Annotated in this window: 38 protein-coding genes; 17 read left to right on the top strand and 21 right to left on the bottom strand. The window is 74.2% G+C overall.

Going from position 1 to position 47,070, the window contains the following annotated elements:
• Positions 1 to 1,089, top strand: a 1,089-nt coding sequence (locus ACWEO5_RS18890) for a [protein-PII] uridylyltransferase family protein (protein ID WP_452163433.1), incomplete at its 5' end; no start/stop codon positions are given.
• 117 nt (positions 1,090 to 1,206) lie between these two features.
• On the opposite strand, the gene ACWEO5_RS18885 is transcribed toward ACWEO5_RS18890, so the two are convergent.
• Positions 1,207 to 2,157, bottom strand: a complete 951-nt coding sequence (locus ACWEO5_RS18885; protein ID WP_452163432.1) for a phosphatase PAP2 family protein — start codon at positions 2,155 to 2,157, stop codon at positions 1,207 to 1,209.
• A 320-nt stretch (positions 2,158 to 2,477) separates the two neighbouring features.
• Between ACWEO5_RS18885 and pulA the strand changes: the two genes are divergently transcribed.
• From pulA to ACWEO5_RS18855, 6 genes are all read left to right on the top strand, one after another.
• Positions 2,478 to 8,054, top strand: coding sequence for a pullulanase-type alpha-1,6-glucosidase (gene pulA / locus ACWEO5_RS18880; RefSeq protein ID WP_452163431.1), 5,577 nt, complete (start codon positions 2,478 to 2,480; stop codon positions 8,052 to 8,054).
• A 449-nt stretch (positions 8,055 to 8,503) separates the two neighbouring features.
• A complete protein-coding gene (locus tag ACWEO5_RS18875; protein ID WP_452163430.1) occupies positions 8,504 to 10,855 on the top strand; it encodes a M4 family metallopeptidase in 2,352 nt (783 codons plus the stop codon).
• A 196-nt stretch (positions 10,856 to 11,051) separates the two neighbouring features.
• Positions 11,052 to 12,383 (top strand): ammonium transporter, encoded by a 1,332-nt coding sequence (locus tag ACWEO5_RS18870; RefSeq protein ID WP_452163429.1) that lies wholly within the window; start codon positions 11,052 to 11,054, stop codon positions 12,381 to 12,383.
• Positions 12,380 to 12,718, top strand: coding sequence for a P-II family nitrogen regulator (locus ACWEO5_RS18865; protein WP_014135467.1), 339 nt, complete (start codon positions 12,380 to 12,382; stop codon positions 12,716 to 12,718). The genes ACWEO5_RS18870 and ACWEO5_RS18865 overlap by 4 nt, the downstream gene beginning before the upstream one ends.
• A gap of 288 nt (positions 12,719 to 13,006) precedes the next feature.
• Positions 13,007 to 14,188, top strand: a complete 1,182-nt coding sequence (locus ACWEO5_RS18860; RefSeq protein WP_452163428.1) for a macrolide family glycosyltransferase — start codon at positions 13,007 to 13,009, stop codon at positions 14,186 to 14,188.
• 313 nt (positions 14,189 to 14,501) lie between these two features.
• Positions 14,502 to 16,661 (top strand): carbohydrate binding domain-containing protein, encoded by a 2,160-nt coding sequence (locus ACWEO5_RS18855; protein WP_452163427.1) that lies wholly within the window; start codon positions 14,502 to 14,504, stop codon positions 16,659 to 16,661.
• A gap of 246 nt (positions 16,662 to 16,907) precedes the next feature.
• Here the strand turns inward: ACWEO5_RS18855 and ACWEO5_RS18850 are convergent, their stop codons facing one another.
• Positions 16,908 to 17,654 carry an SDR family oxidoreductase gene (locus tag ACWEO5_RS18850; protein ID WP_452163425.1) on the bottom strand — a complete coding sequence of 249 codons (747 nt, stop codon included), beginning with the start codon at positions 17,652 to 17,654 and terminating at the stop codon, positions 16,908 to 16,910.
• Between the two features lie 394 nt (positions 17,655 to 18,048).
• On the opposite strand from ACWEO5_RS18850, the gene ACWEO5_RS18845 reads away from it, so the two are divergent.
• The 6 genes from ACWEO5_RS18845 to ACWEO5_RS18820 all read left to right on the top strand — a co-directional run bounded on the left by ACWEO5_RS18845 (position 18,049) and on the right by ACWEO5_RS18820 (position 23,418).
• A complete protein-coding gene (locus ACWEO5_RS18845; RefSeq protein ID WP_452163424.1) occupies positions 18,049 to 19,080 on the top strand; it encodes an alpha/beta hydrolase in 1,032 nt (343 codons plus the stop codon).
• A gap of 210 nt (positions 19,081 to 19,290) precedes the next feature.
• The gene (locus ACWEO5_RS18840) at positions 19,291 to 20,043 is read left to right on the top strand and encodes a hemerythrin domain-containing protein (RefSeq protein WP_452163423.1); all 753 of its coding nucleotides are present in this window, start codon (positions 19,291 to 19,293) and stop codon (positions 20,041 to 20,043) included.
• Between the two features lie 149 nt (positions 20,044 to 20,192).
• Positions 20,193 to 20,888, top strand: coding sequence for an acyl-CoA-like ligand-binding transcription factor (locus tag ACWEO5_RS18835; RefSeq protein WP_452163422.1), 696 nt, complete (start codon positions 20,193 to 20,195; stop codon positions 20,886 to 20,888).
• A gap of 69 nt (positions 20,889 to 20,957) precedes the next feature.
• On the top strand, positions 20,958 to 21,713 hold the full coding sequence (locus ACWEO5_RS18830) for an SDR family NAD(P)-dependent oxidoreductase (RefSeq protein WP_452163421.1): 756 nt from the start codon (positions 20,958 to 20,960) through the stop codon (positions 21,711 to 21,713).
• A gap of 57 nt (positions 21,714 to 21,770) precedes the next feature.
• Complete coding sequence (locus ACWEO5_RS18825; RefSeq protein WP_452163420.1) at positions 21,771 to 22,811, top strand: NAD(P)-dependent alcohol dehydrogenase; 1,041 nt, start codon at positions 21,771 to 21,773, stop codon at positions 22,809 to 22,811.
• Between the two features lie 55 nt (positions 22,812 to 22,866).
• The gene (locus tag ACWEO5_RS18820) at positions 22,867 to 23,418 is read left to right on the top strand and encodes a DUF1697 domain-containing protein (RefSeq protein WP_452163419.1); all 552 of its coding nucleotides are present in this window, start codon (positions 22,867 to 22,869) and stop codon (positions 23,416 to 23,418) included.
• A 28-nt stretch (positions 23,419 to 23,446) separates the two neighbouring features.
• Here the strand turns inward: ACWEO5_RS18820 and ACWEO5_RS18815 are convergent, their stop codons facing one another.
• On the bottom strand, positions 23,447 to 24,529 hold the full coding sequence (locus ACWEO5_RS18815; RefSeq protein WP_452163418.1) for a helix-turn-helix transcriptional regulator: 1,083 nt from the start codon (positions 24,527 to 24,529) through the stop codon (positions 23,447 to 23,449).
• A 180-nt stretch (positions 24,530 to 24,709) separates the two neighbouring features.
• On the opposite strand from ACWEO5_RS18815, the gene ACWEO5_RS18810 reads away from it, so the two are divergent.
• The gene (locus tag ACWEO5_RS18810; protein ID WP_452163417.1) at positions 24,710 to 25,108 is read left to right on the top strand and encodes a VOC family protein; all 399 of its coding nucleotides are present in this window, start codon (positions 24,710 to 24,712) and stop codon (positions 25,106 to 25,108) included.
• A gap of 7 nt (positions 25,109 to 25,115) precedes the next feature.
• Here ACWEO5_RS18810 and ACWEO5_RS18805 read toward each other — a convergent pair whose 3' ends face one another.
• The 6 genes from ACWEO5_RS18805 to ACWEO5_RS18780 form a co-directional block, all read right to left on the bottom strand.
• Positions 25,116 to 25,850, bottom strand: a complete 735-nt coding sequence (locus ACWEO5_RS18805; RefSeq protein ID WP_452163416.1) for a TetR/AcrR family transcriptional regulator — start codon at positions 25,848 to 25,850, stop codon at positions 25,116 to 25,118.
• A 102-nt stretch (positions 25,851 to 25,952) separates the two neighbouring features.
• The gene (locus ACWEO5_RS18800) at positions 25,953 to 26,177 is read right to left on the bottom strand and encodes a tautomerase family protein (protein ID WP_452163415.1); all 225 of its coding nucleotides are present in this window, start codon (positions 26,175 to 26,177) and stop codon (positions 25,953 to 25,955) included.
• A gap of 68 nt (positions 26,178 to 26,245) precedes the next feature.
• Positions 26,246 to 26,992: an SDR family oxidoreductase gene (locus tag ACWEO5_RS18795; protein ID WP_452163414.1), complete on the bottom strand. Its 747-nt coding sequence runs from the start codon at positions 26,990 to 26,992 to the stop codon at positions 26,246 to 26,248.
• A gap of 126 nt (positions 26,993 to 27,118) precedes the next feature.
• Positions 27,119 to 28,099 carry a DUF1152 domain-containing protein gene (locus ACWEO5_RS18790; protein WP_452163413.1) on the bottom strand — a complete coding sequence of 327 codons (981 nt, stop codon included), beginning with the start codon at positions 28,097 to 28,099 and terminating at the stop codon, positions 27,119 to 27,121.
• A 79-nt stretch (positions 28,100 to 28,178) separates the two neighbouring features.
• Positions 28,179 to 29,153 carry a DUF1152 domain-containing protein gene (locus tag ACWEO5_RS18785; RefSeq protein ID WP_452163412.1) on the bottom strand — a complete coding sequence of 325 codons (975 nt, stop codon included), beginning with the start codon at positions 29,151 to 29,153 and terminating at the stop codon, positions 28,179 to 28,181.
• A gap of 175 nt (positions 29,154 to 29,328) precedes the next feature.
• Positions 29,329 to 29,688: an arsenate reductase family protein gene (locus ACWEO5_RS18780; RefSeq protein ID WP_452163411.1), complete on the bottom strand. Its 360-nt coding sequence runs from the start codon at positions 29,686 to 29,688 to the stop codon at positions 29,329 to 29,331.
• Between the two features lie 293 nt (positions 29,689 to 29,981).
• Between ACWEO5_RS18780 and ACWEO5_RS18775 the strand changes: the two genes are divergently transcribed.
• Complete coding sequence (locus ACWEO5_RS18775) at positions 29,982 to 31,253, top strand: PP2C family protein-serine/threonine phosphatase (protein WP_452163410.1); 1,272 nt, start codon at positions 29,982 to 29,984, stop codon at positions 31,251 to 31,253.
• Between the two features lie 89 nt (positions 31,254 to 31,342).
• Here ACWEO5_RS18775 and ACWEO5_RS18770 read toward each other — a convergent pair whose 3' ends face one another.
• From ACWEO5_RS18770 to ACWEO5_RS18745, 6 genes are all read right to left on the bottom strand, one after another.
• Positions 31,343 to 32,257 carry an ABC transporter substrate-binding protein gene (locus ACWEO5_RS18770; RefSeq protein ID WP_452163409.1) on the bottom strand — a complete coding sequence of 305 codons (915 nt, stop codon included), beginning with the start codon at positions 32,255 to 32,257 and terminating at the stop codon, positions 31,343 to 31,345.
• Positions 32,258 to 32,615: 358 nt separating this feature from the next.
• Positions 32,616 to 33,197, bottom strand: coding sequence for a hypothetical protein (locus ACWEO5_RS18765; RefSeq protein WP_452163408.1), 582 nt, complete (start codon positions 33,195 to 33,197; stop codon positions 32,616 to 32,618).
• Positions 33,198 to 33,309: 112 nt separating this feature from the next.
• On the bottom strand, positions 33,310 to 33,807 hold the full coding sequence (locus ACWEO5_RS18760) for a hypothetical protein (protein ID WP_344554458.1): 498 nt from the start codon (positions 33,805 to 33,807) through the stop codon (positions 33,310 to 33,312).
• Positions 33,804 to 35,567 carry an alpha/beta hydrolase gene (locus ACWEO5_RS18755; RefSeq protein WP_452163407.1) on the bottom strand — a complete coding sequence of 588 codons (1,764 nt, stop codon included), beginning with the start codon at positions 35,565 to 35,567 and terminating at the stop codon, positions 33,804 to 33,806. The genes ACWEO5_RS18760 and ACWEO5_RS18755 overlap by 4 nt, the downstream gene beginning before the upstream one ends.
• A gap of 2 nt (positions 35,568 to 35,569) precedes the next feature.
• Positions 35,570 to 35,908, bottom strand: a complete 339-nt coding sequence (locus ACWEO5_RS18750) for a WXG100 family type VII secretion target (protein ID WP_452163406.1) — start codon at positions 35,906 to 35,908, stop codon at positions 35,570 to 35,572.
• Positions 35,909 to 36,150: 242 nt separating this feature from the next.
• Positions 36,151 to 37,758 (bottom strand): MFS transporter, encoded by a 1,608-nt coding sequence (locus ACWEO5_RS18745; protein WP_452163404.1) that lies wholly within the window; start codon positions 37,756 to 37,758, stop codon positions 36,151 to 36,153.
• Between the two features lie 126 nt (positions 37,759 to 37,884).
• On the opposite strand from ACWEO5_RS18745, the gene ACWEO5_RS18740 reads away from it, so the two are divergent.
• A complete protein-coding gene (locus tag ACWEO5_RS18740; protein ID WP_452163402.1) occupies positions 37,885 to 38,544 on the top strand; it encodes a TetR/AcrR family transcriptional regulator C-terminal domain-containing protein in 660 nt (219 codons plus the stop codon).
• Between the two features lie 171 nt (positions 38,545 to 38,715).
• On the opposite strand, the gene ACWEO5_RS18735 is transcribed toward ACWEO5_RS18740, so the two are convergent.
• From ACWEO5_RS18735 to dacB, 4 genes are all read right to left on the bottom strand, one after another.
• On the bottom strand, positions 38,716 to 40,182 hold the full coding sequence (locus ACWEO5_RS18735) for a pyridoxal phosphate-dependent decarboxylase family protein (RefSeq protein ID WP_452163401.1): 1,467 nt from the start codon (positions 40,180 to 40,182) through the stop codon (positions 38,716 to 38,718).
• Positions 40,179 to 41,543, bottom strand: coding sequence for an MFS transporter (locus tag ACWEO5_RS18730; protein ID WP_452163400.1), 1,365 nt, complete (start codon positions 41,541 to 41,543; stop codon positions 40,179 to 40,181). The genes ACWEO5_RS18735 and ACWEO5_RS18730 overlap by 4 nt, the downstream gene beginning before the upstream one ends.
• 110 nt (positions 41,544 to 41,653) lie before the next feature.
• Complete coding sequence (locus ACWEO5_RS18725) at positions 41,654 to 42,271, bottom strand: TetR/AcrR family transcriptional regulator (protein ID WP_452163399.1); 618 nt, start codon at positions 42,269 to 42,271, stop codon at positions 41,654 to 41,656.
• Between the two features lie 147 nt (positions 42,272 to 42,418).
• Positions 42,419 to 44,032, bottom strand: coding sequence for a D-alanyl-D-alanine carboxypeptidase/D-alanyl-D-alanine endopeptidase (dacB, locus tag ACWEO5_RS18720; protein ID WP_452163398.1), 1,614 nt, complete (start codon positions 44,030 to 44,032; stop codon positions 42,419 to 42,421).
• A gap of 215 nt (positions 44,033 to 44,247) precedes the next feature.
• Here dacB and ACWEO5_RS18715 point away from each other — a divergent pair, with 215 nt between their 5' ends.
• Positions 44,248 to 44,817, top strand: a complete 570-nt coding sequence (locus ACWEO5_RS18715) for a TetR/AcrR family transcriptional regulator (RefSeq protein ID WP_452163397.1) — start codon at positions 44,248 to 44,250, stop codon at positions 44,815 to 44,817.
• Between the two features lie 108 nt (positions 44,818 to 44,925).
• On the opposite strand, the gene ACWEO5_RS18710 is transcribed toward ACWEO5_RS18715, so the two are convergent.
• Together ACWEO5_RS18710 and ACWEO5_RS18705 are read right to left on the bottom strand one after the other, a co-directional pair.
• Positions 44,926 to 46,350 carry a DHA2 family efflux MFS transporter permease subunit gene (locus tag ACWEO5_RS18710; protein WP_452163396.1) on the bottom strand — a complete coding sequence of 475 codons (1,425 nt, stop codon included), beginning with the start codon at positions 46,348 to 46,350 and terminating at the stop codon, positions 44,926 to 44,928.
• Positions 46,347 to 46,853, bottom strand: a complete 507-nt coding sequence (locus ACWEO5_RS18705; protein WP_452163395.1) for an FBP domain-containing protein — start codon at positions 46,851 to 46,853, stop codon at positions 46,347 to 46,349. Before ACWEO5_RS18705 ends, ACWEO5_RS18710 begins: the two co-directional genes overlap by 4 nt.
• Positions 46,854 to 47,070: the final 217 nt, after the last annotated feature.

Below are 47,070 nucleotides of genomic sequence, written 5' to 3'. Positions count from 1 at the left end.
GGGCCGCCGGAGCGGCCGACCGCGGGCATCGCCGCCGCGCGGGCGGTCCGGCGCCGCGAACTGTTCCGCACCGCCGCCGCCGACGTGCTCGGCCGGCTCGACGAGGACCCGGCCCGCGCCCTCGACCTCGCGGGCGAGGCACTCACCTCGATCACCGCCGCCACCCTGCAGGGCGCGCTGCGCGCCGCCACCGACGGCTGGGAGGCCCGGGGCGGCGAACTGCCCACCCGGATCGCGATCGTCGCGATGGGCCGGTTCGGCGGCCACGAACTCGGCTACGGCTCGGACGCGGACGTGCTGTTCGTGCACGAGCCGAAGCCCGGCGTCCCCGACGAGGAGGCCGCGCGGGCCGCCCGCGAGGTGATCGGCGAACTGCGCACCCTGCTGGCCTCCCCGTCCGTCGAACCCCCGCTGCTGGTCGACGCCGACCTGCGCCCCGAGGGCCGCAACGGCCCGCTGGTGCGCACCCTCGGCTCGTACGCGGCGTACTACGCGCGCTGGTCGCACGCCTGGGAGAGCCAGGCGCTGCTGCGGGCCGAGGCGACGGCCGGGGACGCGGAGCTGGGGGAGCGCTTCCGCGAGCTGATCGACCCGCTGCGCTACCCCGGCGCGGGCGTCCCCGACCGGGACCTGGTGGAGATCCGCCGGATCAAGGCCCGGATCGAGTCCGAGCGGCTGCCGCGCGGCGCCGACCCCACCACCCACACCAAGATCGGCCGCGGCGGGCTGGCCGACGTCGAGTGGACGGTGCAGCTGCTCCAGCTCCGGCACGGCCACGAGCTGCCCGCCCTGCGCACCACCCGCACCCGGGCGGCGCTGGCCGCCGCGGCGGCGGCGGGCCTGGTCGACCGGGAGGACGCGGAGGTGCTGGACGCGGCCTGGGTGCTGGCCTCCCGGGTGCGCGCCGCGGTGATGCTGGTGCGCGGGCGGGCCGGGGACAGCTTCCCCGGCGACGCCCGGGAGCTGGCGGGGGTGGCGCGCTACCTGGGCTACGGGGTGGGGCACTCGGGGGAGCTGGTGGACGAGTACCGGCGGACGACGCGGCGCGCGCGCCGGGTGGTGGAGCGGCTGTTCTACGGCGGGGAGTAGCACGGGCCCCGGACGTGCCGGAGGACCGCGGCGCAGGTGGCGGGTCCGTCCTGTGCCGCGGTCCTCCGGGGGGTGCGTGGCCGGTCGCGCGGTTCCGCGCGTTCCGGGCCGCGGGCCCTACGCGTTGACCTTGGTGTCCCACTGGGCGGGGACGGTGAGCTCCCGGCGGACCGGGTCGCCGGGCCTGCGGGGCAGGCGGTAGACCCAGGTGTGGTAGAGCAGGCGGGCGGCGAGGAAGCCGACGGCGAGGCAGACCAGGCCGCCGACCGCGTCCAGCCAGAAGTGGTTGGCGGTGGAGACGATCACGCTCAGGGTGACCACGGGGTAGGCGAGGCCGAGCAGGCGGACCCAGGTGCGGCGGGCCAGGAAGAAGACGGTCAGGCCGCACCAGGTGGACCAGCCGATGTGCATCGAGGGCATCGCGGCGTACTGGTTGGAGACCGTCGCCCCGGCGCCGGAGGCCAGCGAGCCCCAGGTCTGGTGGAGCGTGACGGTGTCGAGGAAGCCGCCGCCGGTCATCAGGCGGGGCGGGGCCAGCGGGAAGCAGTAGAAGCCGACCAGGGCGATGCCGGTGGTGATGAACAGCACCGTCCGGGAGGCGGCGTAGCGGCCGGGGTGGGAGCGGTAGAGCCAGACCAGCACGCCGATGGTGATGATGAAGTGCAGGGTGGCGTAGTAGTAGTTCATCCCGACGATGAGCCAGGTCACCGAGTTCACGCCGTGGTTGACGGAGCGCTCCACGGCGATGCCGAGGGTGTGCTCCAGGTTCCAGACCCAGGTCGCGTGCTTCTGGGCGATCTCGGCCTGCTCCGGGACGGCGTTGCGGACCAGCGAGTACAGCCAGTAGCTGAGGCCGATCAGGGCGAGTTCGAAGAGCAGGTGCGGACGGCGCGGGCTGCGGCGCTGCTCGCGCAGGCGGTTGCGGACGGCGGCGGCGGGCGACTGGGCGACGCGGGTGGCTCCGCCGGGCTGACGGGGGGTGTGCTCCGTTCCCGGTTCGGAACCGTCGTGCGTGGTCCGGTCGGCACGTTCGGCGCCGGCTGTCTGGATCTCGGTCGGTTCCCCCATGGAGGAGAAGTCTGCCAGACCGGCTGTGGCCGCTTGCTCATCCTCTGGTCGGGGATTCTTCACCGACTGTCCCCCCACGGGGGTAGGGGTCGATCGGTTTTCGAGGCGCATGCGCTCCATTGTGGCGCGCGGGTTACCAGGGGTCGAACCGGGGTCTGGTTCGGACACGCACCCACCCGGGCCGCGGGGAGGGGCTCAGGTCACGACTCGGTATGACTCGGGCCGGAAACCCCTTTCGCATCTTGCTGAAACATCTTGCAGGGCGCTAGGTTCCACGCCACCCACCCCTTGCCCGAGCGCCCCCGAGGGAGAGCCCTGCCGTGGCCGACGCCCCGTTCCGCCCCCAGCGCCGCACCACCCCGTACCGCCGCCCCGGACGGGCCGCCGTCCTGGTCGCGGCCTCGCTGATCGCCGCCACCCTGGGCGCCGTGCCGTTCGCCGCGGCCGCGTCCACCCCGCCCGCCCCGCCGTCCGACAAGGACCTGGCGGCCACCGCGGCCCGGCACGACCTGACCCGCGAGCAGTTCTACTTCGTGCTGCCGGACCGCTTCGCCAACGGCAGCACCGCCAACGACACCGGCGGCATCACCGGCGGCCGGATGGACAACGGCCTCGACCCGGCCGACAAGGGCTTCTACCACGGCGGTGACCTGCAGGGCCTGATCGACAAGCTCGACTACATCCAGGACCTCGGCACCACCGCGATCTGGATGGCGCCGATCTTCAAGAACCAGCCCGTGCAGGGCGCCGGCGCGGACGCCTCGGCCGGCTACCACGGCTACTGGATCACCGACTTCACCCAGGTCGACCCGCACTTCGGCACCAACGCCCAGCTCAAGGAGCTGATCGACAAGGCGCACAAGCGCGGCATCAAGGTCTTCTTCGACGTCATCACCAACCACACCGCCGACGTCATCGACTACGCGGAGAAGACGTACGACTACCGTTCCGAGGGCGCCTACCCGACCCTCGACGCGGACGGCAACCCGGTCGACGAGACCGCGGTCGCCGACGCCCGGGCGCAGTGGCCGAGCATCACCAAGGACTCCTTCCCCTACACCCCGGTGCTGCGCGACCAGGCGGGCGCGACCGCCAAGACCCCGTCCTGGCTGAACGACCCGTCGCTCTACCACAACCGCGGCAACTCGACCTTCGTCGGCGAGTCCGCGACCGAGGGCGACTTCTCCGGCCTGGACGACCTGGACACCCAGAACCCCAAGGTCGTCGCGGGGATGGAGAAGATCTACCAGCAGTGGGTCGCCGAGACCGGCGTCGACGGCTTCCGGATCGACACCGTCAAGCACGTCAACCTGGCGTTCTGGGAGCAGTGGGCGCCCGCGCTGAAGCAGTTCGCCGCCCAGCAGGGCAACAAGAAGTTCTTCATGTTCGGCGAGGTGTACTCGGGCGACCCGGCGATCACCTCCCCGTACGTCACCCAGGGCAAGCTGCAGGCCACCCTGGACTTCGCGTTCCAGGAGGCGGCCCGCAAGTACGTCTCGCAGAACGGCTCGGCCAAGGCGCTCAGCGAGCTGTACGCGCAGGACTACCGGTACACCACCGCCGACACCGACGCCTACGAGCTGCCGACCTTCCTCGGCAACCACGACATGGGCCGGTTCGGCTCCTTCCTGCAGACCGACAACCCGGGCGCCTCGAACGACGCGCTGCTGGCCAAGGACCGGCTGGCCAACGAGCTGCAGTTCCTCACCCGCGGCCAGCCGGTGGTCTACTACGGCGACGAGCAGGGCTTCACCGGTGCGGGCGGCGACAAGGACGCCCGGCAGGACATGTTCGCCTCGAAGACCCCCTCGTACAACACCGACACCGTGATCGGCGGCGCCTCCGGCTCGAAGGACCGCTACGGCGAGGACGGCGCGCTCTACCGGGGCATCACCGGCCTGGCGAAGCTGCGCAAGGACAACCCGGCGCTGGCCGACGGCGCCCAGGTCGAGCGGTACGCGGCCGACGGGCCGGGCGTGTACGCGTTCTCCCGGATCGACGCCAAGGAGCAGGTCGAGTACCTGGCGGCGGTCAACAACGCCACCGAGGCGAAGACCGTCACGCTGGACACCTTCTCCGCGGGCATGGACTTCGACGGCCTGTACGGCATCGGCGGCAAGGTCACCAGCGGGGCGGACGGCAAGGTGACGGTCACCGTCCCGGCGATGTCCTCGGTGGTGCTGAAGGCCAAGCACAAGCTGGCCAAGCCGGCGGCCGGTCCGTCGATCACGGCGAGCGCGCCCGCCGACGGCTCGTACGGCACCGTCACGCTGGGCGCGGACGTGCCCGGCGGCGGCTTCAACCGGGTCACCTTCGCCGCGCAGGTCGGGGACGGGGCCTGGCAGACGCTCGGCACCGCCGACAACGGGACGTACCGCGTCACGCAGAACCTGGACGGGGTCGCGCCGGGCACCGTCGTCCGGTTCAAGGCCGTCGTCGAGGACTCGGCGGGCCGGCTGGCCTCCACCACCGGGCAGTTCACCACCGGGCAGCAGGCGCCGACCCCCGCGCCGAGCGCGGTGACCCGCGAGTACGCGGTGGTGCACTACCAGCGGCAGGACGGGAACTACGACGGCTGGAACCTCTACGCCTGGGGCGACCTCGCCGACGGCGAGGCGACCACCTGGCCGGAGGGGCACGGCTTCGTCGGGCGGGACGCCTACGGCGCGTTCGCGTACGTGAAGCTCAAGGGCGGGGCGTCCGACGTCGGGTTCGTGGTGGAGAACAACGGCACCAAGGACGTCGACCAGGACCGGCACATCGACATCTCCGCCACCGGCGAGGTGTGGATCAAGGAGGGTGACGCCACCGTCCGCACCGCGAACCCGGACGGCGCGCAGCCGGTGCCGGAGGGCAAGGCGGTCATCCACTACCGGCGGGCCGACGGTGACTACACCGGCTGGGGCCTGCACGACTGGACCGGCGCGGCCACCCCCACCGACTGGGGCAACCCGCTGATGCCCGCCCGGCAGGACGCGTTCGGCGCGGTCTTCGAGGTGCCGCTGGCCGAGGGCGCGACCAGCCTCAGCTACATCATCCACAACGGCGGCGACAAGGACCTGCCGCAGGACCAGTCGCTCGACTTCGCCACCTCCGGCCGGGAGATCTGGATCGTCGGCGGGCAGGAGGGCCACCTGCTGCCGCAGAGCGCCGGCACCTCCTCCCAGCTCGACCTGGGCTCGGCCAAGGCCCAGTGGATCGACGCCAGGACCGTCGTGGTGCCCGCCAACTACGGTGCGGCGGACGCCCAGCTGAAGGGCGGCACCAGCGCCCAGCTGATCTACGACCCCGAGGGCGGACTGAGCGTCGACAAGGGCGTGCTGTCCAAGCCGGGCCACTGGATCCGGCTCGACCCGGCGGCCGGCCTCACCGACGCGCAGAAGGCGAAGTTCCCGCACCTGGCCGGGTACCGGGCGTTCACCGTCGACCCGCGCGACGCGGGCCGGATCACCGCCGCGCTGCGCGCCCAGGTGGTGTTCACCGAGCACCTGCCCAACGGCGCCGCGCTGGCCGCCACCGGCGTGCAGACCCCCGGCGTGCTGGACGACCTGTACGCGGCCAAGGCGGCCTCCGCGCAGCTCGGCCCGGTGTACTCGGGCGACCAGGGCAAGGGCAACAACGGCAACGGCAACGGCAACGGCAACGGGAACGGCAAGGACAAGGGCGACAAGCGCCGGGTGACGCTGTCGCTGTGGGCGCCGACCGCCACCGACGTCGCGGTGCAGCTGTTCGACAAGGCGAGCGGCGGCACCCCGAAGACCCTGCCGCTGAAGCGGGACGACGCGACCGGCGTCTGGTCGCTGACCGGGGACGCCAAGGACCTGGACGGCAAGTACTACCTGTACCAGGTGAAGGTGTGGGCGCCGAGCGTCCAGCAGGTGGTCACCAACCTGGTCACCGACCCGTACTCGACCGCGCTGGCCGCCGACTCCAAGCGCAGCCTGGTCGCCGACCTGTCCTCGGCCGCGACCAAGCCGAAGGGCTGGGACCAGCACCGCAGCCCGGAGGCGATCCCGGCGGTCAAGCAGCAGATCCAGGAGCTGCACGTGCGGGACTTCTCGTCCGCCGACAGCACCGTGCCGGCCGACGAGCGGGGCACCTACCTGGCGTTCACGCAGTCCAGGTCGGCGGGCATGCAGCACCTGAAGGAGCTGGCCAAGGCCGGGGTGACCACCGTCCACCTGCTGCCGACCTTCGACATCGCCACCATCCGGGAGAACCGGGCCGACCAGAAGCTCCCGGCCTGCGACCTGGCCGCGCTGGCCGCCGACTCGGACGGGCAGCAGGAGTGCGTGGCGGCCGTGCAGGCCGACGACGCCTACAACTGGGGCTACGACCCGCTGCACTACACGGTGCCGGAGGGCTCGTACGCCACCGACCCGAACGGCACGGCGCGCACCGAGCAGTTCCGCGAGATGGTGCAGGCGATGCACGAGGCGGGCCTGCGAGTGGTGCTGGACGTGGTGTACAACCACACCGCCGCGGCCGGGCAGGACGACAAGTCGGTGCTCGACAAGGTCGTCCCCGGCTACTACCAGCGGCTCAGCGACAGCGGCAAGGTCACCACCGACTCCTGCTGCGCCGACACCGCACCCGAGCACGCCATGATGAACAAGCTGGTCGTGGACTCGGTGGTGACCTGGGCCAAGCAGTACCGGGTGGACGGCTTCCGGTTCGACCTGATGGGCCTGGACCCGAAGTCGACCATGCTGGACGTGCAGTCCGCGTTGCGGGCGCTGACCCCGCAGAAGGACGGCGTCGACGGCAAGAACGTCTTCCTGTACGGCGAGGGCTGGAACTTCGGCACCGTGGCCAACGACGCCCGGTTCGTCCAGGCCACCCAGGTCAACATGGCCGGCACCGGCATCGCGACCTTCAACGACCGGATCCGGGACGCCGGGCGCGGCGGCAACTACGAGCTGTCCTCGGCCCCGCAGCAGGGCTTCGCCTCCGGCCTGTTCACCGACCCGAACGGCTCGGCCGACAACGGCACCCCCGAGCAGCAGAAGGCCCGGCTGCTGCACCAGATGGACCAGGTCAAGGTCGGCCTGACCGGCAACCTGTCGGCCTACGAGTTCACCGACAGCAGCGGCAAGGCGGTCACCGGCGGCGGCGTCGACTACAACGGCTCGCCGACCGGCTACGCGGCCAACCCCGGCGAGGCGGTGGAGTACCTGGACGCGCACGACAACGCGGACCTGTACGACGCGCTGGCGTTCAAGCTGCCGCAGGGCACCTCGCCCGCCGACCGGGCCCGGATGCAGGCGCTCGGCCTGTCGCTGACCGCGCTGAGCCAGGGCCCGGGCTTCGCCCAGGCCGGCAGCGACCTGCTGCGCTCGAAGTCGCTGGACGCCAACTCCTTCGACTCCGGCGACTGGTTCAACTCGATCTCCTGGGACTGCAAGCAGGGCAACGGCTGGGGCCGGGGCCTGCCGATGGCGGCCGACAACCAGTCGATGTGGGCCCGGGACAAGCAGCTGCTGGCCGACCCGAAGCTGCGGGCGGGCTGCAACGAGATGGGCGCCAGCACGGCCATCTACCAGCAGTTCCTGAAGATCCGGCAGTCCTCGCCGCTGTTCGCGCTGGCCAGCACGGCGGAGGTGCAGCGCCGGCTGTCCTTCCCGCTGTCCGGCACCGCGGGGGAGAACCCGGGCGTGATCACCATGCACCTGGACGGCACCGGGCTGAAGGGCGCCGAGAAGGGCATCACGGTGGTCTTCAACGCCACCCCGACCGCGCAGACCCAGACCGTGGCGGGCCTGCGCGGCAGCAAGCAGCAGCTGCACGCGGTGCAGGCGAAGGGCAGCGACCCGGTGGTCAAGCGGGCAGCCTTCGACCCGGCCTCGGGGACCTTCACGGTGCCGGGCCGGACGGTCGCGGTGTTCGTCCAGAACTGATGGTTTCCCAGCGGTAACAGGGGCCTCACCTCCGGGTGGGGCCCCTGGCCGTGTTGGCCGAAAACCGATGACGGGCGGGGAGGTTTGGCACGGACCTTCCCGGATCCGTCCCACATGCCGGACCATGAGGGGCCGTCGGGCAGGTGGCGGGGCGGTCATTAATCGGTCAAACCCTGGCATGCATCTGTCATTCGCATGGTGTTTGCTGCCAGGATTCCCCCGGCTGCGAACCGACAGGTAGCCCCAACTCCCCTCTCCCGCTGGAACGTTCCTCCCCGAGGACGCCGGCGGCAGCAGCCCCGGCGCGCGTACCCCAGTGCGTCCGGCACCGCGAACCCGCACCGCACCCCGCGCCGCGAACCGGCGGCAGGGGCCCCCGCTGCGCCGCAACCGCGGCCAGATTCTCTCCACCGCTCGTGACCCCGCGACGGTCGGTAAAGGAGTCCCGCATGTCTCGCCGCACGCATGCCCGCGTGAGCATGGCCGCCCTCGCGGCCACCACCGCCCTACTGGTGACCGCGATCCCCGCGGCGGTGGCCCAGGCCGCCCCCGCCGCCCCCTCGTCGGCCGGCCAGGCCGCCTCCCAGCAGGCCGCCGCCGGGCACGCCCAGCTGATCTCCGACGCGGGCAGCCGCTCGGCAGGGTTCGCCCAGGCACTCGGCCTGGGCGCCCAGGAGAAGCTGGTGGTCAAGGACGCGTCCAAGGACGCCGACGGCACCCAGCACTTCCGCTACGAGCGCACCTACGGCGGACTGCCCGTCCTCGGCGGCGACCTGATCGTCCACCAGGCCGCCAACGGCACCACCAAGGGCGTCGACCGGGCCTCCTCCGCCTCGCTGGACGGCCTCTCCACCACCCCGAAGCTGGCCGCCGCCAAGGGCCAGGCCGCCGCGCTGGCCGCCCAGGCCGGCTCCGCCCTGGACACCGCGCCCCGGCTGGTGGTCTGGGCCGCCGACAACAACCCGCGCCTGGCCTGGGAGACCGTGGTCTCCGGCGTCCAGGAGGACGGCACCCCGAGCAAGCTGCACGTGGTCACCGACGCCACCAGCGGCGCCGTGATCCAGAAGTGGGAGGGCGTGCAGACCGGCACCGGCAACGGCGTCTTCGTCGGCAACGTCACCCTCGGCACCTCGCAGTCCGGCTCCAACTACCAGCTCAAGGACCCGACCCGCGGCGGGATGTACACCACCAACCTGGCCAACGGGACCAGCGGCAACGGCACGCTGTACTCCAAGTCCACCGACAGCTGGGGCAACGGCACCGTCTCCAACGGCGAGTCCGCGGCCGTCGACGCCCACTACGGCGTCGCGTCGACCTGGGACTACTACAAGAACACCTTCGGCCGCAACGGCATCCGCAACGACGGGGTCGGCGCGTACAGCCGGGTGCACTACGGCAGCAACTACGTCAACGCGTTCTGGGACGACAGCTGCTTCTGCATGACCTACGGCGACGGCTCGGGCAACACCCACCCGCTGACCGAACTCGACGTCGCGGGCCACGAGATGACGCACGGCGTCACCTCCAACACCGCGGGCCTGAACTACTCGGGCGAGTCCGGCGGCCTGAACGAGTCCACCTCGGACGTGTTCGGCACCATGGTCGAGTTCTACGCGAACCTGCCCACCGACAACCCGGACTACCTGATCGGCGAGCTGATCAACATCAACGGCGACGGCACGCCGCTGCGCTACATGGACAAGCCCTCCAAGGACGGCGCGTCCGCCGACAGCTGGTCCTCCACGGTCGGCAACAAGGACGTCCACTACTCCTCGGGCGTCGGCAACCACGCCTTCTACCTGCTGGCCGAGGGCAGCGGCGCCAAGACGATCAACGGCGTCAGCTACAACTCGCCCACCGTCAACAGCATCACCGTCACCGGCATCGGCCGGGACAAGGCCGCCGCCATCTGGTACCGGGCGCTGACCACCTACTGGACCTCCACCACCAACTACGCGAGCGCCCGGGCCGGCATGCTCTCCGCCGCCACCGACCTGTACGGCGCGGGCTCGGCCGAGTACAACGCCACCGCCACCGCCTGGGCCGCCGTCAACGTCGGCTCGCTGCCCAGCACCGGCGGCCCGACCGTCACCAGCCCCGGCAACCAGTCGACCGCGCTGAACGGCGCCGTCAGCCTGCAGATCACGGCCTCCGGCGGCACCGCGCCGCTCAGCTACTCGGCCACCGGGCTGCCCACCGGCCTGTCGATCAGCGCCTCCACCGGCAAGATCACCGGCACCGCCACCGCGGCCGGCACGTACAGCGTCACCGTCACCGCCAAGGACGCCGCCAACAAGACCGGCACCGCCTCCTTCACCTGGACGGTCACCTCCGGCGGCGGCACCGGCTGCACCCCGGCCCAGCTGCTCGGCAACCCCGGCTTCGAGACCGGCACCGCCAGCCCCTGGACCGGCACCTCGGGCGTGGTCGACAACTCCTCCTCCGAGGCCGCGCACGGCGGCTCCTGGAAAGCGTGGCTGGACGGCTACGGCTCCGCCCACACCGACAGCATCGCCCAGACCGTCACCATCCCGGCCGGCTGCTCGGCCACGCTGAGCTACTGGCTGCACATCGACACCGCCGAGAGCGGCACCACCGCCTACGACAAGCTGACCGTCACCGTCAACGGCACCTCGGTCGCCTCGTACTCGAACGTCAACGCCGCCACCGGCTACACCCAGAAGAGCATCAACCTGTCGGCCTACGCGGGCCAGAGCGTCACGGTGAAGTTCAACGCGGTCGAGGACTCCTCGCTGCAGACCTCCTTCGTGATCGACGACACCGCGATCCAGACCAGCTGAACCCGGTAGTCCGTCGGGGCCCGGCAGCCGCACCCCTCCGGCTGCCGGGCCCCGGCGCGCCGCCCGCCGGACGTCGGCGACGGCGTCGGCCGCCGGACGTCCGGACGGTGAGATCCAGGAAACCCCCGGGCAACACGAAACACCGCCGAAACACCGGTGACGGCGACCCGAAATCCGGCCCGGCGACACTCCCCGCATGCTCCTCGCTGACTCCCCACCCACCTTGGACAGCGGCGACACCGCCTGGCTGCTGGCCTGCACCGCGCTCGTGCTGCTGATGACGCCGGGCCTGGCGCTGTTCTACGGCGGCATGGTGCGCACCAAGAGCGTGCTCAACATGATCATGATGAGCTTCGTCTCGATCGCCGTGGTCACCGTGGTCTGGCTGCTCGCGGGCTACTCGCTGGCCTTCGGCACGGACGCCGGCTGGGGCCTGATCGGCTCGCTCGACCACCTCGGCATGTCCGGCATCACCCCGCACAGCCTCACCGGGGACGTTCCCACCCTGCTGTTCGCGACCTTCCAGCTGACCTTCGCGATCATCACCGCCGCGCTGATCTCCGGCGCCATCGCCGACCGCGCCAAGTTCGGCTCCTGGGTCGCCTTCACCGCGGTGTGGACGCTGCTGGTCTACGTGCCGGTCGCGCACTGGGTGTTCGCCCCCGACGGCTGGATCCTCAAGCACCTCGGCGCCCTCGACTTCGCCGGCGGCACCGTCGTCGAGATCGACTGCGGCGCCAGCGGCCTCGCCCTGGCCCTGCTGCTCGGCCCGCGGCTCGGCTTCAAGAAGGAGGCGATGCGCCCGCACAACCTCCCGCTGGTGCTGCTCGGCGCGGGCCTGCTCTGGTTCGGCTGGTTCGGCTTCAACGGCGGCTCCGCGATGGGCGCCAACGGCCTGGCCGCCGCCGCGGTCCTCAACACCCAGGCGGCCGGCTGCGCGGGCCTGCTCGGCTGGCTGCTGGTGGAGAAGAAGCGCGACGGCCACGCCACCACCCTCGGCGCCGCCTCCGGCGCGGTCGCCGGACTGGTCGCCATCACCCCCTCCTGCGGCAGCGTCGACCTGTTCGGCGCCCTGGTCGTCGGCCTGGCCGCCGGCGTGGTCTGCTGCTACGCCGTCAGCTGGAAGTTCCGGCTGAACTACGACGACTCGCTGGACGTGGTCGGCGTGCACTTCGTGGCCGGCGTCCTGGGCACTCTGCTGATCGGCGTGTTCGCCACCGCCGTGATGACCGGCGGCCCCGCCGGACTGCTGCACGGCGGCGGCCTCGGCCAGCTCGGCAAGCAGCTGGTCGCGGTGCTGGTGGTCGCCGGGTACGCGTTCGGCGCGACGTACGGCATCGGCCTGGCGATCGACCGGGTGATGGGCTTCCGGGCCGCGCCCGAGCACGAACTCACCGGTCTGGACCTCGCCGTGCACGCCGAGAACGCGTACGATCACGGCGTCCTGGGCCACGGCTCCGCCAGCGCCCACGCCACCAGCGTGCACCCGCACGGTGCGCCCGCCTCCGACAGGACCCGCACGGTATGAAGCTGATCACCGCCGTCGTCAAGCCGTTCAAGCTGGACGAGGTCAAGACCGCGCTGCAGGAGCTCGGCGTGCACGGCCTGACCGTCACCGAGGCCAGCGGCTACGGGCGGCAGCACGGCCACACCGAGGTCTACCGCGGCGCGGAGTACCGGATCGACCTGGTGCCCAAGGTCCGGATCGAGGTGGTGGTGGAGGACGAGGACGCCGAGCGGGTCACCGACGCGATCGTGGCCGCCGCCCGGACCGGGAAGATCGGCGACGGCAAGGTGTGGGTGGTGCCGGTGGACGGCATCGTCCGGGTCCGCACCGGCGAGCGCGGGCCGGACGCGGTCTGACGGTCCGACAACTCGCTTGCGGCCCCCGGGAGTCCGTCTCCCCGGGGGCCTCCGCCGTTCCCCGGCGCGCCCGTTGGCGCGCCCGTCGGCGCGTCCGTTAATCGGATGCGGGGCGGGCGGTTCCGGGTTAGGGTCCCGGTATGTCCTCCTTCCAGCAGATCTACGGCTGACGCGGCCGGGGCAGTGCCCCGAGCCCGTGCGTCCCGCCCGCCCGCGCCCCTCGCGGCAGCGCCCGGCGGTGCGGTGTGTTGTCCACGCCCCCGTAGAACGGAAGCAGGTGCTCTCCGCATGACCCGTGCGTCCCGCCGTGCCCACATCGCCATGGTCGGCATCCCGGCCGTCAGCCACGTCCGCCCGAGCCTGGAGGTGATCCGCGAACTCGTCGCCCGCGGCCACCGGGTGACGTACGTCAACGACCCCGCGGTCGCCGAACTGATCGCCCCCACCGGCGCCGAACTCGTCCCGCACCCCTCCACCCTGCCGGTCGCCGACCACGACTGGCCCGCGGACGCCATCGGCGCCATGCGGCTCTTCCTGGAGGACGCGATCGCCATGCTGCCCCGGCTGCGCGCGCACTACGACGCCGACCCGGCCGACCTCTACCTGTACGACATCGGCGCCTACGCGGCCCGGGCGCTGGCCGAGGCGCAGCGGCGGCCGATCGTGCAGCTCTCGCCGACGATCGTCGGCTGGGACGGCTATCAGGACGAGATCGGCGCTCAGCTGCGCCAACTGCCGGGCGCGGAAGCCTACTTCGCCCGGTTCGCCGAGTGGCTGGCCGGCAGCGGCGCCACCACGCTCGACGTGGACGAGTTCTCCGGGCGCCCGGCCCGGGCCGTCGCGATGATCACCGAGGCGATGCAGCCGCACGCCGACCGGGTCGACCGGAAGGCGGTGGACTTCGTCGGCCCGTGCTTCGACCTGCGGGCCGAGCAGGGGAGTTGGCGGCGCCCGGCCGGGGCGGAGAAGGTGCTGCTGGTCTCGCTCGGCTCCGCCTTCACCCGGCAGCCGGAGTTCTACCGCAACTGCCTGGCGGCCTTCGGCGGCCTGCCCGGCTGGCACCTGGTGCTGCAGATCGGGAAGCACACCGACCCGGCGGAGCTCGGCGAGGTGCCGCCCGGCGTCGAGGTGCACCCCTGGGTGCCGCAGCGGGCGGTGCTGGCGCAGGCCGACGCCTTCGTCACGCACGCCGGGATGGGCGGCTGCGGGGAGGGCCTGCTCGCCGGGGTGCCGATGATCGCGGTGCCGCAGGCCGCCGAGCAGTTCATGAACGCCGACCGGCTGGTCGAGCTCGGCGTGGCCCGCCGGATCGACACGGCGGACGCGACGCCGCAGGCGTTGCGGGCGGCGCTGGCCGAGCTGACCGGGAGCCCGGCGGTGGCGGCCCGCTCGCGCGAACTGAGCGCCCGGGCGCGCTCCGAGGGCGGCACCGCCCGGGCCTGCGACCTGATCGAGCAGCAGCTGGGCTGACCTCCCCGGAGTCCGGAACGCGCCGGCCCGCCGTTGACGCACCGTCAGCGGCGGGCCGGCGCGCGCGTTCCCGGGGGTGATCAGTAGCAGGTCACGGCCGTGCAACCTCTCTTGACGGGCGTCCGGGGGGACCCTATGGTCATGCCACTGCAAGTTTCCAGCAAGTTTCAACGCTCTTGCAGCGTCCTTGCAGTCGCGACCCTCCCCCTGTCGCACTGACGGCACCACCCCCGCCGTCGCGGCCCCCCCACCCTGCCGCCTCCCGTTCCGCGACCTGCGTCCGCGGCCCGGGCCACCCCCCAGGAGTGCCCCCTTGCCCACCTCCGCCCCCGCCCGCAGAAGGCGCCTCGCCGCCGCCACCACCGCGCTCGCGGCGCTCGGCCTCTCGGTCGGCGCCGGGCTCACGCTCGCGCCCACCGCCACCGCCACCCCGCCGGGCGGCAAGGACGTCACCGCCACCCTCTTCGAGTGGAAGTTCGACTCGGTCGCCAAGGCGTGCACCGACACCCTCGGCCCCAAGGGCTACGGCTTCGTCGAGGTCTCCCCGGCCGAGGAGCACATCCAGGGCGGCCAGTGGTGGACCTCCTACCAGCCCGTCAGCTACAAGATCGCCGGCCGGCTCGGCGACCGCACCTCGTTCCAGAACATGGTCAACACCTGCCACGCCGCGGGCGTCAAGGTGATCGCCGACGCGGTGGTCAACCACATGAGCGCGGGCAGCGGCACCGGCACCGGCGGCACCAACTACACCAAGTACAACTACCCGGGCTACTACCAAGACCAGGACTTCCACTCCTGCCGGACGTCGATCAGCAACTACGGCGACCGCTCCAACGTGCAGAACTGCGAGCTGGTCGGCCTCTCCGACCTGAACACCGGCTCCAGCTACGTCCAGCAGACCATCGCCAACTACCTGAACGACCTGCTCACCCTGGGCGTCGACGGCTTCCGGATCGACGCCGCCAAGCACATCGCCGCCGGTGACCTGGCCGCCATCAAGGCCAGGACGAGCAACCCGAACGCCTACTGGGTGCAGGAGGTCATCTACGGCGCGGGCGAGGCCGTCCAGCCCTCCGAGTACACCGGCAACGGCGACGTCGACGAGTTCCGCTCCGCGACCTGGCTGAAGAGCGCCTTCAACGGCGGCCGGATCTCCGACCTGCAGAGCTGGGGCAGCGGCCTGCTCGGCTCCTCCCAGGCCCGCACCTTCGTCGACAACTGGGACACCGAGCGCAACGGCTCGACCCTCACCTACAAGTACGGCTCCGCCTACACGCTGGCCAACGTCTTCATGCTGGCGAACCCGTACGGCTCGCCGAACGTCTACTCCGGCTACGCGTTCAGCAGCAACGACGACGGCCCGCCCAACGGCGGCACGGTCAACGCCTGCTACCAGGACGGCTGGAACTGCACCCACGCCTGGCGCCAGGTCGCCAACATGGTCGGCTTCCGCAACGCGGTCTCCGGCACCGGCATGACCAACTGGTGGTCCAACGGCAACAACGCGATCGGCTTCGGCCGCGGCAACAAGGGCTACGTGGCGATCAACCGGGAGTCCGGCCCGATCACCCAGACCTTCCAGACCTCGCTGCCGGCCGGCACCTACTGCGACGTCCAGCACGGCGACCCGGTGAACGGCGGCTGCACCGGCCAGACCTACGCCGTCGGCTCGGACGGCAAGTTCACCGCCACCGTCGGCGCGGGCGACGCGGTCGCCCTGTACGTCGGCGCGGGCGGCGGCTCCACCGCCACCCCGACCCCGACCCCGTCTGCCTCCGCCTCCGCGTCCGCCTCGGCGTCCAGCAGCCCGACCGGCAGCGGGAACAGCGCCACCGTCTTCTACTCGACGAACAAGAACTGGTCGGCCTACGACCTGCACTACGCGCCCACCGGCGGCAGCTGGACCACCGCCCCCGGCGTGGCGATGGACGCGGCCTGCACCGGCTGGGTGAAGAAGACCGTCAGCCTCGGCACCGCCACCGGCCTCGCCGCCACCTTCAACAACGGCAACGGCACCTGGGACAACAACGGCGGCAACAACTACGCCCTGGGCGCCGGGAACGTCACCGTCAAGGACGGCGCGATCGGCTCCGGCGACCCGTGCGCCACCGCCTCGCCGTCGGCCTCGGCCTCGCCCTCCGCGTCGGCCTCGGCGTCCGCGTCCTCCTCCCCGTCGGTCGGCTCCGGCGCGTCCTTCGCGGTCAACGCCACCACCACGGTCGGCCAGAACATCTACGTGGTCGGCGACGCGGCCGAACTGGGCGGCTGGGACACCTCGAAGGCGCTGCTGCTCTCCTCCGCCGCCTACCCGGTGTGGAAGCTGGACGTGGCGCTGAACGCGGGCACCGCCGTCCAGTACAAGTACGTCCGCAAGGACGCCGCCGGGAACGTCACCTGGGAGAGCGGCGCCAACCGCACCGCGACCGTCCCGGCGAGCGGCAAGGTCACGCTGAACGACACCTGGCGCAGCTGAGCCCGGTAGCCGGTAGCCGGTAGCCGGTGGTCGGTGGCCGGCGGGTCACGGCCCGGGCGGCCGAACCGCCCGAACGGATGGAATCCCGGCTCCGGGGGAGCCGGGATTCCGCCCGTCCCGGAGGCATCCGGCGGGCGGGCACCGGCCCACCACCGGCGTGTACCGCGTCGACCCACCCGGGCCGCGGCCGCGCCACCGGTGCTCGCCCGACGAGTGGGCCGGGCGGCCGGGGCCGGGCCCCGCCGCTCAGCCCCGGCCGACGTACGGCATCGCGGTGGCCATCACAGTGGCGAACTGCACGTTCGCCTCCAGCGGCAGCTCGGCCATGTGACGGACCGTCCGGGCCACGTCCGCGACGTCCATGGTCGGTTCGGGCGCGATCCGGCCGTCCGCCTGCCGCACCCCGGTGCTCATCGCCGCCGTCATGTCGGTGGCCGCGTTGCCGATGTCGATCTGCCCGCAGGCGATCCGGTACGGGCGGCCCTCCAGCGACAGGGCGCGGGTCAGGCCGGTGACGGCGTGCTTGGTCGCGGTGTAGGCGACGGCGTACGGGCGCGGCACGTGGGCGGAGACCGAGCCGTTGTTGACGATCCGTCCGCCCTGCGGGTCCTGCTCCTTCATCCGGCGGAACGCGGCGCGCGCGCAGAGGAACGCGCCGGTCAGGTTGAGGTCCACCACGGCCCGCCAATCGGCCGCCGTCACCTCCTCCACCGGCGCGGGGCGGCCGAACGTCCCGGCGTTGTTGAACAGCAGGTCGATCCGGCCGAAGTGCCCGGTCGCGGCGTCGAACAGCGCCTCCACCCGCTCCTCGTCGGTGACGTCGGCGGGCACCGTCAGCACCCGGTCCGGGCCGAGCCCGGCGGCGGTCTCCGCCAGCGGCGCGGCCCGGCGTCCGACCAGCACCAGCCGCCAGCCGGCCGAGGCGAGTTCGCGGGCCACGGCGCGGCCGACGCCGCTGCCCGCACCGGTGATGACGGCAACCTGCTGGGACACGCGCACACTCCTCGGGGTGGTTTCCGGCCGCGCGGGCTCCGGGCGCGGAACCCCATGATCGCCGGAGCGCGGCGCCGCGTCAGCCGGAGGAACGTCCAATCCCGCCGCCGGGCCGCCCGCACCCCCGCCGGGCCGCCCGCACCCCCGCCGCCGGGCCCCCGCACCCCCGCCGACCGGCCGGAACCACCCCCGCCGGACGGCGGGTCCCGGGCCCCGTCGCAACCGGCTCCGGGGGACGGCACGTCATAGGATCACGGGAGGCCCGGACCGCCGCAGCGCGTGCGGCCGGGGCCGCACCCGGGGTGTGCCGGTGGAAGCGTCGCGGCCCTCCCGACACACACTGACCAGGGCCCCGCCCGGCTGCCGGGCCGGCCCTCCGCCCGGAGAGACCACCGTGCTGCCGCAGCCCCGCACCGCCGTCCGCCGCCCGTGGGCGGCCGCCGCCCTGCTCGTCCTCGCCGCCCCGCTCGCCGCCTGCGGCGGTTCCGGCGGCGGCGCCGCCGACGCCCGGGCGGCGATCTCCACCGACCACGGTTCCGCCGCGCCCGCCGCGCCCGCCAGCAGCAGCCCCCCGCCGAAGCCGTCCAAGGTGCTGATGCCGACCGGCCCGGCCGCCCGGCTCTCCGAGGTCCGCGACACCGGGGCCGGCCCGATCATGATGACCACCCTGGCCGGCGCCAAGTCCGGGGTCAGCGGCAAGGTCTGGGTCTGGCTGCCCCCGCAGTACGACGACCCGAAGTACGCGAAGACCGGCTTCCCGGTGCTGACCCTGTACGCGGGCGGGCAGAGCGCCGGGTACAACACCTGGACCGACGACCAGCTGCCGATCCAGGAGATCGACCAGCAGCTGGTCGCCGAGGGCCGGGCCCACCCGTTCATCATGATCATGCCGGTGCAGAACCTCGACTCCAACGAGTCCAAGGCGCTGGAGTGCGCCGACATCCCCGGCCAGCCGAAGATCGGCACCTGGATGGCCGAGGACATCCCGGACTTCGTCCGGGCCAACTTCCGCACCCTCAGGGGCCGCGACGGCTGGGCCGTGATGGGCGCCTCCACCGGCGCGTTCTGCAGCGCCAAGCTGGCGCTCCAGCACCCCGAGGTGTTCAAGGCGGCCGTCCCGATCGACGGCTACTGGAACCCCGACTCGCCGCTGTGGAAGGGCCACGAGCAGGAGCGCCAGGCCAACAGCCCCGACCAGCTGGTCGGGGCCGGCACCGCGGACGTGCGGATGCTGGCCACCGCGGGCGGCGCCAACCCGTACGAGACCAAGCTGGTCAAGAACTGGGTGGCCAAGGCCAAGGCCCCCACCACCGTGGAGTACTACGAGCAGCCCGGCGGCAAGCACCTCACCTCGGACTTCAAGAAGATGATCCCCACCGCGCTGGAGTGGCTGACCGCCAACACCGCCGGGCCGGAGTCCGACTGAGCCCGGACCACCGCCCGCGGACGAGGGCGAAGCTTCGTCAAAAACCGTCACGGGACGCCTGGAAAACGCGCTGACCTGCGCATCAATCGGTCGTTCATTCGCCCCTGATGGAGTGTGGACACCCTGGAGCCGTGGACCGGAGAACTGGACCGGGGCGCCGCACCGCGGCTCCCGCTCCGGCCAGCCCCAGACCGTCGTGAAGAGAGCGCCATGTCCCGTCACCTGCTGTCCGTCGGCCCCGAGACCACCCCGGCACCGTCGGGCGACGGCACCGCCGTCCGGCAGGCCCCGGCGCCCGCCGCCCCGGCGGTCGAGATCCTCCCGTTCGCCGGACTGCGCCTGGTGCACGCCGCCGTCCGGCGCGACCTGGCCCGCATCCCGCAGGCGCTCCGGCTGCTCCAGCCCGAGGACCACGAGTCCGCCCAGGCGCTCAAGCGGCACTGGGACTTCGTCACCGCCATGATCACCTGCCACCACGAGCAGCAGGACACCCGGCTGTGGCCGCTGCTGCGCCGCTTCGCGCCCGAACTGCGGCTGCTGCTGAACTGGTTGGAGTCCGACCACCACAACCTCGACCAGTGCTTCACCCGCACCACCACCCTGGTCGGCATCGCCACCCGCGACCCGGCCAGCGCCTGGCCGGTCTCCTACGCGGTCGAGGAGCTGGCCGCCCGGGTGGAGACCCACCTGCGGATCGAGGAGCGCCAGCTGCTGCCCCGGATGGCGGGCGTCTTCCCGCCCGGCTCCCGGATCGGCACCCTGCCCGAACTGCTCGACCTGCTGCGCCTGGCCGACGGCCCGTCCGCGTCCGACGCCCTGGTGTGGCTGCTGGAGGGCGTCGACCCGGCGCAGGTCGACCGGCTGCTCGCCGACTGCGACGACGAGACGGTGCGGCACTGGCCGCACTGGCGCGACACGTACGCCCGCTGCACCGACCGGTTGTGGGGGCCGACCGGGCAGTGACCGGGCGGCGGTCGGGCGGCGGCCGGGCGGGTGACCGGCAGCGCGGGGGAGCGCCGGGGAGCGCCAGGTGGTGCTCGGTAGTGCTCGGGAGGAATGTCCCGGCGGGACTGATGTCCCGCCGGGACATTTTCGGTAGTACGGTGGTGGGCATGAGAACCGACCGGCCCGCCGCCGACACCGCCGACACCGCAGGTGTCCCCGGCGCCCCCGGCGTCCCCGGGCAGGGCGGTTCCGGCCCGGGCGAGACCGGGCGGCGCGACCGCAAGGCCCGCCGCACCCGGGAGGCGCTGGCCGCCGCCGCCCTGCGCCTCACCCTGGAGCACGGCCTCGCCGCCCTCGCCGTCGAGGACGTCACCGACGCCGCCGACGTCTCCCGGCGCACCTTCAGCCGCCACTTCGGCTCCCGCGAGGACGCCGTCCTGGACTGCCTGCGCGCCGACTTCGCCCGGATCAACGAGGCGCTGGCCGCCCGGCCCGCCGCCGAGACCCCGGTCGCCGCCTACCGGGCCGCCGTCGCCGCCTGGCTGCACGACCCCGACCCCGAGCACCCCGCCTGGCACCGCCGCCCCGGCATGCGCGACCTGTTCGTGCTGATCGACGAGGAGCCCGCGCTGACCGCCGCGTTCCGGCGGATCTCGGTCGCGGAGGAGGAGCGCTCGATCCGGCTGGTCGCCGCCCGGCTCGGCCTGCACCCGGAGACCGACCTGCGCCCCGCCGTCGCCGTCGGCCTCGGCGTCGCCGCCCTGCACGCCGCCACCCGCACCTGGGTGCGCGACCCCGCGGGCGACCTGCCCACCCTGCTCGACCGCGCCTTCGACCTGGTCGCGGCCGAACCCCCGCACTGACCACCCGTCGGTCCGGAACCAGCACCACCCGCGCCCACCCCTTCGCGCGGCGTACGAGAGGAACCAGTCATGACCACCCAGGAGTTCGCCGGCCGCACCGCCCTCGTCACCGGAGGCGCCTCCGGCATCGGCCTGGCCACCGCCACCCTGCTCGCCGAGCGCGGCGCGAACGTCGCGATCGCCGACTACAACCTGGACGGCGCCCGCGAAGCCGCCGCCGCCATCGAGGCCACCGGCGCCAAGGCGCTGGCCGTGCAGCTCGACGTCACCGACCCGACCTCGGTCGAGGCCGCCGTCCGGGCCACCGTCGAGGGCCTCGGCCCGCTCAGCCTCGCCGTCAACAACGCCGGCATCGGCGGCCCGTCCGCCCCCACCGGCGAGTACGACCCCGAGGCGTGGCGCCGGGTGCTGGCCACCAACCTGGACGGCGTCTTCTACTCGCTGCGCTACGAACTGCCGGAGATCCTGGCGGCCGGCGGCGGCGCCGTCGTCAACATGGCCTCCATCCTCGGCACCAACGGCTTCGCCGGCTCGCCCGCGTACGTCGCCGCCAAGCACGGCGTGGTCGGCCTGACCAAGACCACCGCGATCGAGTACGCCCCGCAGGGCGTGCGGGTCAACGCGGTGGGCCCCGGCTTCATCGACACCCCGCTGCTCAAGGACACCGACCCGGCCGGGCGCGAACTGCTGATCTCGCTGCACCCCGCCGGACGCCTCGGCCGCGCCGAGGAGGTCGCCGAGCTGACCGCCTTCCTGCTGTCGGACCGGGCGTCCTTCGTCACCGGCAGCTACCACCTGGTCGACGGCGGCTACGCCGCCCGCTGACCCACCGCCAGGGGGGCCGTTTCCCGGGGGACCCGCGCGCGAAGGAGCGTCGAAACCATGAAGGCAGTCCAGTACCGCACCGTCGGCGGCCACCCCGAGGTGGTCACCGTCCCCGACCCCGAGCCCGGTCCCGGGCAGGTCCTGCTGAAGGTCACCGCCGCGGGCGTCTGCCACTCCGACATCGCGGTGATGAGCTGGACGGCCGAGCAGCTGCCGTTCCCGCTGCCGCTGACCCTCGGCCACGAGGGCGTCGGCACCGTCGCCGCGCTCGGCGCGGGCGTCACCGGCCTCAGCGAGGGCGAGTCGGTCGCCGTCTACGGCCCGTGGGGCTGCGGCAGCTGCGCCAAGTGCGCCGAGGGCAAGGAGAACTACTGCCTGCGTGCGAACGACCTCGGCATCATGCCGCCCGGGCTGGGCGCGCCCGGCGCGATGGCCGAGTACATGGTCGTCGACGACCCGCGGCACCTCGTCCCGCTCGGCGACCTCGACCCGGTGCGCACCGTCCCGCTCACCGACGCCGGACTGACGCCGTACCACGCCATCAAGCGCTCGCTGCCCAAGCTCGTCCCCGGCTCCACGGCGGTCGTCATCGGCACCGGCGGCCTCGGGCACGTCGCGATCCAGCTGCTGCGGGCGATGACCGCGGCCCGGGTGATCGCGCTGGACGTCACCGAGGAGAAGCTCGCGCTGGCCCGCACGGTCGGCGCCCACGAGGCGGTGCTCTCGGACGGCGCGGCGGCGGGCAAGGTCCGCGAACTGACCGCCGGGCTGGGCGCGCAGGCCGTCTTCGACTTCGTCGGTGCCCCGCCCACCACGGCCCTGGCCGGGCAGCTGGCCGCCGTCGAGGGCGACGTCACCATCGTGGGCATCGGCGGCGGCAGCCTGGAGGTCGGCTTCGGCGCGCTGCCCTACGAGGTCTCCGTCACCTCCCCGTACTGGGGCAGCCGCTCCGAGCTGATCGAGGTGCTCGACCTGGCCCGGGTCGGCGCGGTCGACGTGCACGTCGAGACGTACGGCATCGACGAGGCGCCGCTCGCCTACGAGCGGCTGCACGCGGGCAAGGTCAACGGGCGCGCGGTGATCCTGCCGAACGGCTGACCCGCGGTCGGCGCGGCCACGGACGCCGTCGGTGGCCGCGCCTACACTCGGCCGGATGGAGACCTACATCGCCTTCCTACGGGCGATCAACGTCGGCGGCCGCACCGTGAAGATGGACCGGCTGCGGGAGCTGTTCGCGGAGTTGGGGCTGGAGGGGGTGCGCACCTACATCCAGAGCGGGAACGTGTTCTTCCGCAGCGCCGAGACCGACCGGGCGGCGCTGGCGGACCGGATCGAAGCCGGCCTGGAGGCCGGGCTCGGCTACCCGGTGCCGGTCATGCTGCGGACGGTCGGGGAGGTCGAGGCGCTGCTCGCGCTGGAGCCGTTCGCCGCCGTGGAGCCCAGCGAGGACCAGCGGCTGTGCGTGCTGTTCCTGTCCGAGCCGCTGCCGGAGGAGGTCGTGGCCGCGCTGCCGGTCGCCTCGCCGAAGGGCGACTGGGAGATGATCGGCGCCACCGCGGACGCGGCGTTCGTGGTGATGCACCTGCGCAACGGCCGGTTGAACGGCAACCCGGCCACCGCGTTCCCCAAGTCGTACCGCGGACAGGCGACTTCGCGGTTCTTCCACACCACCGGGAAGATCGCCGCGGCGGCCCGCAAGGGCTGAGGACGGGCCGCGGGGCCGGTCGGTCGGGTCAGTCCGGGCGGGCCGCGGCGGCCAGCCGTTCGGCCAACTCCGCGACCAGGACGCGGAGCCCGGCCGGCTCGACGATCGTGAACGGACGGTCCAGGGCCGCCAACACGCCCGGCAGCCAGTCGAGTTCGGCCACCCGCAGTTCGACGTCCGACCAGCCCTCGGCGTCCGGCCCGCCGACCAGGGCCAGCCCGGCGGGCAGCCGGCTGCGGATCAGCCCGGCGTCCGCCCGGACCCGCAGCCGGACCCGGTGCCGGTGCGGGGCGGTGGCCAGGGCGTGCAGGACGCGTTCGGCTGGGTCCGGCCCGGCGGGCGGGTCGAAGGTGCCCGGCAGCGGGCGCGGCGCGGCCAGCCGGTCGAGCCGGAACAGCCGCTCCGCGTCGGCCCCGGTGTCCCAGCCGGTCAGGTACCAGCGGCCCGCGTGCAGCACCAGCCCGTACGGCCGGACGGTCCGCTCGCGGATGCGGTCGGCGGCGCGGGCATCGGTACCGGTGCGGGCGTCGGTGCCGGTGCGGTCGGCGGTGCCGGTGCGGTCGGCGGCGCGGTCGGTGGTGCGGGTGGCGGTGGGCTCGCGGGCGGGGCCGGTCGCGGGGGTGTAGCGGAAGGCCAGCGGGCGGCGGTGGCGCACCGCGTCGGCGACGGTCAGCAGCGCCTCCGGATCGGGGGCCGCGGCGGGCGCGGCGGGCGCGGCGGTGAAGGACAGCGCCGACAGCAGGGCGTCCAGGCGGTGGGCGAGCCGGGGCGGCAGCACCCGGCGGATCTTCGCGGCGGCCGTCTCGCCCGCGGCGGCGGAGGCCGCGGACAGCCCGGCCCGCTGCGCGGCGGCCAGGCCGTACAGGGCCGCCAGCGCCTCCTCGTCGGTGAGCATCAGCGGCGGCATCCGGTGCCCGGGTGCGAGCCGGTAGCCGCCGTAGCGGCCGCGCACCGACTCCACCGGCAGGTCGAGGTCGACCAGGTGCGCGACGTACCGGCGGACGGTGCGCTCGTCCACCTCCAGCCGTTCGGCCAGCTCCGCGACGGTCCGGACGCCGCCGGACTGCAGCAGTTCCAGCAGGGCGAGGACGCGGGCCAGGGGTCGGGTCATGCCGCCGATTCTCCTCCCGATACCGGGCGGATTCCGTCCGGTATCACCGCTAGCGTCGGAAGCCGGAAGCCGGAAGCCGGAAGCCGGAAGCCGGAAGCCGGAAGCCGGAAGCCGGAAGCCGGAACCGCCGTACTGGAACCGCCGTACTGGAACCGCTGGAACACTGCACGGGAGCCCCGCATGAACCTCGTCTCGGTCCGCCTGATCACCGCCGACGTCGACCGCCTGGTCGCGTTCTACGAGCAGGTCACCGGCCTGACCGCCGTCCGGCCCACCCCCGAATTCGCCGAACTCCGCACGCCCGCCGGGACGTTGGCGATCGGCAGCACCCGCACCGTGCCGCTGTTCGCTCCGGGCTCGGCCGAGCCGGCCGCGAACCGCAGCGCCATCGTGGAGTTCCTGGTCGAGGACGTCGACCTGCTGCACCGCCGACTGGCCGAGGCCGGCGCGGAGTTCGTCAGCGGACCGGCCACCCTGCCGTGGGGCAACCGCTCGCTGCTGCTCCGCGACCCGGACGGCACCCTGGTCAACCTCTTCACGCCGGTGACGCCGGAAGCCCGGGCCCGGCAAGGGGTCTGACGGTCCGTCAGGAGTCGGAGGGGCGCTGGAGGGTGTCCAGCCAGACCAGCAGCAGGGCGGTCTCGGCCTCGCCCAGCGGGCCGGTCCGCTGCTTCAGCTGGGCCTCCAACTGGCGGGCGGCGGCGGCGAGCCGGTCCTCCTCGGGGGCGGCCGCGGCGGCCGACTCGTCCAGGCAGGCGGCGAACACCGCGTCCCGGACCCGGGTCGGCAGGGCCGGGTCGGCGAACCGTTCCGGCTGGGAGAGCAGGCTCAGGGTGACGCCGACGTTGGCGGCCAGGATCGTCTGCGCGGCCTCGTCGGTGGGGATCCGCAGCGCGCCGACCGCCGCGCACCGCTCCAGGGTCCGCTTGAGCAGTTCGAAGATCCGGGCGGCGGTGTCCGGCACCTCGGGCAGCACCGGCGAGAACATCAGCCGGTACAGCGCCCGGTTGGAGAGCGCGAAGTCCAGGTGGTCGTCCCAGCCCGCGCGCAGGTCGGCGACCGGGTCGGCGGTGACGGCCAGGCTCTGCTTGCGGCCGATGTAGCGCTCGAAGCCGTGCGCGACCAGCGCGGTCAGCAGGCCGTTCTTGTCGCCGAACAGCCGGTACAGCACGGGCTGCTTCACGCCGACCGCCTCGCAGACGGCGCGGGTCGAGACGTCGTTGTCGGGGGACTCCTCCAGCAGGTCCTCGGCGGCCTCCAGCATCCGGGAGCGCAGGTCGCCCGTCCCCCGGGGGGTGCTGCCGGTGGTGGCGTCGCTCATGGCCTGCTCCTCGGTTCCTCGCTGCCCGCGCCAGCGTAGTGGAGAGCGGGTCCGCCCCGGCCCGGCGCCGTTGCCGCCTCGGCCGGGCCCGGGGCGACGCCGCTACGCGGTCGGGGCGGTGCCGACTCCGTTGATCATGTCGGCGGTCATGACGTGGCCGCCGATGCCCCAGCCGCCGTCGGCGACCTCCTCGACCAGCACCATGGTGTTCTGCCGGGCGCGTTCGCCGTAGACCTCGGCGTACAGGTCGGTGACGCGGTCGACGATCAGCTGCTTCTGCGCCGGGGCCAGGGTGCCGGCGGGAACCTTGAAGTTGGCGAAAGGCATGGAGTTCTCCTCGTGCGGACGGGATGGGACGGGGTGGAGCGGGTGGAGCGGGACGGGGTGGGGCTAGGTCAGACGATGCCGCCGTTGCTGCGGATGTTCTGGCCGTTGACCCAGCGGCCGGCCGGGCCGGCCAGGAAGGCGGCCAGCTCGGCGATGTCCTCGGGGGTGCCCAGGCGCTCCAGCGGGGGCTGGGCGGCGAGCCGGTCGACGGTCTCCTGGTCCTTGCCGTCCAGGAACATCGAGGTGGCGGTGGGGCCGGGGGCGATCGTGTTGACCGTGACGTCCCGGCCGCGCAGCTCGCGGGCCAGCACCAGGGTCAGGGCCTCGACGGCGCCCTTGCTGGCCGCGTACGCCCCGTAGCTCGGGAACTGGAGCCCGACCACCGAGGTGGAGAAGTTGATCAGCGCCCCGCCCCGGCGCAGTCGGCGGGCGGCCTGCTGGGCGACCACGAAGGTGCCGCGGACGTTGACCCGCTGCACCTCGTCGAAGTCGGCGAGGTCGAGTTCGGCGACCGGGGCCAGCCGCATCACGCCCGCGGTGTGGACGACCACGTCCAGCCCGCCGAACTCGGCCTCGACCAGGTCGAACGCGGCGGCCATCTCCTGCTCGTCCGCGACGTCGCCGCCGACCGCCAGGGCCCGGCCGCCGGCCCCGGTGACCTCCGCGACCAGGGCTTCGGCCTTGGCCCGGTTGCCGGAGTAGTGGACGGCGACGGGGTGCCCGGCGCGGGCGAGCTGCCGGACCACGGCCCGGCCGATGCCGCCGGAGCCGCCGGTGACCAGGGCGACCCGGGGTGCTGCTTCGGTGCTGGACATGGCGGAACCTCTTTCGTCTCGGCGAAGCCGCTTATCGTTGATCTCGCTCTGCTGTTGTCAACGATAACACCAAATCGTTTCGACGCTACGGAGTTTCTGTTATCAATGAAACGCGGTGGGCAGCGGTCAGTGCGGGAAGGCCCGGGCCGGGCGGAGCCGGGGCAGCTCCTCGCGGAAGTCGGCGATCACCGAGGCGATCTCCCGGGTCGTGGTGGTCCCCTCCAGGCGGTCCAGGTAGAGGTTCCGGGCGGCCAGTGCCTCGACCGTGGTGCCGAAGTACAGCGTCATCAGCGGGTTGACGAACAGGGTGCTGTCGCCGGTGTGCTCGGTGAAGCGGACGTCGCCGAACTCACCGCGCAGCGCCGCCGCGACCGAACCCTGGACGATGCTGGCGCGCTCGGGGCACTCGTCCCGGGCGTGCGCGACGGCGTCCAGGTGGAGGGCGGCCTCGGGGGAGCCGGCGGGGATCGAGAAGGCGCCGAGGTAGCCGCCGTCGCGCTGCAGCGCGGCCAGGTTCTCCAGCACCAGGCTGTGGCTGACGCCGTGGTGCGCGTCGACGCCGAAGCCCAGGCAGGCCACCAGCCGGTGCGGTACGTTCCGCATCCCGGCGACGGCGGCGAGCGAGGCCATGTCCTCCTCGGGGGTGCCGAGTCCGGCCTCGTCGCCGCGCAGCAGGATGTCGGTGCCGCCGTCGACCAGCAGGATCGCGTCGATCCCGAGCCGCCGCACCAGCGCCCGGTACGCGGCCCGCAGCGGCTTCACCCCCGAGGAGGCGAACGCCCATACGGTGTCCGGCAGTCGGGCCTCGTCCCGGTGCGCTCGCAGCCAGCGGGCCAGCGCGCGTTCGGGGAACTTGGGCTCGGCGGACCGGGTGTCGGGCGTGATCCGGGCCAGCTGCGGCCCGACCCAAGCACCGCCGTCCAGGCCGTAGTGGTGGGTGAACGCCAGGTTCGCCAGGTGCACTTCGCGCCCGGCGGCCCGCAGCGCGAGCGCGATCGGCAGCCCCGCGTACACGTCGTGGCCGCCGCCCGCGCCGGCGACCAGGATCCGTTCGGCGGCCAACAGGCGGGCGAGCAGCGGTGGTTGGAGAAATCCGTCAGTGGTCATCGGGGGCGGAGGCTAGCAGCGGGGCCCGGCCGGACGGCAGTGGTTTTCGGCACCCCGGCCGGACGGCGGCCGGGGGCGGTCAGTGCGGGAAGGCCCGGGGCGGGCGCTGGTGGGGGAGGGAGTCCTGGAAGCGTCCGACGGCGGAGGCGATCTGCCCGATCAGCACGGTGTGCTCCAGGCGGTCCAGGTAGAGGTTCCGGGCGGCCAGCGCCTCGACCGTGGTACCGAAGTACAGCGTCATCAGCGGGTTGACGAACAGGGTGCTGTCGCCGGTGCGTTCGGTGAAGCGGACGTCGCCGAACTCACCGCGCAGCGCGGCGGCGATCGAGCCGTGCACGATGCTGGGGTGTTCGGGGCACTCGTCCCGGGCGTGCGCGACGGCGTCCAGGTAGTGCGCGGCCTCGGGGGAGTCGGCGGGGATCGAGAAGGCGCCGAGGTAGCCGCCGTCGCGCTGCAGCGCGGCCAGGTTCTCCAGCACCAGGCTGTGGTTGACACCGTGGTAGGCGTCGATGCCGAAGCCGATCGCGGCCACCAGCCGGTGCGGCACCTCCGGCATCCCGGCGACGGCGGCGAGCGAGGCCATGTCCTCCTCGGGGGTGCCGAGTCCGGCCTCGTCGCCGCGCAGCAGGATGTCGGTGCCGCCGTCGACCAGCAGGATCGCGTCGATGTCCAGCAGGTCGACCAGCGCCCGGTAGGCGGCCCGCAGCGGCTGCACCCCGGTCGGCGGGAACGCCCAGACGGTGTCCGGCAGTCGGACCTCGTCCCGGTGCGCCCGCAGCCAGCGGGCCAGCGACCGTTCGGGGAAGTACCGGTCGGCGGACCGCACGTCCGGGGTGATCCGGGCCAGCTCGGGCGCCGCCCAGACGTCCAGTCCGAGGCCGTGCAGACTGCTGAACGAGGAGTTCGCGAAGTGCACTTCGCGCCCGGCCGCCCGCAGCGCGAGCGCGATCGGCAGCCCCGCGTACACGTCGAACCCGCCACCGGCGCCGGCGATCAGGATCCGCTCCGCGGCCAGCAGCCGGGTGAGCAGCGGGGGTTGCAGCAGACTCGTCATCAGCGGAAGGTACCAGGAGGCCGGCCCGGCCCCGCGGCTGTCCGTGGCGGTGGGCGGAGTTCCCGGCAGGTTCGAGGGACTCGACGCGATCGGCTGGCCGCCCCGGTAGGCCGCCCCGGTAGGCCGGAGGGGGCGGGCGGGCGGGCCGGGCCGGGGCGGGGTCCGGGGCGGCGGGTCAGTGCGAGAGGACGTCGTCCAGCGCGTCCGGGGTGCGGCCGATGACGGTGTAGCCGTCGTCCGCGGTGATGATCGGGCGCTGGATCAGCTTCGGGTGCGCGGACATCGCCTCCACCCAGCGGGCCCGGTCGGCCTCGTCGCGGCCCCAGGAGCGCAGGCCCAGCTCCTTGGCCGCGTCCTCGTCCAGCCGGGCCACGTCCCACGGTTCGAGGCCCAGCCGCTCCAGGACCGCCGTGAGCTCGGCGGCGCTGGGCGGGTCCTCCAGGTAGCGGCGGACGGTGTACTGCACGCCGGCCCCGTCGAGCGCGCCCAGGGCGGTGCGGCACTTGCCGCACCGGGGGTTGATCCAGATCTCCATGGCCGCCCAGCGTACCCAGCGCCCGCCGCCCGCCCCGGCCGCGACGCGGGAACCCGGCCGGTCCGCCGCGACCGGCCGGTCCGCCGCGACCGGCCGGTCCTGCGTGGCCACCGCACCCCCCGGTGCTCCCCGGCCCGTCCGGACGGTGACGCGGCTCACGGCACGTCCCCCCGTCCGGCCGGAACGGGCCGAAGGTCCCGAACCGTCAGGACCTTCGCGAGCGGTGACCGGCCCGGACCGCACGCGACCATGGGGGGAGAGCCGCATCCGCACCGGCCGTCGAGGAGGCCAGCATGACCGCGCCGCCCGCCCCCGCCGCCCGGCACCGGAACGCCCGGCACCGGAGCGAGTCCGACCGTCGGAGTGAGCCCGGGTACCGCAACGGGCCCGAGCACCGGGACGAGCCCGAGCGCCGCAACGAGCCCGAGCGCCGGGGACAGCCCGGGCGCCGGGGCGAACCCGTGCCCGGGACGGCCCGGGAGGCCGGGGCCCGCTGGGAGGCCGCGATGGCGGCGGCGCTGCGCACCCCGACCTGGGTGCGGCTGCTGCCCGTCCTGCTGCTGCTCGCCGACCTGGTCATGGAGCGGTCCGTCCCCAGTTCGATCGCGGCGGGCTTCCTGCTCACCGTGATCCCGGTGGTGGTCGCGTTCAGCAGCGGACCCGCCCTGGTCGTCGGCTCCACCGCCGTCACCGTCGCCCTGCAGGCGCTGCTCGCGCTGCGGGCCGGCCACCTGACCGAGCAGCACCACATGTGGACGTACCTGGCCACCGTGCTGGCCGGCGCGATGGGCGCCGGACTCGCCGCGCAGCGCCGCCGCCAGGCCCGCGACCTGGTCCGGATGCGGACCGTCGCCGACACCCTCCAGCACACCGTGCTGCGCCCCGTCCCCGCCCGCGCCGGGGGCCTGCGCACCGCCGGGCTCTACCACCCCGCGGAGGCGGACGTCGGCATCGGCGGCGACCTGTACGAGGTGTGCGAGACGGAGTACGGCACCCGGATCCTGCTCGGCGACGTCCGCGGCAAGGGGCTGGACGCCGTGCGCACCGTCGCCGACGTGATCGGCGCGTTCCGGGTCGCCGCCCACGAGACCGCCGGGCTCGGCGAACTCGCCGACAAGCTCGACCGGCACGTCCGCCGCACCGCCGAGCAGGACGGCGACCGCGAACTCTTCGTCACCGCCGTGCTGCTCCAGCACCGCCCCGGCGAGGACCGGATCGACCTGGTCAACCGGGGCCACCTGGCCCCGCTGCTGCTCGCCCCCGGCAGCGTCGGCACCGTGACCTGCCCCGAGGACCTCCCGCTGGGCCTGGGCCACCTGGCGGCCGGCCCCGCCGAACCGCCCGCCACCGTCCCGCTGCCGCCCGGCCGCACCCTGCTGCTGCACACCGACGGCCTCACCGAGGCCCGCGACCGCACCGGCGCGTTCTACCCGCTCGCGGCCCGCCTCGGCACGCTGCCCGCCACCGGCCCGGACGCGGTCGTCGCCTTCCTCGACCACGACGTCCGCCGCCACGCCGGCGCGCTGACCGACGACGTGGCGGTGCTGGCCTTCAGCACCGCCTGAGGCGCGCCGCCCGGGCTTCCCCGGGGCGCCGCCCCGCCCGGCGGGCCCCCGCGCGGGCCCCCGCACGGGCCCGCGGCGCTCCGGGCGCCCTACGCGCCGTTGGTGACCGAGTTCTGGATCGCGCCGACCGTCAACTGGTGGTCGCTCAGCACCTGGTCGTAGGTGCCGTTGGTGATCAGCCGGTTCATCGCCCGCATCAGCGCGTCGCGCAGCTGCTGGTCCTCCTTGCGCAGCGCGATGCCGAACGGCCGGGGCTGCAACTGCGGGCCGCCGATGTCGAAGAGGGAGCCGTTGCCGACCGTCTGCGCGGCGTAGACGGCCTTCGGGTAGTCGGTGACGAACGCGTCCGCCTGGCCCTTGAGGTTCTCGACGGCGGCGGTGTCGCTGTCGGTCTCCAGGATCGTCAGCGGGTGCCCCTCGCGGTCGCAGGACCCCTTCTGCAGGGTCACCAGGTCGTCGTGGGTGGTGCCCTTCTTGACCGTGACGGTGTGCCCGCACAGCTTCTCGACGTCGGTGATGCCCTTCGGGTTGCCCTTGTCGACGGCGATGCCGATGCCCGCCATGAAGTAGTCGACGAAGTCCACGCCCGGGTTGGCCTGCAGGCCGCTCTTGTCGAGCCCCTGCTCGCGCTCCCGGGTGTCGGTGATCCCGGACATCGCGATGTCGTACTTCCGGTCCAGCAGGCCCGGCAGCACGTTCGCGAACTGCCCGACGTCCTGGAACTCCAGTCTGACGCCCAGCAGCGCGCCCAGTTTCTCCGCCAGGTGCGGGTCGAGCCCGTCCGGCTCGTTGCGGTCGTTGCGGTACACCACCGGCGCGGCCGTGAACGAGGCGCCGACCGTCAGCACCCCCGTCCTGCGCACCCGTTCCGGCAGCATCGAGTGCAGGTCCACCTGCCGGTCCGGGGCGTTCCCGGTCCCGACGATGCCGCACCCGCTCACCAGGAGCGCCCCGCCTACGACGGCGGCGAGCGCGTTGCGCCCCCGCCCGGTCAACTGAACCATGGCCCGTCATCTCCCCGTGGTCGACGCGGAACGCGACAAGCCCAGGGACGACGGACGGCACGGCGGCATGACGGCGGAACGCGGCATGGCGATACCGAGGAAGACCCCTCGGCCGGCCGCCGTTCCGGCTAGATCGTTCCGACTATAGCCAGCATGGTCACGACACCCCAATGCCACCCGCCAACTACTGTCCGTCAGAATCGCCCTGACGTCCGATCAGCCCGGATCGGCCCCGTTCTGTCCTGACGGCGCGTTATGTCCCCTGCGGCGAGGCCGAATTGCCAGGTCGCACCGGGTGCGAGGGTGCGAGGGTGCGCCGGGGGTGGTGGGTGCGGCAGGTGCGGCGGGTGCGGCGGGATCAGGACCAGGCGGGGTCCTCGAAGGTCGGCATGGTGTCCGGCCCGCCGTCCCGGGCGGTCGGCAGCGGGCTGGGGGCGGGGCCGAACGGGGCGCTGCTGCCCGGGTCCTTCACCCAGGCGTCGGCGACCACCGTGACGTTGCCGGGGACGCCGACGCTGACGCTCACCCCGGTGCCGTCGGGGGCGGAGGCGGAGGCCAGGTCGGGGGCGTCGGTGTCGTGCAGGGTGTAGCCGAGGCCCCGCCAGTACGCCCGGACCTGCTCCAGCAGCCGGGGCCGGTTGGCGTCGGCCACCTTGGTGAGCACGTAGCGGCGCAGGGTCAGCTGCGCGGTGCCGTCGGCGTCGCGGGCGGCGTTCTCGTGCGGGACGGACCGGAACGCGTCGTCGGCGTACCGGACGGCGGGGGTGAGCGCCCCCGTGGTGCCGTCCACCAGTTCCTGCAGCCGGCTCCGGGCGGTGTCCAGCGCGACCAGCCGGCGGCCGCTCCGGGCGTCGCCGTCCCCGCCCCCGGACGAGCCGCAGCCCGCCGTGCCCAGCACCAGCACCAGCCCCGCGACGGCACCCGCTGTCCGCAGCCTCATCCGACTCCCTCTCCCCTCCCCGCCTGACCCGTTCCGTTCCCGGAACGGTCCTTCCGTCCCGTTCGTGGAACGGCCTGCCGCGTTCCGTCCCCGGAACGTTCCCCGACCGACCCTAGACCGACCAGAACGGGTCCTGCCGCCTGGGCATGGTGTCCATCGACCCGTCCGGGCCGATCGGCACCGTGCTGGCGCCGCCGAACGGGTACGAGACGCCGGGGGCGGCCAGCCCGTCCACCCGGGCCAGCAGCGTCCCGTTGCCCGCGAAGCCGATCCGGAACTCGGCCGTCCCGAGCGGGGACTTGGCCCGCAGCACGGGGAGCACCGGGTCGTCCTCGCCCTCCACCGTCCAGCCGCGCTCCCGCCAGGCCCGCCCGAGCTGGGCGAGCAGCTCGGGGTAGCGGCGTTCGGCCACCCGGGTCAGCAGGTAGCGCCGCTTCTCCAGGTGCGCGGTGCCGTCCGGCTCCCGGGTGAAGGCGTGCTCGTGCGCGACCGCGACGTAGGGGCCGTCCGCCCAGTGCACGGCGGGGGTGAGCGCGGCGGGGGCGGAGTCCAGCAGTTCGTCCACCGCGGACCGGGCCGCCAGCAGCTCGGGCGCCAGGTCGTCGTTCATCGGTACTCCTGTCCGGACACCCGGTCGCCGTGGCCGGAGACGATCAAGCCCATGTTGCGCAGCGAGTGCCCGTCCCGGCCGTCGCCCTGGTTCCAGTAGTCGGAGTGCGAGTCGAAGCCCAGCGGCCCGTCCGCGACGTCGAAGCGGTGCGCCCCGAACCCGCTGCTGGCCGGGTCCTGGCCGAACCACAGCTCGTGCGGGTCGTCGTGCCCGGCGATCTTGTCGCCGATGAACCCGCCGGCCGCCGCGCCCAGCGGCCCGGCCAGCAGCCCGCCGATGCCCGCGCCGATGCCGATGCCCTTGGCCTCGTCGTGGCTGGGCAGGTGCGAGACCGGGTCGTGCTCGGCCGCGCCGACCCACACGTGGTCCGCGCCGACGCCCAGTTGCGAAGCCCGCTGCGCGCCGGTGCCGGGAGAGCCGACCAGGACGATGTCGTCCGCGGGGATGCCGCCGGGGCGCTGCGCGGCCTGGCCGACGGTGAACGAGCCGTACGAGTGCCCGAGCGCGGTCAGGTGCGCGGGCTCGCCCTCGTGCGAGGCGCGCAGGCCCTGCAGGAAGCCCTGGTACGCCTCGCCGCCCTGCTTGGCGCGCTCGTCGCCGGCCACCGCGAACATGTCGGAGCTGAGGCCCTTGACCTGCGGGGTGTCGTAGCCCAGCCAGGCGATCGAGGCGGTGGAGCGGCTCGGGTCGAGGTCGTGCGCGGTCTGCCACAGGTCGCGGGCCCGGTTGGCGTCGCCGCCGCCCATGTTCTTGACCTCGGTGTTCAGCCCGGGCACGTACGCCACCACGTCGTCGGCGGTGTCCGGGTCGCCGTACGAGAGGGCGGCCCGGCCCTGGCCCTGGTCGCCGATCACCATCAGGTAGACCGGGGGCTGCTTGCCCTGCTCCTCGCGCAGCCGGCCCTGGATCGCCCGGAAGCCCTCCAGCTTCTTCGCGTCCCACTCGGAGAGGTCCTGGCGGGAGGAGAGGTCGGCGACCATCCGGTCCAGGTTGATCCGGTTGGCCTGGTCGCGGGCGGGCGTCGGGATGCCGTCGCGGTTGCCGAGCTCGGCCGGGTACGCCCGGAGCAGGCGCTGCTGCTCCTCCGGCGGGAGCGCCTTCCACCAGGCGTTCACCTCGGTGGGCGGGGCGTCCTGGCCGGGCATCCCGGCGTGCACCAGGTCCTCGGGGCCGCCGAACGGGACGACCGCGCCGAGCACGGCGCTGTTCAGCCGCATCGCGGCGGTGGCCGGGTCCAGCCCGGCGCCGGTGCGGGCGTCCTCGGTGTACTGGCGCAGGCGCCGCGCGGTGACCTGGTCGGCGTGCGCGGCCTCGGTGAGGGCGTCGGCGATCCGGTCGCGCAGTTCGGTGCCCTGCCGGGAGCGGTCCGGCGCGTCGGGGTCGTGGCGTTCGGCGGCGGTGGGCGGCGGCCAGGAGACCCCGCCGTCGTCGGCCACCGTGAAGCCGTGCGCGGCGGCGTCGGCGAGCGCGGCCCGCAGCTTGGAGCGGGCCAGCAGGAACGCCTCGGCGCCCTCCCGCAGCACGGGGGCGATCCGGGCCAGTTCCAGGTGGGCGGCGGTGAGCTTGCCGGTGGTCCGGGCCAGCGACTGCCGGGCCCCGTCGGCCGCGGTGCCGGTCCAGCCGGAGGCGCTCACCCGGCCGTCGACGCCGCCGCGCCAGGTGTCCGCGTGGCCGGAGAACTCGGCGGCCAGCGAGGCGTACGCGTCGGCGGCGGTGAACAGCCGGTCCGGGTCCGCGTCGCGGAGGGTGGGGACGTCCATGCTCACCGCCCCGTCAGCCCGGCGGCCGCGTCCTGCTCGGCGCGCCGGTAGTTCGCCGCGGTGCGCCGCAGGTTGTCGCCCTGCCGGTCCATCTCGGCGGAGAGTTCGTCCAGCAGCCGCTTCCACTGGTCGGTGCAGGCGTCCAGTTCGCCGCCGGTGCTCCAGCCGCGCAGCCCGGCCTCGGCCTCGTCGGAGGCGCCCAGCACCCGCGAAGTCCCGCCCGGCACCTGCTCGGCGACGCTGCCCGCGGTCTGCGCCGCCCCGTCCAGTTCGTCCGGCTCCACCCGGAACCCGCCGCCACCTCCGCCGCCCCCGCCGCCGTCCGGCCCCACGCTCAGCACGCCATCCCCCAACACCGGTGTCGGTCCGACCACTTGAGCGGGCCATGCTAGCGAATGCGCAGCCCGCGCCCGCTCCGGTTCACCACATCCGCACCCCCGGGACCGCCCCGTCGCCCGCCCTTCGCCGGCCGTTCCGCCACCGGATCGGGCGAACGCCGCTCCCGCCGCCCGCGTCACCCGATCCGGCACCAGGATGTGCGTTCAGGGGCTCGGGGAACGGCGGGGTCGTGGCTGCGGGAGGTTCACTGCCGTTGCGCGCCGCCGCTTCCGGTTCCTGTCCCTGCGCGCAGCAGCACGGACCTCCGAGGGGATCCGGCCGTCAGCAGCTCGGACCCGCCGTTCCCCGAGCCCTTGGCGGGGCCACTGCGCAGGAGCAGGGCGACCAGGACGGCGGTGGCGGCGAGGGTCGCGGAGCCGCAGCGCAGGGCGAGGTGCAGGGCGTCGACGAACGCGGTGTCGACGGCGGCCAGGACGGGCGCCGGGGCGGGGGCGGCGGCCGGGGCGGCGTGGCCGGTGAGGGCGGAGACCGCGTGCGGCACGCCGTCGGCCGACAGGCCCTGCCGGTGCAGGGAGTCGGCCAGTGCGCTCGTCAGCCGTCCGGTCAGTACGGCGCCGAGGACCGCGATGCCCAGGACGCCGCCGAGTTCGCGCAGCGTGTTGATGGTGGCGGAGGCCGTCCCGGTGCGCTCCGGGGCGACCCGGTGCAGCACCGCGATCGACACCGGGGTGAAGGTCAGGCCCATGCCGAAGCCGAGCAGCACCAGCGTCCACGCGTACGACCAGTAGTGCGCCTGCCCCGAGTACAGCGACAGCCCGCCGAGGCCCGCCGCGCACAGCGCGATGCCCAGCACCAGCGGCGTGCGCGGGCCGTGCCGGCCGGTCAGCCGGCCCGACAGCGGGGCCGCGAGGACGATCACGCCGCTCATCGGCAGCCCCGCGTACCCGGCGTCGGTCGGCGCCCAGTGCATCACGCCCTGCAGCATCAGCGGCAGGAAGAACAGGGCGCCGAACATGCCGAAGCTCACCATCAGCCCGCTCAGCATCGCCCCCGCGAGCACCCGGTCGCCGAACATCCGCAGCTCCAGCATCGGTTCCGCGACCCGCAGTTCGACCAGCGCGAAGAGCGCCAGCAGGACGGCCGCGACCGCCCCGCAGGCCAGCACCCGGGCGTCCGTCCAGCCCCGGCCCGGGCCCTCGACCAGCCCGTACACCAGCGCGCCCAGGCCGCCCGCGGACAGCAGCAGGCCCGGCAGGTCCACCCGCCGCTCGCGCGGCGCGACCACCGGCAGGACGCGGTAGGTCAGCACCAGGGCGAGCATCCCGATCGGGACGTTGATCCAGAACACGCTGGCCCAGCCGAACGCGTCCACCAGCGGGCCGCCGAGCACCGGCCCCACCGACAGGCCCAGCGCCGAGACGCCCGACCACAGGCCGATCGCCCGGGCCCGCTCCTTCTCGTCCGTGAACACGTGCCGCAGGATCGCCAGGCTGCCCGGCGTCAGCAGCGCCGCGCCCACCCCCTGCAGCATCCGGGCCGCGACCAGCGCCCCCGTCCCGCCGGCCAGCGCGGCCGCGGCCGAGCCCAGGGTGAACAGCGCCAGCCCGATCCGGTACACCCGGGTGCGGCCGTACCGGTCGCCGAGCGTGCCGCCGGTCAGCAGCAGCGCCGCGTACAGCAGGCTGTAGCCCTCGGCGACCCACTGCAGGCCGCTGATGCCCGCGTCCAGGTCCCGGCCGATCCGGGGGAGGGCGAGGTTGACGATGACGTTGTCCAGCATCGCCATGAACATCGTGACGCAGAGCGTGGCGAGCGCCCGCCACTTGTACCGGGCGCTCCTGGTGCCGTCCATTGCTTCCCTCCGGGCGTGCCGAGCAGTCCCCTAACGGTGTTAGGGGGCGCGATTGCGCACCCAGCATCGCCCTAACGGTGTTAGATTGCAAGCGCGAAACCGAGTCCGCCGCCCCGAGGAGCACCCGTGGCCCAGCCCCCCTCGCGCACCCTCACCCGCGAGCACATCGCCGCCGCCGCCCTGGCCGTCCTCGAACGCGAAGGACTCGCCGGGCTCTCCATGCGCAAGGTCGCCACCGAGGTCGGCGTGCAGGCCCCCTCGCTCTACTGGCACGTCCGCAACAAGGAGGAACTCCTCGACCTGCTCGGCGACGCGATCATCGCCGACGCCGAGATCCCGCTCCGCACCGGCGACTGGCGCGAGCAGTACCTGGAGTACGGGCGCCGCTACCGCGCCCTGCTGCTGGCCAAGCGCGACGCCGCCAAGGTCGTCGCCGGACGCCTCACCACCGGCCCCCGCGTCCTCGCCGTCCTGGAGGACCAACTCGACCGCCTGCGCGGGGCCGGCTTCGCCGACGCCGACGCCGCGATGGCCTCCTACCTGCTCTCCGCCTACGTCCAGGGCTTCGTCCTGCAGGAGCAGTCCCCGCTCTCCGCCGCCGAAGCGGCCGGCGCGAGCCGCGGCCAGGTCTCCCGCGCCGCCGGCGAGACCTTCCGCGCCCTCCCCGCCGAGACCCACCCCAACCTGGTCGCCCTCGCCGAGCACCTCACCGACCCCGACATGGACACCCGCTTCGAATTCGGCCTCCAGCGCATCGCGGACGGACTCGCGGCCCTGCTCAAGTAGGGCGCGCACGTACAGGGGCTCGGCAGAGCGTGCATACAAGCGTGCATACAGGGGCTCGGGGAACGGCGAGGCCCGGTCTGCTGACGGTGCACTGCCGGAGCGCGCATCGGCTTCCGGTTCTGTCCAAGGACACGCAGCGGCACGGCCCCGCCGTTCTCGGCCGGCCCCTGGTCACGCGTCCAGGTAGGGGGAGTACAGCGCCGACAGGAACCGCGTCGCCAACTGGTCGCGCAGGTGCGGGGGCAGCGCGTTCAGCAGGCGGTTGACGCCGGCCATCCGGGTGGCGGCCTCGGGGGAGAGGTCGAGGCCGGTGGCGGGCAGGAGGGCGGCGAAGGTCGCGTCGTCCAGGGTGGTGAAGTCGAGCCCGTCGAGCAGGGCGAGGATCTCGGTGGGCGGGGCGACCGGCCCGCGGGCGCGGACCGCGGCGACGCTCTCGCGCAGGGCGTCGAGCAGCGCGTCCACGCCGTGCCCGCTGACGCCGGTGAGCGTGACGTGCAGGCTGGCGGGCAGGCCGTCGACGCTCAGCTGGGGCTGGAGGAAGAAGCCGCGGGCGCGGGACTCGTCGGCGAGCTCCCACAGGTCGACGGGGTCGTCGCCCTCGGTGCCGATGGCGACCAGCGTCGCGTCCGGCGTGCCGAGCACCCGCAGGCCGTCGACGGCCCCGACGCCCGCGACCAGCCGCCGGGTGGCGTCGAGCGCCGCGCGCCCCAACTCCCGGTAACCGTCGGCCCCGAGGGCCTGCAGGGTGGCCCAGGCACCGGCCAGCGGGCCGGCGCCCTTGCTGCTCTGGACGGTGGAGTTGACCACCGGGTAGCCGGGCCACTGGGCGCAGGCGAAGTACGCGGCGAGCCGCATCGGCTGGTCGCGGAAGAGCAGCACGGACGCCCCCTTGGGCGCGTACCCGAACTTGTGCAGGTCGCAGGAGAGCGAGGTGACGCCGGGCACCGACAGGTCGAACGGCGGGACCTCGGCCCCGGCCTCGGCGAGCCAGGGCAGCAGCCAGCCGCCCACGCAGGCGTCCACGTGGCAGGGCAGGCCGCGCTCGGCGGCGGCCGCGGCGATCGCCGCGACCGGGTCGACCACGCCGTGCGCGTACGAGGGCGCGGAGGCGACCACCAGGACGGTCCGCTCGGTGCAGGCCGCGGCCATCGCCGCCGGGACGGCCCGGAAGGTCTCCGGGTCGACCGGCACCGCGACGACCTTGACCTTCAGGTACGTCCCGGCCTTGAAGAACGCGGCGTGCGCCGTCGCGGGCACCACGATCTCGGGCTCGGCGACCTCGGGCCGGGCGTCCCGGGCGGCCTTCACCGCGAGCAGGATCGACTCGGTGCCGCCGCTGGTGAAGATGCCGGGGGTGCGCTCGTCCCCGCCGAGCCGGGCGGCGACCGCGCCGACCACCTGGCGCTCCAGCGCGACGATGCTCGGGAAGGCCGTCGGGTCGAGGCCGTTGACCTCCAGCATGGCCAGGTAGGCGCCCTCGGCGGCGGCCCGCACCTCGGGCCGCCCGGCGTCGTAGGTGTAGGCGGTGGTGCGCCCGCCGCGGGTGGGCAGGTCGGCGGCGGTGAGGGCGCGCAGTTCGGCGAGCAGGTCCTCGGCGGGGCGGCCGGCGTCCGGGAGACCGGTCTGGCGGTCCGTCATGAGATTTCTCCAGCGGGTGAGTCGACGACAACGGCGGGGGTGGCGGCCCGAACGGCGGGGGTGGCGGCCCGGCGGCGCCCGTACGCGCGCAGCGCGGGCAGCGAGGCCAGCATCAGCAGGGCCGGGACGAGGCTGAATCCGAGCAGGACGCCCGCCCGGGCGGTGGCGGTCTGCGCGACGGGGTGGTCGGTGGTGGAGGAGGCGAACCCGGCGGCGGCCAGCGCCAGCGAGAACAGCCCGGGCCCGGCGGCCAGTCCGGCGGTCTCGCCCGCCGTCCACAGCCCGGTGAACGCCCCGGACTGCAGCCGCCCGGTACGGGCCGCGTCCGCGTGCACGGTGTCCGGCAGCAGCGACAGCGGCAGCACCTGCAGCGCCGCGTACGCCACGCCCAGCAGCGCGCACAGCACCAGCGTGGCGGCGACCCGCGCCGCCCCCGTCCCGGCGGCGGGCCACAGCGCGGCCGAGGCCAGCACGAACAGCACGGTCGCCGCGCCCAGGCAGCGCAGCCGCCCCCACCGGGCGGCGGCCCGGCCCCACAGCGGGACGGCGACGGCGCTCGGCGCGACCAGGCAGACGAACAGCACCGAGGTCAGGCCGTAGCCGCCCAGCCAGTAGGTGGCGGTGTACGGGGCGGCCGCCAGCATGATCGCCACCGCGGCGGCCTGCAGCACGAACGCGCCCAGCAGCGCGAAGAACGCCCGGTTGCCGCGCGCGGTGCGCAGCGCCGCCCGCAGCCCGAGCGGCTCCGGACCGGGCCGGGCGGGCACCCGGCGCGAGCCCAGCGCGGGCACCAGCAGTGTCGCCAGCAGCAGGACGGCGACCACGGCGCCCATCACCGCGTACCCGCGCCGCCCGTCCCCGGCCAGCGACACCACGGCCGGGGCCAGCCCGCCCGCGACCAGGATGCCGACGGTCAGGCAGACGATCCGCCACACCATGATCCGGGTGCGCTCCCCGGGCCGGTCCGACATCTCGGCGGGCAGCGCCACGTACGGGACCTGGAACAGCGCGAAGGCGCTGGAGGCCAGCACGAAGGTGACCGCGACCCAGGCGGCCGCGCCGGAGCCGGTCAGCGGGGAGAGGAACATCGCGGCGAAGGCCACCGGCAGGGCCAGCGCCCCGGCCAGCAGGATCCGGGTGCGGCGGCCGGTGCGCAGCGCCTCCCGGTCGCTGGCGGCGCCCACGGTCGGGTTGAACAGCGCGTCCCACGCCTTGGGCAGCGCCACGACCAGGCCCGCGACCCCGGCGGGCACGCCCAGCGCGTCGGTCATGAAGTACAGCAGCAGCAGGCCGGGGACGGTCGAGTGGATGCCCGTCCCGACCGAGCCGAGCGCGTACCCGGCGAGCTGCCGCCGGCCCATGCTGCCCGTGCTGCCCGTACCGCCCGTACCGTCCGTACCGTCCGTGCTGCCGGTGCCGCCGCCTATGCCGTCGGTGTCGCCGCCTATGCCGCCGCCTCTGCCGCCGCCGCTCACCGCTCGCCCCCGAGGCCCAGCTCGCGCAGCACCAGGCCGTGCAGGTGCTCCCGGAACCGCGGCACCTGGCCGCGGATCATCGACCGGCAGAAGCCGTGCACCGTCCACAGCACCGTCCACACCGCCAACTCGGCCCGCTCCGGCGGCACTTCGGGCAGTGCGGCGGCCAGCGCGTCGCGCACCGACTCCAGCAGCGGCCGGGTGTACTCCTCCTCCAGCCCGGCGAACTCGGCGGCGTCCGCCAGCCAGCGGCGCATCCACAGCGCGGGGACGTCCGGCCGCTCCAGGCAGAAGTCCAGGTACCGGTCGGCGAAGGCGACGGCCGCCCCCGCCGGGTCCGCGGCCGCCCGCGCCCCGAAGTCCCGCAACGCCCCTCCCACCGCCGCCAGTTCGGCCTCGTGCGCGCGCCGCATCACCTCCCGGTACAGGTCCGCCTTCCCGCCCACGTGGTACGCCACGGTGGCGACGTTCAGCCCGGCGGCAGCCGCGATGGTCCGGGTGGTGGTGCCGTCGTAGCCGTGCTCGGCGAACAGTTCGGTGGCGGCCGCGACGATCCGCTCCCGGCTCAGCTCGGCCTGGCTCGGGGCGGGGGACGGGGGTGGTGGCTCGGTCATGGCGGGGAGCGTACGCGCGCCACCTGCATCAATCAACCGTTTGATTGATGACGGCTCCATTAAATCCGCAGCGTTCGCAAACGCCGACGGGCCCCGGCGCGGTGCGACGGGGCCCGTGGTGGGAGCGGGGCCGGACGGGAGCGGGGGTCAGCAGTGCGAGACGGCTTCGCAGTCCTCCCAGCGGGTGCCGGTGTAGGCGTCCTCGGGGGCGCCCGCGGCGGGGGCGGTCAGCGACTTGGCCCGCTGCTGGGCGGTGCCGGCGGTGGTGGCGGCGGGGCCGGTGGCCAGGCGGACGGCGATCGCGTCCAGCACCGGGCGGGGGCTGGTGCCCGCGTAGTCGTTGATCAGCACGGCGAAGACCAGCCGGCGGCCGTCCGGGGCGGTGGCGTAGCCGACCAGGTTGTCGACGCCGCCCATCGAACCGCTCTTGGCGTGCACGTTGTTCTCGGCCTTGGTGCCGCGCATCCGGGCGGCCAGCGTGCCGCCGACCATCCGGTCCGGGTTGCCGGCCACCGGCAGCGCGTTGTACCAGGCGCCGAACCAGGGCTTGCCCTGGGCGAGTTCGAGCAGGCCGGCCATCTTGGCGGGGGTGATCAGGTCGTAGCGGGACAGGCCGGACCCGTCGACCTGCCGCCCGGCGGGGGTGCCCAGGCCGTTGGCCTTCAGGAAGCCCTGCACCTGGGCGACGCCGGTGGCCCAGTCACCGCGGCCGCCCTTGACCTTGCCGATCTCCTTGGTCAGGTGCTCGGCCATGCCGTTGTTGCTGATCTTGAGCATCGGGACGATCAACTGCGCCAGCGTCTGCGACTGGTGCGAGGCCAGCGGCTGCGAGTCCTCGGCCCCGCCCGCGGCCTGCACGCCCCGCTGCACGCTCACGCCGTGCCGGGCCAGCGCGCCCGCGAACACCTTGCCCGCGTACACCGACGGGTCCTCGACCGTCGCCCACGCGGTGACCGGCGCGGACCCCGCCGCGATGCTCCCCGACAGCAGCAACTCGTTGTTGCCGCGCCGCCGTTCGGCGTCGGCGGTGGTCGCGCTGCCGGCCGCCCCGGTGGCGACCTTCCCGGAGAACGTCATCGGCGCCTCGGCCGGGTTCAGGGTGACCTTCGCGGCCTCCCCGGCCGCGCCCGGCGCGATCGTCACCTGCACGGTGTCCATCAGGTACTCGGGGTCGTTGGCGACGGTGAGCCCGGATATCTGCGGGCTGTACGAGTACGCCTCGTCGTCCCAGGCCCAGCCCGGCCCGAGCGGCGTCGCGTCGTACCGGGTGCCGTCGGCCAGCACCCGGCCGGTGACGCTGGTGATCCCGGACGCGGCGACCCGCGCGGCCAGGTCGTCGAGGTCGGTGGCCAGCAGGGTCGGGTCGCCGCCGCCGCGCAGCACCAGGTCGCCGACCACCGTGCCGCCGTACCGCTTGCCGGAGGTGCGCACCTCGGTGGTGAACCGGTAGTCCGCCCCGAGCAGGTCCAGCGCCGCGGCCGAGGTCACCGTCTTGAGGGTGGACGCCGGGGTGAGCAGCGCCTGCGGCTGCCGGGCGTACACCACCTGGCCGGTGCCGGCGTCCAGCACCTCGATGCCGGTCTGGGCGTTGGCCAGCCGGGCGTCCGCCAGCAGGGCGTCGAGGTCGGCGGTCAGGGTGGCGTCGGCCGGGGCCGGGTCGTCGGCCTGGGCCGAGCCGGCGAGCAGGGAGGTGGCCAGGGCCGCGGCCGCGAACGGCAGGCTGCGGCGGAACATGCGGTGGCGGGACGTGCGTCCGGGCAAGGGTGCTCCAGGGTGCGGGAACGGACCGGGGCACGCGTCGGTCACGCCCCCGTTTTGCCATGGACATTACCATTTGACGGGGTATCAGCCGATCTTCCGGCCGGCCCCCTCGGTGCGTCCGGCTCCCTCATCCACGCGCCACCGCCGCGAAAAGTCGCACTCCCGCCCCGATAAACTCGCAATCCGCACGGAGGGCCACCCACGGGACGAGGAACATGGCAGCGCACGCAGGGCTGACGGTCGACCGCATCACCCGCGCCGCCGCCGAACTCGCCGACCGGGTCGGCATCGAGAAGGTCACCGTCTCCGCCCTGGCCCGGCAGTTCGGCGTCAAGGACGCCAGCTTCTACTCGCACGTCAAGAACCTGCGGGAGATCCGGACCCGGGTCGCCCTGCTGGCCTCCGACGAGATGAACCAGACCCTCGCCGCCGCCATCGCCGGCCGCTCCGGCGCCCAGGCCCTCGCCGCCTTCGCCGACGCCTACCGCGACTACGCCCTGACCCACCCCGGCCGCTACGCCGCCACCCAACTCCCGCTCGACCCGGCCGACTTCGCCGACACCGAGGTCCTCGCCCGGAGCATCGAACTCACCTACGCGGTGCTGCGCCACTACCGCCTGGAAGAACCCGCCCGCACCGACGCCGCCCGCCTGCTGCGCAGCACCTTCCACGGCTTCATCAGCATCGAGGCGGCCGGCGGGTTCAACCACCCCCGCACGGCCGCCGACTCCTGGCAGCGCATCGTCACCGGCCTCCACCACCTCCTCGACACCTGGCCCGCCTGACCGGGGGCGCGATCAGGGGCCCGGGGAACGGCGGGTCCGTGCTGCCGGCGGCCGGAGCCCATCGAAGGTCGGGGCCGGGTGCTTCTCACCCCCCGGGGCCCCGCTCCCTCACCCCTCCTTCCGCCCCGCCGGCAGGAACGCCGCCGGCACGGCCGTCAGCACCACGAACCCCAGCGCCCCCCAGAACGCCGCGCGGAACGCCCCCTCACCCGCCGCCCCGACCGCCGCGTGCCGCACCAGCAGCCCGACCACGGTGGTGCCGATCGCCGCCCCCAACTGCTGCGACACCGCGTTCGCGGTGGTCGCGGCGGCCACCGCCGCCGGCGGCAGCGAGTGGTAGAGCGTCACCATCACCGGCGCGGCGGCCAGCGCCAGCCCGACGCCCTGGACGAACAGCGCCCCGAGCAGCAGCGGCCCCGGCTCGGCCCGCCCGGCCGTCGCGAACGCCAGCAGCGCGGCCGCCACCAGCGCCAGCCCGGCCAGCACCAGGGCCCGCGGGTTGCTCCGGGCGTCGACCACCCGGCCGACCAGCAGCACCGCGACACCCGCGCCCGCGCCCTGCGCGACCATGATCGTCCCGGCCGCCAACGGGTCGTAGCCGCCCGCCCGTTGGAAGAACAGCGGCACCAGGACCACCGCCCCGTACAGGCCGAGGCTGTTGAGCAGGCCGACCGCGGTGGAGGCCGAGAAGGCGCGGTCCCGGAACAGCCCGAAGTCGATCACCGCCCCGGCCGGCCGCCGCCGCGCCCGCACCCCGTGCCAGATCAGCAGCGCCGCCGCGGCCAGTAGCGGCAGCAGCGCCCCGGCCACCGGCCCGTCCGCGCCCAGCCGGCCGAGGCCGAGCACCCCGGCCGCCAGCCCGGCGCCCACCGTGACCAGCCCGACCGCGTCCAGCCGCTCCGGCCGCGGGCCCCGGACGTTCGGCAGCAGCAGCGGCGAGAGCACCACGACCAGCAGGCAGACCGGCACGTTCAGCAGGAACACCCAGCGCCAGGACAGGCCCTGCAGCACCGCCCCGCCGAGCACCGGCCCGGCGACCGGCGCGAGCAGGACCGGCACCGCGATCAGCGACATCGTCCGGCCCATCCGCTGCGGCCCGGCCACCTGCACCACCAGGATCCGCATCAGCGGGAACAGCATGCCCGCCCCGAGCCCCTGCACCGCCCGGAACGCCACCAGCGACCCCAGCGACCAGGCCGCGCCGCACAGCACCGACCCGGCCAGGAACACCGCCAGCGAGCCCGTCCAGCAGGCCGCCGCCCCGAACCGCCGCGCCGCCCAGTCGGTCGCCGGGATCACCGCCGACATCGCCAGCAGGTACGCCGTCGCCACCCACTGCACCGCGGCCGGACCGGCCCCGAAGCGCAGGCCCAACCCGTGCAGCGCCACGCCCACCACGGTGGTGTCCAGCAGCGCGACGAACGCCCCCAGCGCGAGCACCAGCGCGGCCCGCACCAGCGGCCCGTCCAGCCCCGGCGGCCGGGTCGCCTCCTCCGCGCCCGCCCCGGCGGTCCGCGTCGCCGCCCCGCTCACGGCCCCAGCACCCGGGTCAGGAACGCCGCCAGGTTCGCCCTGGTCCGGGCGACCTTCTCCGCGGCGCCCAGGCTCTCCCGCATCCGCGCCCCGCCGGTCGAGGCCCGCTTGCGGCCCCGCACGTACAGCGAGCACGCCAGGTCGCCGCAGAAGTACTCGCCCGCCGAGGCGTACTCCTCGCCGGAGCCCCGCCCCGCCTTCCGCGCCGTCAGCAGCGCCACCCCGGACGCCGCGTGCACCGTCAGGCAGATCGAGCACATCGCCCCCTGCCGGGCCCCCGCCCCGGCCCGCTGCGCCCGCCGCAGCGCCACCCCGACCAGCCGTCCGCCGTGCTCGGCCACCAGGTACCCCCGGTCGGGCGCGCCCGGGTCCCGCCAGCCGAGGAAGTCCAGTTCCTCCCACGGCAGTTCGGACAGCCGCCGGGGCAGCGCGAGCCGCCCCGCCTCGCCCTTGGTGCAGTTGACGAACGATGCCCGGATCGCCGGTTCGGTCAACTCCTTCATGGTCCCTCCCGTCTCCGCTCAATCCTAGGAGTCCTAGGCTTGAGCCAAGATAGCCTAGGTGACCGGCTCGGCCAAGCCGGTCACCCGCCCCGGCCAAGCCGGTCACCCGCCCCGGCCCCGGGGATGCTCTTATGGATGTCAAGCAGCGGTGGTGAGCTGCTCGGCGGTGATTGGTGTGGTGCTGGGTGTGGTCAGGACCTGGTAGATCTCTCGGGCG

It is taken from the genome of Kitasatospora sp. NPDC004272, assembly GCF_053603035.1.
Note: the sequence above shows the minus strand (reverse complement) of the source record. Positions and strands in the feature narration are given on the sequence as shown.

Excerpts from the sequence above, each read along its gene's own strand:
- ACWEO5_RS18885 (WP_452163432.1), bottom strand. The coding sequence starts at position 2,157 with ATGGGGGAACCGACCGAGATCCAGACAGCCGGCGCCGAACGTGCCGAC.
- ACWEO5_RS18875 (WP_452163430.1), top strand. The coding sequence starts at position 8,504 with ATGTCTCGCCGCACGCATGCCCGCGTGAGCATGGCCGCCCTCGCGGCC.
- ACWEO5_RS18870 (WP_452163429.1), top strand. The coding sequence starts at position 11,052 with ATGCTCCTCGCTGACTCCCCACCCACCTTGGACAGCGGCGACACCGCC.
- ACWEO5_RS18865 (WP_014135467.1), top strand. The coding sequence starts at position 12,380 with ATGAAGCTGATCACCGCCGTCGTCAAGCCGTTCAAGCTGGACGAGGTC.
- ACWEO5_RS18860 (WP_452163428.1), top strand. The coding sequence starts at position 13,007 with ATGACCCGTGCGTCCCGCCGTGCCCACATCGCCATGGTCGGCATCCCG.
- ACWEO5_RS18840 (WP_452163423.1), top strand. The coding sequence starts at position 19,291 with ATGTCCCGTCACCTGCTGTCCGTCGGCCCCGAGACCACCCCGGCACCG.
- ACWEO5_RS18835 (WP_452163422.1), top strand. The coding sequence starts at position 20,193 with ATGAGAACCGACCGGCCCGCCGCCGACACCGCCGACACCGCAGGTGTC.
- ACWEO5_RS18830 (WP_452163421.1), top strand. The coding sequence starts at position 20,958 with ATGACCACCCAGGAGTTCGCCGGCCGCACCGCCCTCGTCACCGGAGGC.
- ACWEO5_RS18825 (WP_452163420.1), top strand. The coding sequence starts at position 21,771 with ATGAAGGCAGTCCAGTACCGCACCGTCGGCGGCCACCCCGAGGTGGTC.
- ACWEO5_RS18820 (WP_452163419.1), top strand. The coding sequence starts at position 22,867 with ATGGAGACCTACATCGCCTTCCTACGGGCGATCAACGTCGGCGGCCGC.
- ACWEO5_RS18815 (WP_452163418.1), bottom strand. The coding sequence starts at position 24,529 with ATGACCCGACCCCTGGCCCGCGTCCTCGCCCTGCTGGAACTGCTGCAG.
- ACWEO5_RS18810 (WP_452163417.1), top strand. The coding sequence starts at position 24,710 with ATGAACCTCGTCTCGGTCCGCCTGATCACCGCCGACGTCGACCGCCTG.
- ACWEO5_RS18805 (WP_452163416.1), bottom strand. The coding sequence starts at position 25,850 with ATGAGCGACGCCACCACCGGCAGCACCCCCCGGGGGACGGGCGACCTG.
- ACWEO5_RS18800 (WP_452163415.1), bottom strand. The coding sequence starts at position 26,177 with ATGCCTTTCGCCAACTTCAAGGTTCCCGCCGGCACCCTGGCCCCGGCG.
- ACWEO5_RS18795 (WP_452163414.1), bottom strand. The coding sequence starts at position 26,992 with ATGTCCAGCACCGAAGCAGCACCCCGGGTCGCCCTGGTCACCGGCGGC.
- ACWEO5_RS18790 (WP_452163413.1), bottom strand. The coding sequence starts at position 28,099 with ATGACCACTGACGGATTTCTCCAACCACCGCTGCTCGCCCGCCTGTTG.
- ACWEO5_RS18785 (WP_452163412.1), bottom strand. The coding sequence starts at position 29,153 with ATGACGAGTCTGCTGCAACCCCCGCTGCTCACCCGGCTGCTGGCCGCG.
- ACWEO5_RS18780 (WP_452163411.1), bottom strand. The coding sequence starts at position 29,688 with ATGGAGATCTGGATCAACCCCCGGTGCGGCAAGTGCCGCACCGCCCTG.
- ACWEO5_RS18775 (WP_452163410.1), top strand. The coding sequence starts at position 29,982 with ATGACCGCGCCGCCCGCCCCCGCCGCCCGGCACCGGAACGCCCGGCAC.
- ACWEO5_RS18770 (WP_452163409.1), bottom strand. The coding sequence starts at position 32,257 with ATGGTTCAGTTGACCGGGCGGGGGCGCAACGCGCTCGCCGCCGTCGTA.
- ACWEO5_RS18765 (WP_452163408.1), bottom strand. The coding sequence starts at position 33,197 with ATGAGGCTGCGGACAGCGGGTGCCGTCGCGGGGCTGGTGCTGGTGCTG.
- ACWEO5_RS18760 (WP_344554458.1), bottom strand. The coding sequence starts at position 33,807 with ATGAACGACGACCTGGCGCCCGAGCTGCTGGCGGCCCGGTCCGCGGTG.
- ACWEO5_RS18755 (WP_452163407.1), bottom strand. The coding sequence starts at position 35,567 with ATGGACGTCCCCACCCTCCGCGACGCGGACCCGGACCGGCTGTTCACC.
- ACWEO5_RS18745 (WP_452163404.1), bottom strand. The coding sequence starts at position 37,758 with ATGGACGGCACCAGGAGCGCCCGGTACAAGTGGCGGGCGCTCGCCACG.
- ACWEO5_RS18735 (WP_452163401.1), bottom strand. The coding sequence starts at position 40,182 with ATGACGGACCGCCAGACCGGTCTCCCGGACGCCGGCCGCCCCGCCGAG.
- ACWEO5_RS18730 (WP_452163400.1), bottom strand. The coding sequence starts at position 41,543 with ATGGGCCGGCGGCAGCTCGCCGGGTACGCGCTCGGCTCGGTCGGGACG.
- ACWEO5_RS18725 (WP_452163399.1), bottom strand. The coding sequence starts at position 42,271 with ATGACCGAGCCACCACCCCCGTCCCCCGCCCCGAGCCAGGCCGAGCTG.
- ACWEO5_RS18715 (WP_452163397.1), top strand. The coding sequence starts at position 44,248 with ATGGCAGCGCACGCAGGGCTGACGGTCGACCGCATCACCCGCGCCGCC.
- ACWEO5_RS18705 (WP_452163395.1), bottom strand. The coding sequence starts at position 46,853 with ATGAAGGAGTTGACCGAACCGGCGATCCGGGCATCGTTCGTCAACTGC.